The sequence below is a fragment of the Enterobacter sp. BIDMC 27 genome (assembly GCF_000534415.1).
Taxonomy (GTDB): domain Bacteria; phylum Pseudomonadota; class Gammaproteobacteria; order Enterobacterales; family Enterobacteriaceae; genus Enterobacter; species Enterobacter hormaechei_C.
The window spans coordinates 1,356,939-1,414,609 of record NZ_KI973178.1 but is presented as its reverse complement, the minus strand read 5'-3'; the positions used below and the strand labels follow the sequence as shown (position 1 = coordinate 1,414,609).

The 57,671-nt window shown below is 57.3% G+C and carries 49 protein-coding genes and 1 pseudogene (2 of these 50 cut by a window edge); 24 read left to right on the top strand and 26 right to left on the bottom strand.

The features are described from left to right. Positions 1-431, bottom strand: partial view of a YhcH/YjgK/YiaL family protein gene (locus L463_RS15835; RefSeq protein WP_032103155.1) — the 5' portion only. It extends 22 nt beyond the left edge of the window; only the first 431 of its 453 coding nucleotides appear in the window; it begins with the start codon at positions 429-431; the stop codon falls past the left edge of the window. A 675-nt stretch (positions 432-1,106) separates the two neighbouring features. On the opposite strand from L463_RS15835, the gene arcA reads away from it, so the two are divergent. The 5 genes from arcA to L463_RS15860 all read left to right on the top strand — a co-directional run bounded on the left by arcA (position 1,107) and on the right by L463_RS15860 (position 6,384). Next, the gene (gene arcA, locus L463_RS15840; protein ID WP_015572525.1) at positions 1,107-2,327 is read left to right on the top strand and encodes an arginine deiminase; all 1,221 of its coding nucleotides are present in this window, start codon (positions 1,107-1,109) and stop codon (positions 2,325-2,327) included. 10 nt (positions 2,328-2,337) lie between these two features. Further along, entirely contained in the window at positions 2,338-3,249 is a 912-nt protein-coding gene (gene arcC, locus L463_RS15845) for a carbamate kinase (protein WP_032103154.1), read from the top strand. A 120-nt stretch (positions 3,250-3,369) separates the two neighbouring features. Next, the gene (argF, locus tag L463_RS15850) at positions 3,370-4,374 is read left to right on the top strand and encodes an ornithine carbamoyltransferase (RefSeq protein ID WP_003863360.1); all 1,005 of its coding nucleotides are present in this window, start codon (positions 3,370-3,372) and stop codon (positions 4,372-4,374) included. A 46-nt stretch (positions 4,375-4,420) separates the two neighbouring features. Next, positions 4,421-5,824, top strand: coding sequence for a YfcC family protein (locus tag L463_RS15855; protein WP_003863365.1), 1,404 nt, complete (start codon positions 4,421-4,423; stop codon positions 5,822-5,824). Between the two features lie 80 nt (positions 5,825-5,904). After that, positions 5,905-6,384 (top strand): arginine repressor, encoded by a 480-nt coding sequence (locus L463_RS15860; RefSeq protein ID WP_003863366.1) that lies wholly within the window; start codon positions 5,905-5,907, stop codon positions 6,382-6,384. A 3-nt stretch (positions 6,385-6,387) separates the two neighbouring features. Here L463_RS15860 and L463_RS24225 read toward each other — a convergent pair. Continuing rightward, positions 6,388-6,505: pseudogene (locus L463_RS24225) on the bottom strand (hypothetical protein). Here L463_RS24225 and L463_RS23410 point away from each other — a divergent pair. From L463_RS23410 to gbpA, 5 genes are all read left to right on the top strand, one after another. After that, positions 6,485-6,589, top strand: a complete 105-nt coding sequence (locus tag L463_RS23410; protein ID WP_071524139.1) for a pyrBI operon leader peptide — start codon at positions 6,485-6,487, stop codon at positions 6,587-6,589. The pseudogene L463_RS24225 and the gene L463_RS23410 sit on opposite strands and share 21 nt — an antisense overlap. A gap of 34 nt (positions 6,590-6,623) precedes the next feature. After that, on the top strand, positions 6,624-7,556 hold the full coding sequence (pyrB, locus tag L463_RS15865; protein WP_003863368.1) for an aspartate carbamoyltransferase: 933 nt from the start codon (positions 6,624-6,626) through the stop codon (positions 7,554-7,556). Between the two features lie 12 nt (positions 7,557-7,568). Beyond that, entirely contained in the window at positions 7,569-8,030 is a 462-nt protein-coding gene (gene pyrI / locus L463_RS15870; RefSeq protein WP_032673107.1) for an aspartate carbamoyltransferase regulatory subunit, read from the top strand. 73 nt (positions 8,031-8,103) lie between these two features. Then, the gene (gene ridA / locus L463_RS15875; protein ID WP_003863373.1) at positions 8,104-8,490 is read left to right on the top strand and encodes a 2-iminobutanoate/2-iminopropanoate deaminase; all 387 of its coding nucleotides are present in this window, start codon (positions 8,104-8,106) and stop codon (positions 8,488-8,490) included. A gap of 138 nt (positions 8,491-8,628) precedes the next feature. Further along, the gene (gene gbpA, locus L463_RS15880; protein WP_032673105.1) at positions 8,629-10,077 is read left to right on the top strand and encodes an N-acetylglucosamine-binding protein GbpA; all 1,449 of its coding nucleotides are present in this window, start codon (positions 8,629-8,631) and stop codon (positions 10,075-10,077) included. 100 nt (positions 10,078-10,177) lie between these two features. On the opposite strand, the gene L463_RS15885 is transcribed toward gbpA, so the two are convergent. Both L463_RS15885 and mgtA read right to left on the bottom strand, forming a co-directional pair. Beyond that, positions 10,178-12,562 (bottom strand): beta-N-acetylhexosaminidase, encoded by a 2,385-nt coding sequence (locus tag L463_RS15885; RefSeq protein ID WP_032103150.1) that lies wholly within the window; start codon positions 12,560-12,562, stop codon positions 10,178-10,180. A 202-nt stretch (positions 12,563-12,764) separates the two neighbouring features. Then, positions 12,765-15,392 carry a magnesium-translocating P-type ATPase gene (mgtA, locus tag L463_RS15890; protein WP_032103149.1) on the bottom strand — a complete coding sequence of 876 codons (2,628 nt, stop codon included), beginning with the start codon at positions 15,390-15,392 and terminating at the stop codon, positions 12,765-12,767. Between the two features lie 386 nt (positions 15,393-15,778). Here mgtA and treR point away from each other — a divergent pair, with 386 nt between their 5' ends. The 4 genes from treR (at position 15,779) to L463_RS15910 (ending at position 20,860) form a co-directional block, all read left to right on the top strand. After that, positions 15,779-16,726: a trehalose operon repressor TreR gene (gene treR, locus L463_RS15895; RefSeq protein ID WP_015572520.1), complete on the top strand. Its 948-nt coding sequence runs from the start codon at positions 15,779-15,781 to the stop codon at positions 16,724-16,726. A 127-nt stretch (positions 16,727-16,853) separates the two neighbouring features. Further along, positions 16,854-18,272 carry a PTS trehalose transporter subunit IIBC gene (gene treB / locus L463_RS15900; RefSeq protein ID WP_020480548.1) on the top strand — a complete coding sequence of 473 codons (1,419 nt, stop codon included), beginning with the start codon at positions 16,854-16,856 and terminating at the stop codon, positions 18,270-18,272. Between the two features lie 51 nt (positions 18,273-18,323). Further along, positions 18,324-19,979, top strand: a complete 1,656-nt coding sequence (gene treC, locus L463_RS15905) for an alpha,alpha-phosphotrehalase (protein ID WP_032103148.1) — start codon at positions 18,324-18,326, stop codon at positions 19,977-19,979. Between the two features lie 134 nt (positions 19,980-20,113). Next, on the top strand, positions 20,114-20,860 hold the full coding sequence (locus tag L463_RS15910) for an oligogalacturonate-specific porin KdgM family protein (protein WP_017694639.1): 747 nt from the start codon (positions 20,114-20,116) through the stop codon (positions 20,858-20,860). An 8-nt stretch (positions 20,861-20,868) separates the two neighbouring features. On the opposite strand, the gene L463_RS15915 is transcribed toward L463_RS15910, so the two are convergent. Beyond that, the gene (locus L463_RS15915; protein ID WP_032103147.1) at positions 20,869-21,528 is read right to left on the bottom strand and encodes a MurR/RpiR family transcriptional regulator; all 660 of its coding nucleotides are present in this window, start codon (positions 21,526-21,528) and stop codon (positions 20,869-20,871) included. A gap of 179 nt (positions 21,529-21,707) precedes the next feature. Between L463_RS15915 and L463_RS15920 the strand changes: the two genes are divergently transcribed. The 5 genes from L463_RS15920 (at position 21,708) to nrdG (ending at position 29,364) form a co-directional block, all read left to right on the top strand. Further along, the gene (locus tag L463_RS15920; RefSeq protein ID WP_071993131.1) at positions 21,708-23,105 is read left to right on the top strand and encodes a PTS fructose transporter subunit IIC; all 1,398 of its coding nucleotides are present in this window, start codon (positions 21,708-21,710) and stop codon (positions 23,103-23,105) included. Between the two features lie 10 nt (positions 23,106-23,115). After that, positions 23,116-25,713 carry a glycoside hydrolase family 38 N-terminal domain-containing protein gene (locus L463_RS15925; protein ID WP_032103146.1) on the top strand — a complete coding sequence of 866 codons (2,598 nt, stop codon included), beginning with the start codon at positions 23,116-23,118 and terminating at the stop codon, positions 25,711-25,713. 1 nt (position 25,714) lies between these two features. Then, on the top strand, positions 25,715-26,287 hold the full coding sequence (locus L463_RS15930) for a PTS sugar transporter subunit IIA (RefSeq protein ID WP_032103145.1): 573 nt from the start codon (positions 25,715-25,717) through the stop codon (positions 26,285-26,287). 368 nt (positions 26,288-26,655) lie between these two features. Continuing rightward, a complete protein-coding gene (gene nrdD, locus L463_RS15935) occupies positions 26,656-28,794 on the top strand; it encodes an anaerobic ribonucleoside-triphosphate reductase (RefSeq protein WP_015572514.1) in 2,139 nt (712 codons plus the stop codon). A gap of 105 nt (positions 28,795-28,899) precedes the next feature. Beyond that, entirely contained in the window at positions 28,900-29,364 is a 465-nt protein-coding gene (gene nrdG / locus L463_RS15940) for an anaerobic ribonucleoside-triphosphate reductase-activating protein (protein WP_015572513.1), read from the top strand. 32 nt (positions 29,365-29,396) lie between these two features. On the opposite strand, the gene L463_RS15945 is transcribed toward nrdG, so the two are convergent. The 10 genes from L463_RS15945 to L463_RS15990 all read right to left on the bottom strand — a co-directional run bounded on the left by L463_RS15945 (position 29,397) and on the right by L463_RS15990 (position 38,067). After that, entirely contained in the window at positions 29,397-31,307 is a 1,911-nt protein-coding gene (locus tag L463_RS15945; RefSeq protein ID WP_023295816.1) for a BglG family transcription antiterminator, read from the bottom strand. A gap of 19 nt (positions 31,308-31,326) precedes the next feature. Further along, positions 31,327-32,463, bottom strand: a complete 1,137-nt coding sequence (locus L463_RS15950; protein ID WP_032103144.1) for a lactonase family protein — start codon at positions 32,461-32,463, stop codon at positions 31,327-31,329. A 121-nt stretch (positions 32,464-32,584) separates the two neighbouring features. Further along, positions 32,585-33,325, bottom strand: a complete 741-nt coding sequence (locus L463_RS15955; RefSeq protein WP_017694646.1) for a 2-dehydro-3-deoxy-phosphogluconate aldolase — start codon at positions 33,323-33,325, stop codon at positions 32,585-32,587. Further along, positions 33,322-34,440, bottom strand: a complete 1,119-nt coding sequence (locus L463_RS15960) for a DgaE family pyridoxal phosphate-dependent ammonia lyase (protein WP_017383914.1) — start codon at positions 34,438-34,440, stop codon at positions 33,322-33,324. Before L463_RS15960 ends, L463_RS15955 begins: the two co-directional genes overlap by 4 nt. After that, positions 34,424-35,557, bottom strand: coding sequence for an amidohydrolase/deacetylase family metallohydrolase (locus L463_RS15965; protein WP_017383915.1), 1,134 nt, complete (start codon positions 35,555-35,557; stop codon positions 34,424-34,426). The genes L463_RS15960 and L463_RS15965 overlap by 17 nt, the downstream gene beginning before the upstream one ends. Positions 35,558-35,599: 42 nt before the next feature. Next, positions 35,600-36,241 carry a DUF4310 family protein gene (locus L463_RS15970; protein WP_015572508.1) on the bottom strand — a complete coding sequence of 214 codons (642 nt, stop codon included), beginning with the start codon at positions 36,239-36,241 and terminating at the stop codon, positions 35,600-35,602. A gap of 13 nt (positions 36,242-36,254) precedes the next feature. Next, positions 36,255-37,031 (bottom strand): DUF4311 domain-containing protein, encoded by a 777-nt coding sequence (locus tag L463_RS15975; RefSeq protein WP_006810337.1) that lies wholly within the window; start codon positions 37,029-37,031, stop codon positions 36,255-36,257. Between the two features lie 22 nt (positions 37,032-37,053). Continuing rightward, entirely contained in the window at positions 37,054-37,353 is a 300-nt protein-coding gene (locus tag L463_RS15980; RefSeq protein WP_006810338.1) for a DUF4312 family protein, read from the bottom strand. A 2-nt stretch (positions 37,354-37,355) separates the two neighbouring features. Further along, positions 37,356-37,718, bottom strand: a complete 363-nt coding sequence (locus L463_RS15985; protein ID WP_006810339.1) for an SFCGS family glycine-rich protein — start codon at positions 37,716-37,718, stop codon at positions 37,356-37,358. A gap of 10 nt (positions 37,719-37,728) precedes the next feature. After that, positions 37,729-38,067, bottom strand: a complete 339-nt coding sequence (locus tag L463_RS15990; protein WP_026080657.1) for a PRD domain-containing protein — start codon at positions 38,065-38,067, stop codon at positions 37,729-37,731. A 416-nt stretch (positions 38,068-38,483) separates the two neighbouring features. Here L463_RS15990 and L463_RS23400 point away from each other — a divergent pair, with 416 nt between their 5' ends. Then, on the top strand, positions 38,484-38,639 hold the full coding sequence (locus L463_RS23400; RefSeq protein ID WP_017383916.1) for a Hok/Gef family protein: 156 nt from the start codon (positions 38,484-38,486) through the stop codon (positions 38,637-38,639). A 70-nt stretch (positions 38,640-38,709) separates the two neighbouring features. On the opposite strand, the gene cybC is transcribed toward L463_RS23400, so the two are convergent. Together cybC and pmbA are read right to left on the bottom strand one after the other, a co-directional pair. Then, on the bottom strand, positions 38,710-39,096 hold the full coding sequence (gene cybC / locus L463_RS16000; protein ID WP_010427378.1) for a cytochrome b562: 387 nt from the start codon (positions 39,094-39,096) through the stop codon (positions 38,710-38,712). A gap of 43 nt (positions 39,097-39,139) precedes the next feature. Beyond that, entirely contained in the window at positions 39,140-40,492 is a 1,353-nt protein-coding gene (gene pmbA / locus L463_RS16005) for a metalloprotease PmbA (RefSeq protein WP_015572506.1), read from the bottom strand. A gap of 95 nt (positions 40,493-40,587) precedes the next feature. Between pmbA and yjgA the strand changes: the two genes are divergently transcribed. Beyond that, entirely contained in the window at positions 40,588-41,139 is a 552-nt protein-coding gene (yjgA, locus tag L463_RS16010) for a ribosome biogenesis factor YjgA (RefSeq protein ID WP_003856072.1), read from the top strand. A 104-nt stretch (positions 41,140-41,243) separates the two neighbouring features. Here yjgA and mpl read toward each other — a convergent pair whose 3' ends face one another. After that, entirely contained in the window at positions 41,244-42,617 is a 1,374-nt protein-coding gene (gene mpl / locus L463_RS16015) for a UDP-N-acetylmuramate:L-alanyl-gamma-D-glutamyl-meso-diaminopimelate ligase (protein WP_017694649.1), read from the bottom strand. 179 nt (positions 42,618-42,796) lie between these two features. Between mpl and fbp the strand changes: the two genes are divergently transcribed. Then, on the top strand, positions 42,797-43,795 hold the full coding sequence (gene fbp / locus L463_RS16020; RefSeq protein ID WP_003856070.1) for a class 1 fructose-bisphosphatase: 999 nt from the start codon (positions 42,797-42,799) through the stop codon (positions 43,793-43,795). 37 nt (positions 43,796-43,832) lie between these two features. On the opposite strand, the gene L463_RS16025 is transcribed toward fbp, so the two are convergent. The 5 genes from L463_RS16025 to ytfQ form a co-directional block, all read right to left on the bottom strand. Continuing rightward, positions 43,833-45,401 (bottom strand): methyl-accepting chemotaxis protein, encoded by a 1,569-nt coding sequence (locus tag L463_RS16025; protein ID WP_032673104.1) that lies wholly within the window; start codon positions 45,399-45,401, stop codon positions 43,833-43,835. Between the two features lie 93 nt (positions 45,402-45,494). After that, positions 45,495-46,496, bottom strand: coding sequence for a galactofuranose ABC transporter, permease protein YjfF (gene yjfF, locus L463_RS16030; RefSeq protein ID WP_017383921.1), 1,002 nt, complete (start codon positions 46,494-46,496; stop codon positions 45,495-45,497). Then, positions 46,483-47,508, bottom strand: a complete 1,026-nt coding sequence (ytfT, locus tag L463_RS16035) for a galactofuranose ABC transporter, ATP-binding protein YtfT (protein WP_017383922.1) — start codon at positions 47,506-47,508, stop codon at positions 46,483-46,485. Before ytfT ends, yjfF begins: the two co-directional genes overlap by 14 nt. A 10-nt stretch (positions 47,509-47,518) precedes the next feature. Further along, positions 47,519-49,021: a galactofuranose ABC transporter, ATP-binding protein YtfR gene (ytfR, locus tag L463_RS16040; protein WP_017383923.1), complete on the bottom strand. Its 1,503-nt coding sequence runs from the start codon at positions 49,019-49,021 to the stop codon at positions 47,519-47,521. Positions 49,022-49,123: 102 nt separating this feature from the next. Beyond that, positions 49,124-50,080 (bottom strand): galactofuranose ABC transporter substrate-binding protein YtfQ, encoded by a 957-nt coding sequence (gene ytfQ / locus L463_RS16045; protein ID WP_032103142.1) that lies wholly within the window; start codon positions 50,078-50,080, stop codon positions 49,124-49,126. A gap of 309 nt (positions 50,081-50,389) precedes the next feature. Here ytfQ and ppa point away from each other — a divergent pair, with 309 nt between their 5' ends. Further along, a complete protein-coding gene (gene ppa / locus L463_RS16050; RefSeq protein ID WP_006810347.1) occupies positions 50,390-50,920 on the top strand; it encodes an inorganic diphosphatase in 531 nt (176 codons plus the stop codon). Positions 50,921-51,077: 157 nt separating this feature from the next. Here the strand turns inward: ppa and L463_RS16055 are convergent, their stop codons facing one another. Genes L463_RS16055 through tamA form a run of 3 tightly spaced genes read right to left on the bottom strand, consistent with a single transcriptional unit; the run spans position 51,078 to position 56,931 of the window. Further along, positions 51,078-51,422 (bottom strand): gamma-glutamylcyclotransferase family protein, encoded by a 345-nt coding sequence (locus L463_RS16055; protein ID WP_017383925.1) that lies wholly within the window; start codon positions 51,420-51,422, stop codon positions 51,078-51,080. A gap of 2 nt (positions 51,423-51,424) precedes the next feature. Further along, complete coding sequence (gene tamB, locus L463_RS16060; protein ID WP_032103141.1) at positions 51,425-55,201, bottom strand: autotransporter assembly complex protein TamB; 3,777 nt, start codon at positions 55,199-55,201, stop codon at positions 51,425-51,427. Then, positions 55,198-56,931, bottom strand: coding sequence for an autotransporter assembly complex protein TamA (tamA, locus tag L463_RS16065; protein ID WP_017694656.1), 1,734 nt, complete (start codon positions 56,929-56,931; stop codon positions 55,198-55,200). The genes tamB and tamA overlap by 4 nt, the downstream gene beginning before the upstream one ends. 224 nt (positions 56,932-57,155) lie before the next feature. Between tamA and msrA the strand changes: the two genes are divergently transcribed. Then, positions 57,156-57,671 carry the 5' portion of a peptide-methionine (S)-S-oxide reductase MsrA gene (msrA, locus tag L463_RS16070; RefSeq protein ID WP_006810351.1) on the top strand. The gene runs 126 nt beyond the window's last position, so 516 of the gene's 642 nt are visible here — the first part of the coding sequence; the start codon lies at positions 57,156-57,158; its stop codon lies beyond the right edge, outside the window.

The following is a 57,671-nucleotide window of genomic DNA, read 5'->3' as shown; positions in this document are numbered from 1 at the left end:
ACAACCTTACGCACCTGCGCCGGCGCTCCCGCCGCGCACAGCGGCTTATGCACTTCGCCCGGCCAGAACACCACAAAATCCCCTTCGCTCAGCACCACGGTTTTCTCCTGCTCGCCTTCCGGCAGGAACGCGATGTCTTTGTCCGCCAGCCAGTCGGTGTCCGGCGTACCGTGCGGCAGGGTACTGAAGGTCATCCCTTCCTGACCTTTTAGCACAATCTGAATATCCAGATAGCGTGCATGGTATTCAGCGCGACGCTCGGCGAACGGCTGGGTCATGTCCTCCGAAACCAGATAAAACAGGCTGTTGCCATCGATGTCGTGCTTACCGGTCGGCGTTGCGTCGGTGACGTGGGCCTTAACGTGCTCAATGGCCTGGCGCAGCTCTTCTGGCAACCAGGACTGGAGATGATGAATATTGCCAATAATCATGATACAACCCTCATATTAAAACATTGTTTCATTTTCATGTTTTATACGAGAATTGCCTCTTCCATACCAGCCCTTTTTAGACAAGATTTGCGTCAGCGCATGTTTATCGGAAAATGTGTTAATCCATTGTTAATTGCACACAGGCATTTATGCAGTGGTTATGCATAACCTCATTTCATGCGCTTTGCACATAGGATCTAACTCACTGAATTTACAACGTAACTCACAAAACCTGTTGGCATATCACACTTTATCACTTCGGTTATTTCCTTTAAAAATCCATAATTATTTATTGATTTCTCTTAAGTGAAAAATAGTTAATTGTCATTATTGCATAGCTATTCCCGAGATTGAATTTTATTGTTTAAAATCAACAGTATAACCAAATATTTCAAAACATGTGATTCTACAAAATAATAACAAATTCAAATATTGCCACCCGTTCCTGCTTAGGTATTCATCCCTTAATAATATGAAATTAATCATTATCTGATACGAATCATGCAATTGAAAACAAACTCATCAATATCGGTTTTCGCGTGAGCAATGTCACAATAACCATTATTTAAGCGCCTACTATAAATGACGAAATCAATTGAGCTTAGCCGCCATGAAATTAAACATCTCACATGGCGCATGCCCTTTTTATTCTGAAAAAAAGTTAAAGGAATAATTATGGAAAAGCATTACGTCGGTTCTGAAATTGGTCAATTGCGTAGCGTTATGCTGCACCGTCCTAATTTAAGTCTGAAACGGTTAACCCCCTCAAACTGTCAGGAGCTGTTATTTGATGACGTGCTCTCGGTTGAACGGGCGGGTGAAGAGCATGACATCTTCGCAAACACGCTGCGCGAGCAGGGTGTGGAAGTCCTGCTGTTGACCGACCTTCTTACGCAAACGCTTGATATTGCGGAAGCAAAAGCCTGGCTTCTTGAAACACAAATCTCCGACTATCGCCTGGGGCCAACCTTTGCCGCCGACGTGCGCGGCTGGCTGGCGGATATGCCGCACCGCGAACTGGCGCGCAGATTAAGCGGCGGATTAACCTACGGTGAAATTCCGGCGGCCATTAAAAATATGGTGGTCGATACCCACACGGCGAATGATTTTATTATGAAGCCGCTGCCGAACCACTTATTTACCCGCGATACCTCCTGCTGGATATATAACGGCGTCTCCATTAATCCGATGGCGAAACCCGCCCGCCAGCGTGAAACCAATAACCTGCGGGCAATATATCGCTGGCACCCCGCATTTGCCGACGGCGAGTTTATTAAGTATTTCGGCGACGAGAATATTAATTACGACCACGCCACATTAGAAGGCGGCGACGTATTAGTGATTGGTCGCGGGGCGGTATTGATCGGCATGTCCGAGCGCACGACGCCGCAGGGCGTGGAGTTCCTCGCCAACAGCCTGTTTAAACATCGCCAGGCCGAGCGCGTGATTGCCGTTGAGCTGCCGAAACACCGCTCCTGCATGCACCTCGACACCGTGATGACCCACATCGACGTGGACACCTTCTCCGTTTACCCGGAAGTGGTGCGCAAGGACGCCCAGTGCTGGACGCTCACCCCGGACGGACGCGGCGGCCTGCTGCGCACCCAGGAAACCGACCTGCTGCACGCCATCGAGAAAGCCCTCGGCATTAACCACGTCCGCCTGATCACCACCGGCGGCGACGCCTTTGAAGCCGAACGCGAGCAGTGGAACGACGCTAACAACGTCCTGACCATCCGCCCGGGCGTGGTGATCGGCTACGAGCGCAACGTCTGGACCAACGAGAAGTACGACAAAGCGGGCATCACCGTGCTGCCGATCCCGGGCGACGAGCTGGGACGCGGTCGCGGCGGCGCGCGCTGCATGAGCTGCCCACTGGAACGCGACGGAATTTAAAGGAGCCATCATGGAACGAAAACCCACTCTGGTTGTGGCCCTTGGCGGCAACGCGCTGCTCAAGCGCGGCGAGCCGCTTGAAGCGGACATCCAGCGCCAGAACATTGAGCAGGCCGCCCGCACCATCGCCGGCTTAACGGAACAGTGGCGCGTGGTGCTGGTGCACGGCAACGGCCCGCAGGTCGGACTGCTGGCGCTGCAAAACAGCGCCTACGACAAAGTCACTCCCTACCCGCTGGACGTTCTTGGCGCCGAAAGCCAGGGAATGATCGGCTACATGCTCCAGCAGGCGCTGAAAAACAATCTGCCCCAGCGCGAGGTCAGCGTCCTGCTCACGCAGGTGGAAGTGGACGCCGCCGACCCGGCGTTCAGCAACCCGACCAAGTACATCGGCCCGGTCTACAGCGAAGCCCAGGCTAAAGCGCTGGCCGCGGAAAAAGGCTGGGTGTTTAAGGCCGACGGCAGCTACTTCCGCCGTGTGGTGCCGTCGCCGCAGCCGAAGCGCATCGTCGAGAGTGACGCCATCACGGGGCTGATTCAGCGCGACCACCTGGTGATCTGCAACGGCGGCGGTGGCGTGCCGGTAGTGGAAAACGCCAACGGCTATCGCGGGATCGAGGCGGTGATCGACAAAGACCTCTCCGCCGCCCTGCTGGCGCGCCAGATCGAGGCCGATGCCCTGCTGATCCTCACCGATGCCGACGCGGTGTACCTCGACTGGGGCAAGCCAACCCAGCGCCCGCTGGCGCAGGTGACGCCGGAGCTGCTCAGAGGCATGCAGTTCGACGCCGGATCGATGGGGCCGAAAGTGGCCGCCTGCCGCGAGTTTGTTGAGGCCTGCAACGGCATTGCCGGGATCGGCGCGCTGAATGACGGCGCGGAGATCCTGGCGGGCGAGAAAGGCACGTTGATTCGTAACTGAGTCGTTTTCCCCTCACCCTAACCCTCTCCCAAAGGGAGAGGGAATGTACGCCCCCTCTCCCAGCGGGAGAGGGCCGGGGTGAGGGCATCAGACAGCACAAATTTTAAAAAGGATTTCCCCATGACCATTAACCTGAAAAACCGCAACTTCCTGAAACTGCTGGACTACACCCCGGCGGAGATCCAGTACCTGATCGATCTCGCCATCGAGCTGAAGGCCGCCAAAAAAGCCGGACGCGAAAAACAAACCCTGGTCGGGAAAAACATCGCCCTGATCTTTGAAAAAACCTCCACCCGCACCCGCTGCGCCTTCGAAGTGGGTGCGTTCGACCAGGGCGCGCAGGTCACCTACCTCGGCCCAAGCGGTTCGCAGATTGGCCACAAAGAGTCGATGAAGGACACCGCGCGCGTGCTGGGCCGCATGTATGACGGCATCGAGTATCGCGGCTACGGCCAGGCCATCGTTGAAGAGCTGGGCGAGTACGCGGGCGTGCCGGTGTGGAACGGCCTGACCGACGAGTTCCACCCCACCCAAATTCTGGCGGATCTGATGACCATGCTGGAGCACTCTCCGGGCAAAACCCTGCCGGAGCTGAGCTTTGCTTATCTCGGCGACGCGCGGAACAACATGGGCAATTCGCTGATGGTCGGTGCGGCCAAAATGGGGATGGATATCCGCCTCGTCGCGCCGAAATCCTTCTGGCCGGAGGCGGGCCTGGTTGAGCAGTGCCGTGCCATCGCCAAAGAGACTGGCGCACGCATCACCCTCACCGACGACGTGGAGGAAGGCGTGCAGGGCACCGATTTCCTCTACACCGACGTGTGGGTCTCCATGGGCGAGCCGAAGGAAGCCTGGGCCGAGCGCGTCAGCCTGATGAAGCCTTATCAGATTAACGCGGACGTGATGAAGGCCACCGGTAACCCGAACGTCAAGTTCATGCACTGCCTGCCAGCGTTCCACAACGAGCACACCAAAGTGGGCCGCGAAATCGAAATGGCGTACGGCCTGAAGGGGCTGGAAGTGACGGAAGAGGTCTTCGAATCACCGAACTCCATCGTCTTCGACGAAGCAGAGAACCGCATGCACACCATTAAAGCGGTCATGGTGGCGACACTCGGCGACTAATCACCGCCCGGCGCGCCGCGGGGTGCGCCGGGTTCAGGAGAACATCATGGGCAAGTTCAAGTTTCCCTCCGCTTACACCATTCTCTTTTTTCTGATTGCCGTGGTTGCCGTGCTGACGTGGATTGTTCCGGCCGGGCAGTACCATATGGCAATGAACGAGGCGCTCGGTAAAGAAGTGCCGGTTGCTGGCACCTACGCGCACGTGGCAGCGCACCCGCAGGGGCTGGTTTCGGTGCTGATGGCGCCGATTGCCGGGCTGTACGATCCGGAGTCCGGCCAGGCCGGGGCCATCGACGTGGCGCTGTTTATTCTGATCATCGGGGGATTCCTCGGGATCGTCACTAAAACCGGGGCGATAGACGCCGGGATCGAGCGCGTCACCACCCGACTACGCGGCCGCGAAGAGTGGATGATCCCGATCCTGATGGCGCTGTTTGCCGCAGGCGGCACGATTTACGGCATGGCAGAAGAGTCGCTGCCCTTCTATACCTTACTGGTGCCGGTGATGCTGGCGGCGCGGTTCGATCCGGTGGTTGCTGCGTCCACCGTGCTGCTCGGCGCGGGGATCGGCACCCTCGGCTCCACCATCAACCCGTTCGCCACGGTGATCGCCGCCAACGCCGCCGGGATCCCCTTCACCAACGGCATCATGTTGCGCATCGCGCTGCTGGTGATCGGCTGGATCATCTGCGTGGCGTGGGTAATGCGCTATGCCCGCAAGGTGCGCAAGGATCCGTCGCTGTCGATCGTGGCGGATAAGCAGGAAGAGAACCGCGCCCACTTCCTCGGCAACAAGGGCGAGCAGTCGCTGGAGTTTACCCCGGTGCGCAAACTCATCCTGGTGATCTTCGCCCTCGCCTTCGCGGTGATGATCTACGGCGTGGCGGTGCTGGGCTGGTGGATGGCGGAGATCTCGGCGGTGTTCCTCGCCAGCGCGATTATCGTCGGGCTGATCGCCCGCATGAGCGAAGAGGAGCTGACCTCAACCTTTATCAACGGCGCGCGAGATTTGCTGGGCGTCGCGCTGATTATCGGCATCGCGCGCGGTATCGTAGTGATCATGGATAAGGGCATGATTACCCACACCATTTTGCACAGCGCCGAGGGAATGGTCACCGGATTGTCGACGGTGGCGTTCATCAACGTGATGTACTGGCTGGAAGTGGTGCTGTCGTTTCTTGTGCCTTCTTCGTCCGGCCTGGCCGTTCTGACGATGCCGATCATGGCGCCCCTTGCCGATTTCGCTAACGTCAACCGCGACCTGGTGGTTACGGCTTACCAGTCGGCGTCCGGCATCGTTAACCTGATCACTCCCACCTCTGCCGTCGTGATGGGCGGGCTGGCTATCGCCCGCGTGCCCTACGTGCGCTATCTGAAATGGGTCGCGCCGCTGCTGGGGATTTTAACGGTGGTGATTATGGTGGCGTTAAGCCTGGGCGCCCTGTTGTAATTTGCCGGATGGCGCTGCGCTTATCCGGCCTACGGATCGGTGCAGTGCCACCGGTTATTTCGGGAACTGATATGGGAACTATGATGGATTACGAAGAGTACTCTCCCAAAGAGCAACTACAGCTAACGGTCTGCCAGCGTCTGATCGCGGAAAAGAGCTATCTCTCCCAGGAGGAGATCCGCCGCGACTTACAGGAGCGGGGTTTTGAGACCATCAGCCAGTCCACCGTTTCACGTCTGCTCAAGTTGCTCGGTGTCATAAAAATTCGCAATGCCAAAGGGCTAAAGATTTATTCGCTGAATCCCCAGCTGCGCCCGGCCCCCGACGCGGCACGTACCGTCTCTGAAATGGTGGTGAGCGTGGAGCACAACAGCGAATTTATCCTTATCCATACCGTCGCCGGATATGGCCGCGCGGTGGCGCGTATTCTGGATTATCACCAGTTACCGGAAATTTTAGGCGTGGTGGCCGGAAGCAGTATCGTCTGGGTCGCCCCCCGCGTGGTGAAGCGCACCGCACTGGTGCATAAGCAAATTAATTATTTACTCAGAACGCATTAATATTCATAAAGAACCGTTTGCATTGAGTAAAGCGTGCATTAAATCGCTTGATCCCAAAAGCGAGCTGCGTATAATGCCCGACAATTTGCCGGGAGGAAGCATGGTCAAGCGTGTACGACATATCGTCTTACCGCGTCTGAAATCAGACGCTGGCCTGCCGTTTTTCTTCCCGTTGCTAAACCTATTCCCAGAGCCCCTCATTTGAGGGGCTTTTTTTTGCCCGGCGTCAGGAGATAAACATGAATCCGCTTTATCAAAAACACATCATTTCCATAAACGACCTCAGCCGCGAAGAGCTGGAACTGGTTCTGGAAACCGCGGCAAAACTGAAGGCCAATCCGCAACCGGAGCTGCTGAAGCACAAGGTGATTGCGAGCTGCTTCTTCGAAGCCTCGACCCGCACGCGTCTCTCCTTCGAAACCTCCATGCACCGCCTGGGCGCGAGCGTGGTGGGCTTCTCGGACAGCAGCAACACGTCGCTGGGCAAAAAAGGCGAGACCCTGGCGGATACCATTTCAGTGATTAGCACCTACGTTGACGCGATTGTGATGCGCCACCCGCAGGAGGGCGCGGCGCGTCTGGCGACCGAATTTTCCGGCGGCATTCCGGTACTGAATGCCGGTGACGGCGCTAACCAGCATCCGACGCAGACCCTGCTGGATCTGTTCACCATTCAGGAGACGCAGGGCACGCTTGAGAACCTGAACATCGCCATGGTCGGCGACCTGAAATATGGCCGCACCGTCCACTCGCTGACCCAGGCGCTGGCGAAATTTAACGGCAACCGCTTCTTCTTCATCGCCCCGGACGCGCTGGCGATGCCGCAGTACATTCTCGATATGCTGGACGAAAAAGGCATCGCGTGGAGCCTGCACGCCAGCATCGAAGAGGTGATGGGCAACGTGGATATTCTCTACATGACCCGCGTGCAGAAAGAGCGTCTTGACCCATCCGAGTACGCCAACGTGAAGGCGCAGTTCGTGCTGCGCGCCAGCGACCTCGAGGGCGCGCGCGACAACATGAAGGTGCTGCACCCGCTGCCGCGCATCGATGAGATCACCACAGACGTGGATAAAACGCCGCACGCCTGGTACTTCCAGCAGGCCGGAAACGGCATCTTCGCCCGCCAGGCGTTACTGGCACTGGTTCTGAATCGCGAATTAGCTCTGTAAGGGGAGACGACCATGACACACGATAACAAACTCCAGGTTGAAGCCATCAAGCGTGGCACCGTGATTGACCACATCCCTGCGCAGGTGGGCTTTAAGCTGCTGACGCTGTTCAAACTGACTGAAACCGACCAGCGCATCACCATCGGCCTGAACCTGCCGTCGGGCGAAATGGGCCGTAAAGACCTGATCAAGATCGAGAACACTTTCCTGACCGACGAGCAGGTCAACCAGCTGTCTCTGTACGCGCCGGACGCCACGGTTAACCGCATCGACGATTACGACGTGGTGGGCAAATCCCGCCCAAGCCTGCCGGATCGCATCGAAAGCGTGCTGGTCTGCCCGAACAGCAACTGCATCAGTCATGCTGAGCCGGTTTCCTCCAGTTTCTCAGTGAAAAAACGCGCCAATGACATTGCACTCAAATGCAAATACTGCGAAAAAGAGTTTTCTCATTATGTGGTGCTGGCCAACTAATTGAGGTTGGTAATGAAATCCCGGCTGTTATAATGGCCGGGAACATTCTTAACGCTGTAATTCTGGAGAAAAAATGAGCAAAGTACTCGCGACGGAAAATGCACCAGCGGCTATCGGCCCATACGTTCAGGGCGTTGATCTGGGCAGCATGATCATCACTTCTGGTCAGATCCCGGTGAACCCAAAAACCGGTGAAGTGCCAGCCGACGTAGCGGCGCAGGCGCGTCAGTCGCTGGAAAACGTGCAGGCGATCGTCGAATCTGCCGGCCTGAAAGTGGGCGATATCGTCAAAACCACCGTGTTCGTGAAAGATCTGAACGATTTCGCCACCGTTAACGCCACTTATGAAGCGTTCTTCACCGAGCACAACGCCACCTTCCCGGCGCGCTCCTGTGTGGAAGTGGCGCGTCTGCCAAAAGACGTAAAAATTGAAATTGAAGCGATTGCCGTACGTCGCTAATTTATTTCAATAAAGAGAAGGCAGCTCAGGCTGCCTTTTTTTATTGCGACCATTTTTACTCTCTCCAGGCAATGACGCATCCCCCACTCCATTAATAGACTGACGCTGCCTTGTTATATTCTAATTAATGGATGAAGAATGAAACTCTCTAAGATCGCGCTGGCGGTTACCACATTAACGGTTGCGTCTTCCGCACTTGCACACGGATATATAGAATCCCCCGCCAGCCGCGCTTATATGTGTAAGCTCGGCCAGAATATTGACTGTGGCTCTGTACAATATGAACCGCAGAGCGTAGAAAGGACCTCCGGCTTCCCGACGGGCGCAATGCCGCCTGACGGCCAGCTTGCCAGCGCCGGTATTGCCAGCTACTCCCAGCTTGATAAGCAGAGCCTGAACGCCTGGACTAAAAGCCCCATGACGGCAGGCCCGCATGAATTTGTCTGGCACCATACCGCGCCGCATAAAACCACCAACTGGCGTTATTACATTACCAAACAAAACTGGGACCCCAATAAACCGCTGACCCGTGACCAGTTCGAATTAACGCCGTTCTGTACTATTAACGGGAATGGTCAGGCACCGTCCATGACAAAATCCATGACCTGTAATGTCCCGGAACGTACGGGCTACCAGGTTATTTATGGCGTGTGGGAAATTGCGGATACCACAAACAGTTTCTATCAGGCCATTGACGTTGATTTCGGTAACGGCGGCAACGTCACGCCGGACGATACCCCAGCGGTAATATCCCAGTGGAGTAAAACCCTGAGCGGACAGATTGCCGGGAATAACCTGAACGTGGGCGATAAAGTGATTGCACGCTTCTTCGACGCCAACGGGGAAGTTGCCGCCCTGCGTACTGAAATGACCATCGGCTCTTCAGAACAAGGCGACGCTAACCAGTGGTCCTACGATCTGGCGCAGAAGATCAACACCGCTCATAGCGATGTCCGCGTCGGTGTGAAAGATGAAGCCGGTGAAATTAGTCCGGTTCACGGCGCCAACAGCGTATTCGTGAAAGACGGCAGCACGCTGAAATCCGTTGCCATCTCTTATGAAGAGCAAAAAGCGCAGGTGAGCGAGACCATCGCCGTTTCCGATCTGCAATACAGCAAAATCGAACATGGCAATGTGATTGTGACCTTCCATGTGAACACGCAGGGTGACGTTAATTTTGAAGCGCACGTGATGAACCACCACGGTGCCGAAAAAGGTTACCTGAAGCAGGATATGAATAACGTCAATCAAAACGTGACCATGACGCTGACTGACGTCACGGCGGGCCACCATATGCTGAAATACTACGCCACCAACAAAGACGGCACCCTGTTCGCGCAGGACGTGCTACACCTGATGCTGGAAAGCGACGCGGCGGACAGCAGCGGCCCGCATGACTTTATCTTCCCGGACAGCATTGCCTCCTACAAAGCGGGCACCGTGGTGTTACAGCCTAAAAACGGTAAGACCTACGAGTGTAAACCGTTCCCGTATAGCGGCTACTGCGTGCAGTACAGTCCAACCGCAAACCAGTTTGAGCCGGGCGTGGGCGCGCACTGGAAAGAGGCGTGGGTGCTGAAGAACTGAGTGGTCTGATTCCCTCACCCTAACCCTCTCCCACAGGGAGAGGGAACCGATCGAGCCCCTCGCCCCTATGGGGAGAGGGGTTGGGGTGAGGGGATATTTGTTACTGATTCCGCGTCGCCCTAAGCAGCGTCTCCAACGGGTACACCGCCGCAATCACCACCTCGTCCTGGATCGTCGCCGCGTTATCCAGTTCGCTCTGGATCGACGCGATCTCGTTGTCGTCCAGCGTGCCCTGGCGCGCCACCAGATCCGTCAGCCTCAGGCCAATCGAGGCCAGCTTATCCACCTCCTGAATCACCGGCTTGATCGCCTTCAGCTGATAGCTGTTTTCGCTTAGCGCCAGCGCATCGCTGGTGTTGTTCTGCCAGCGGTTAAAGACGTGGCGCAGCGCGTCGGCGCTTTCCGTGTCCTCCGCGTCGCTCACCAGACGGTCCGCCCATTTATTCATCTGACGCACGGTGGCGCTTTCCGCGTTTAGCGCGTCAGCGAGCCGGTTGAGCGGCTCAAACTGATGATAGTTTCCGGCCTGGAACTTAAGATGCTGGCGGGTGTAATACTGCGCCGGTTCAAGCGCCTGGGCGAGAATTTGCAGCGGCAGGGTATCCGCATTGTTGGCGAGGCGCGTGAACTGCACCTGCTGCTGGGTATGCTGCTGTAGTCCAGCCGACACCGTCGACCAGCTGTCCATCGCCTGGAGCCGGGTATACATGTTGTCGATGTCGTTGACGTCCTTCGCCGACCATAGCCGCTCCGCCACCGCAAAGGCGCGCGGCCACAGACGGATATCAAGCACCGGCGCGACCACGTTTTCCGCCCACAGCGCGGCTTCGCCGCCGAGCAGATTGGCCTCGTTCGCCGGGTCCGGCACCACCGGCGGTATGCCTTTTGGCACCGCGTCCAGACGTGTGCCGTCGATCGGGTAGCGGGCGTTACCCACCAGGAAATAACCGCTGAGCTTATCGTTCTCAACGGAAACGACCGGACGCGTTTCACCCATCCAGGTATCAACGGTAAACGTTACCTGGTTGTCGTCCCGCCACTGAATGTTCTCCACCGCCCGACGCGATTTCCCGGCAAAATCAATAAATCCACGCCACCCGGCATCGCCTTTCACCAGCGTAAAGCTGCCTTCCACCGGCTTGCCTTTCAGACGCGGCATGGAGAAAGCCCAGCTCTGGACGCTGTCGGTGTCCGCTATCACATCCACGCCGTTCAGCCCCTGCGGCACAATTTCATTGCGGTAGTGGTAGGCGGTGGATTGAGGCTGATCGAGGTAGAAACCGGTTGAGAGAATACCCTTATAGCCGTTCTGCGCCACCTGCCCCAGCGCGTCCTGTCCCTGCCAGGACTGGATCAGAATGCTTTTCGGCAGATCGGGATGGTAGATCTCATCCCAGCCAACCATCTGCCGGTGGTGCTTCTCAAGGATCGTCTCCAGCTTGCGGTTGAAATACGCCTGCAACGCGTGGCTGTCCGCCAGTTTGTTGTCGCGCATAAACGTCTGGATCGTAGCGTTCGCTTTCCACTGGCTGTCGTCAACCTCATCGCCGCCAATATGCAGATACGGATCCGGGAAGATCGCCGCCAGTTCGCTGACCATCGCGTCGGCAAAGGTATAAGTTGCCTCTTTGGTTGGATCCAGCACCGGCTTCAGCACGCCCCAGTGGCGCTCCATGGCGTACGGCCCCGGCGCGCTCATCAGCTCCGGGTAGGCGACGGCAATCGCCGAGGCGTGGCCCGGCATATCAATTTCCGGCACCACGCGTATGCCGCGCTCGGCAGCGTAACGCACAATCTCGCGCATCTGCTCCGGGGTGTAGAACAGCCCATCGCTGGCAAGCTGGGTTAATTTTGGATAACGTTTCGAGGTAAAGCGCCAGCCCTGATCGTCCGTCAAATGCCAGTGCAGGACGTTGAGTTTGGCCGCGGCCATGCCGTCGATCTGGCGTTTAATATCCGGAATCGGGAGGAAGTGGCGCGCCGAATCGAGCAGCAGCCCGCGCCACGGGAAGCGCGGCGAATCTTCAATGGTCACCCACGGGATCGAGGTGTTTTCGGCGCCGTTCTGCATCAGCTGAAGCAAGGTTTCCATGGCGCGCAGCGCGCCGAAGCGGGTGTTGGCAGAGATATTTACGCCGTTGGCGTCCACCGTGAGTTTATAGCTCTCATCGCTGTCCGGCAGCGGCTGCGGCTTCACCTTTTTGGCGATGGCGATGCGGATGGTCGGCTTGTCAGGTTTTTCGGCCTGCGGCTGTAGCGTCCAGCCGGTTTGCAGCGCAATGCGCTGGCGCAGGCGGTTGACCGCATCCCCCAGATCGTCGCCGCTGACGCTCACAGAGAGTTGATTGTTAAGCACCAGCGCGCCCTGAGTGGTCGGACGTTCAACCTTCGCAGGCCAGGGCATTAAGGGAAGGTCACCTGCCGGGGCGGCAAAGGCGGAGGCGCCGAGCATGAGCCCGGCGGTTAAGAGGCTGTACCGTAACATGAATGTTCCTTATCTGACGGGCCAAATACAGGCAAAACATTCTGTTAACATGCGCTCAAATTGTCGTCAAGCGAATGCGCCGACAGAGATCACAGGTTGTTGAATTTGGGAGGAAAGCTATTGCCCGGTGGCGCTGCGCTTACCGGGCCTACGTTTCGGGAGTAGGCCGGGTAAGGCGAAGCCGCCACCCGGCAAACATAATTTACTGCCACCCATACCGACGGCTATAGAACCCTTTCACCATCTGCGTCAGCACCATGTAACCCGCGAGGATCGCCACCAGCCACGGGAAGTAGCTCAGCGGCAGCGCCTGAAGTTGCAGGTAACTTGCCAGCGGCGAGAACGGCAGCGCGATCCCGAGCGCCATCACAATGCCCGTCATCACAATCAGCGGCCACGCGGCACGGCTCTGGATAAACGGAATGCGGCGGGTGCGGATCATGTGCACAATCAGCGTCTGCGACAGCAGTCCCACCACGAACCAGCCGGACTGGAACAGCGTCTGGTGTTCCGGCGTGTTGGCGTGGAACACAAACCACATCAGGCAGAAGGTCAGAATGTCAAAGATGGAGCTGATCGGCCCAAAGAACAGCATAAAGCGCCCCAGATCGGCGGGGTTCCAGCGCTGCGGCTTCTGGATCTGCTCGTCGTCCACGTTATCAAACGGGATCGCCACCAGCACGCTGAAGACGTTGCCGAAGTTGGAGCTGGCGGTCATTTTGATGTATTTGAGCATATTGGCGAAGGTGCGACGCCCTTCGATGACGCCCTCCTCCAGCACCATCAGGCTCTTTTCCAGCAGAATGATATCCGCCGCTTCGCGGGCAATATCCACCGCGCCGTCCACGGAGATACCGATATCCGCCGCACGCAGGGCTGGCGCATCATTGATGCCGTCGCCCATAAAGCCCACTACGTGCCCTTCGCGACGCAGCAGAGTGACGATGCGCTCTTTATGCATCGGCGTCAGGCGGGCAAACAGCGTGGTGCGTTGGGCAAGCTCGGCCAGCTCATCGTCGGACAGGTGCTCAATGTCGCTCCCCACGACGACGTCGCCCGCGTCCAGGCCGACTTCGTGGCACACTTTGGCCGCCACCAGCTCGCTGTCGCCGGTGAGGATTTTGACGGTGATACCGCTCGCTTTCAGCGCTTTTAGCGCCGGCGCGGTGGTCTCTTTCGGCGGATCGAGGAATGCGATGTAACCTTCGAGGATCAAATCGGATTCATCGATACGCTGGTAGTCACCTTCCCGCGCAGGCAGGAACTTGCTGGCTACTGCCACCACGCGCAGCCCCTGACGGTTCAGGTTATCGGTGACGCGTTTGATGCGGCGCAGCATGGTCTCATCCAGCGGCACGATCTCGCCGTTATGGCGCACCTGCGTGGAAACATTCAGGATCTCCTGCAATGCCCCTTTGCAGATCAGCTGATGTACGTCCGCCTGCTCGCTGACCACCACCGACATGCGGCGGCGCTCGAAGTCGAACGGGATTTCGTCCACCTTCTGCCAGCGACCGGAGAGCGTGCGGGCAGACTCCTCGTCCACCCCTTCCAGCACCGCCACGTCGAGCAGGTTTTTCAGTCCGGTCTGATAGTGGCTGTTCAGCCAGGCGCTGTGGAGCACGCGCTCGCTGGTTTTTCCGGCGATGTCGGTGTGGTTCTCCAGCACGATTTTGTCCTGCGTCAGGGTGCCGGTTTTATCGGTGCAAAGGATGTCCATCGCGCCAAAGTTCTGGATGGCGTCGAGGTGTTTAACGATCACCTTTTGTTTAGAGAGTTTGACCGCCCCGCGCGCCAGCGTGGACGTGACAATCATCGGCAGCATTTCCGGCGTTAAGCCAACGGCCACGGAGAGCGCGAACAGCGCCGCTTCCCACCAGTCGCCTTTGGTGTAGCCGTTGATCAGCAGGACAATCGGCGTCATGACCATCATAAAGCGGATCAGCAGCATGCTGACGCGGCCAATGCCTTTCTGGAACGCATTCGGCTCGCTCTCCTGCTCGCTGACGCGTCCGGCAAGCTGTCCAAACCAGGTATTGCCGCCGGTGGCGGTGACAATCGCCTGCGCGGTGCCGCTAACCACCGTGGTGCCCATAAAGCACAGGGTGTCGCACTCCAGCGGGTTCATCTGCTGCGGATCGCGGGTCCGCGCTACCTTCTCTACGGGCAGGGACTCACCGGTGAGTGACGCCTGCGCGACGAACAGATCCCGCGCCTGGATGACGCGTAAATCCGCCGGGATCATGTCCCCCGCCGCCAGCTTCACCAGATCGCCCGGCACCAGCTGGTCAATGGGAAGCTCAATCCAGGCGTTTTCGCCGAGGTCGTTAATCACGCGCGACACGGTGGCGGTGTTGCTGACCATCGCTTTCAGGGCGTCCGCCGCTTTGGTGGAGCGCGCTTCCTGAATAAAGTTCAGCAGCGTGGAGATCCCCACCATCAGGGCAATCACGCCTGCGGCAAACAGATCTTCAGTGGCGTAAGAGATAATCCCGAGCACCGTCAACAGCAGGTTGAACGGATTGCGGTAGCAGAGCCACAGGTGGACCCACCAGGGAGAGGGTTTCTGCGCCGGGATCTGGTTATCGCCATGTTCCGCGCGGATTTTTGACACTTCTTGCGCGTTCAGCCCTTCCGGGTGGCCGCCAAAGGCGCGCCAGACTTCGTTTTCATCCATCGCCGCCACGTTCAGGCAGCGCTCGGTCAGGGAAGCGGGGATTGCCGCTCCCGCCATGGTGTTGGCATTTGGCAGCGGATCGCGCGCAATCAGGCGATGTGGCAGGTGACGGCTCAGCAGCGCTTGCAGCTGCCGGGTGATATTCTTCAGCATAGTCATTCCCCCGCATCCGCAAAGGCGGACGCAGTTTTCCCGCAGGCGTGGCAAAGCCGTACCTGTCAGGCACTTAATTTATCAAGCAGGAACGTATGAACGTTGCTGCCTCACGCCGGTGAGACAGCAAAAGGCTGGCTTACCGGAAAGAAGGTTTTCTCCTGGTCAGGAGAGGTGTGGGATCGGGATCCATGTGGCCTCCGGTAAGTAAAAAGTTGGGTATCGGCACGCAGTATAGTGATTTATCCATACCGTTTGTGACTAATCGGGCGGTATTATAACGCCCTGCAAATAAACCGAACGTAAACCAGACTTTGCCCATAGCGAATTCGCAGGATAGCATTAGGCTCAATTGATTATTTTATCGTTGTTACAGGGAATACAGCATGCAGAACCGCCTTACGATTAAAGATATCGCGCGTTTAAGCGGCGTGGGGAAATCGACTGTCTCACGCGTGCTGAACAACGAAAGCGGTGTCAGCGAGCGCACACGCGAGCGCGTCGAGGCGGTGATGAATCAGCACGGTTTTTCCCCTTCCCGCTCCGCGCGCGCCATGCGCGGGCAGAGCGATAAAGTGGTCGCCATTATTGTCTCGCGTCTGGATTCCCTCTCCGAAAACCTCGCCGTACAGACTATGCTGCCCGCGTTCTACGAGCAGGGCTACGATCCGATCATGATGGAGAGCAAGTTCTCCGCGCAAATGGTGGAGGAGCATCTCGGCATGCTTCAGCGCCGTAATATTGATGGCGTGGTGCTGTTTGGATTTACTGGCCTTAAGGAGGACGTGCTCAAACCCTGGCAGCCGTCACTGGTGCTGCTGGCGCGCGACGCCAGCGGGTTTGCCTCTGTCTGTTACGATGACGAAGGGGCGATCGTGATCCTGATGCAGCGCCTGTATGAACAGGGCCATCGGCATATCAGCTATCTCGGCGTGCCCCATGCCGACATCACCACCGGCAAGCGTCGCCATGAAGCGTACCTGGCGTTTTGTAAAAAACACAATCTCCCCGCCGTGGCCGCGCTGCCAGGTCTGGGTATGAAACAGGGATATGAACAGGTCGCCAGCGTGCTGACGCCACAAACCACCGCCCTGGTGTGCGCCACGGATACTCTGGCATTAGGTGCGAGCAAATATTTGCAGGAGCAGCGCATCGGGGAGCTGCAATTAGCGAGCGTGGGAAGCACGCCGCTGATGAAGTTCTTACACCCGGAGATTATCAGCGTTGATCCGGGTTATGCCGAGTCTGGGCGACAGGCGGCCGCGCAGCTGATCGAGCAGATTACCGGGCGTACCGAACCCCGTCAGATCGTTATTCCTGCCCATCTCTCATAATTCTTTTGAATAGATTATTGTGATCTTCGCCCGATTTCGGGAACGTTCCCATTTTCGCCATCACGTTGAAGGAGTAGGCTTGCGCACAGGTCATAACCCCTATCACCATCTGTCATGAGGTTTCATGATGAGTAAAGTCAAACAAACAGATATCGATCAGCTGATCGTCCTGGTCGGCGGACGCGATAACATCGCCACCGTCAGCCATTGCATTACCCGCCTGCGCTTCGTGCTGAACGATCCGGCCAAAGCCAACCCGAAGGCCATTGAAGAGCTTTCCATGGTTAAAGGCTGCTTCACCAACGCCGGGCAGTTTCAGGTGGTGATTGGTACCGAAGTGGGCGATTACTATCAGGCTCTGCTGGCGACTACCGGGCACTCTTCCGCCGATAAAGAGCAGGCGAAGAAGGCCGCGCGCCAGAATATGAAATGGCATGAGCAGCTGATTTCCCATTTTGCGGAGATCTTCTTCCCGCTGCTGCCAGCGCTGATCAGCGGGGGCTTAATTCTGGGCTTCCGTAACGTCATCGGCGATGTGCCAATGAGCGACGGCAAAACCCTGGCGCAGATGTACCCGGCGCTGCAAAGCATCTATGACTTCCTGTGGTTGATTGGCGAAGCGATCTTCTTCTATCTGCCGGTCGGGATCTGCTGGTCCGCGGTGCGCAAGATGGGCGGCACGCCAATTCTCGGTATCGTGCTCGGCGTGACGCTGGTCTCTCCGCAGTTAATGAACGCTTACTTACTTGGTCAGCAAACGCCAGAGGTGTGGAACTTTGGCCTGTTTACCATCGCCAAAGTGGGCTATCAGGCGCAGGTGATCCCGGCATTGCTGGCGGGCCTGGCGCTGGGCTTCATTGAGACGCGCCTGAAGCGCATCGTGCCGGATTACCTCTATCTGGTGGTGGTCCCGGTCTGCTCGCTGATCCTGGCGGTGTTCCTGGCGCACGCCTTTATCGGTCCGTTTGGCCGCATGATTGGCGACGGCGTGGCCTTCGCGGTCCGTCACCTGATGACCGGCAGCTTCGCGCCAATCGGTGCCGCGCTGTTTGGCTTCCTCTACGCTCCGCTGGTGATCACCGGCGTGCACCAGACCACGCTGGCGATTGATATGCAGATGATCCAGAGCCTCGGCGGTACGCCTGTCTGGCCGATCATCGCCCTGTCTAACATTGCGCAGGCCTCGGCGGTAACCGGCATCATCATCGTCAGCCGTAAGCACAACGAGCGAGAGATCTCCGTTCCGGCTGCCATCTCCGCTTACCTCGGCGTCACTGAACCGGCGATGTACGGTATCAACCTGAAATACCGCTTCCCGATGCTCTGCGCGATGATCGGCTCCGGTCTGGCGGGCTTGCTGTGCGGCCTGAACAGCGTGATGGCGAACGGGATTGGCGTCGGCGGCCTGCCGGGTATCCTCTCCATTCAGCCCGCGTTCTGGCAGGTATTTGCGCTGGCGATGGCGGTGGCGATTATCATCCCAATGGCGCTGACTACTGTGGTTTACCAGCGTAAGTTCCGTCAGGGCACGTTGCAGATTGTTTAATTCTCTCTTTCGGGGCGCAGTTGCGCCCCTTCGCATTTGCAGGAACGTACTATGAATACCCTTCCTCACTGGTGGCAGAACGGCGTCATCTATCAGATTTACCCAAAGAGTTTCCAGGACACCACCGGCAGCGGCACGGGCGATCTGCGCGGCGTGACGCAGCGCCTGGACTACCTGAAAACCCTCGGCATTGACGCCATCTGGCTGACGCCGTTTTATATCTCCCCGCAGGTGGATAACGGTTACGACGTGGCGAACTACACTGCCATCGACCCGACCTACGGCACGCTGGACGACTTTGACGAACTGGTTGCCCGGGCGCATGAATACGGCATCCGCATCGTGCTGGATATGGTCTTTAACCACACGTCCACGCAGCACGCCTGGTTCCGTGAGTCGCTGGATAAAGCGAGTCCGTACCGCCAGTTCTATATCTGGCGCGATGGTACGCCGGATACGCTTCCCAACAACTGGCGCTCCAAGTTTGGCGGCAACGCCTGGCGCTGGCACGCCGAAAGCGAGCAGTATTATCTGCACCTGTTCGCGCCGGAGCAGGCGGATCTCAACTGGGAAAACCCGGCGGTGCGCGCCGAGCTGAAAAAAGTGTGCGAGTTTTGGGCCGATCGCGGCGTGGACGGCTTGCGTCTGGACGTCATCAACCTGATTTCAAAAGATCAGGATTTCCCGGACGATACCCTCGGCGACGGTCGCCGCTTCTACACTGACGGGCCGCGCATCCACGAATATCTCCAGGAGATGAGCCGCGACGTCTTTACGCCGCGTAATCTGATGACGGTGGGCGAGATGTCCTCCACCTCGCTGGAGAACTGCCAACAGTACGCGTCTCTTGACGGCCGCGAGCTGTCGATGACCTTTAACTTCCACCACCTCAAGGTAGACTACCCCGGCGGCGAAAAATGGACGAAGGCGAAGCCGGACTTCGTGGCGCTAAAAAACCTTTTCCGCCACTGGCAGCAGGGGATGCACAACAAAGCCTGGAACGCGCTGTTCTGGTGTAACCATGACCAGCCGCGCATCGTGTCGCGCTTTGGTGACGAAGGGGAACACCGCGTGGCGGCGGCGAAAATGCTCGGCATGGTGCTGCACGGGATGCAGGGCACACCGTATATCTACCAGGGTGAAGAGCTGGGTATGACCAACCCGCATTTCAGCCGTATCACCGACTACCGCGACGTGGAAAGCCTGAACATGTTCGCCGAACAGCGGGCTAACGGTCGCGATACGGATGAACTACTGGCGATTATGGCGAGTAAGTCACGCGATAATGGCCGCACGCCGATGCAGTGGGACGCCTCGCATAATGCGGGCTTTACCGAGGCCGAGCCGTGGATTGGCGTCTGCGACAACTACGAAACCGTGAACGCCCGCGCGGCGCTGGACGACCCCGATTCGGTGTTTTACACCTATCAGTCGCTGATTCGCCTGCGCAAAACCCTGTCGGTACTGACGTGGGGGGATTATGAGGATCTCCTGCCTGACCACCCTTCCCTGTGGTGCTACCGCCGCCAGTGGCAGGGACAAACGCTGATGGTGGTGGCGAACCTGAGCCACGCGCGCCAGCAGTGGCAGCCCGCCTCCGTAGAGGGAGCATGGCGGGTGGCACTCAGCAACTATGAAGAGGTTCCCTTCCGACCCGATACGTTGCTATTGCGCCCGTTTGAAGCTATCTGGTGGGTGCAGGAATAAACCTCAGGAGATACAGCATGCTGTATCTCTTTTTTTATGTTTAGCGATACGCTAAATGTACGACGATAACTTTTACAATATGGCGCACTCAAAATAAAAATAGCCTGCCAATTAAATAACCTCGGCAGGATATTATGAAAAAGATAATTATTAAAGCAACGTGTATTAGCGCATTATTATTGAGCACACAGGGATGGTGCGGGAATACGTCCGTCGACCTTCGCTTTGGTCATAATACGCGCTCAGACGTAAATGATTCACGCATTAAGGTCATGCATCAGGCGAATAACGGTTTTTACTTCTCCGTTGAAGCCGCACAAAACCATAATGATACGTTTTTTGGTGATACCGACAGATATAATCCCGACGACAAGGGGTTAACGGAAGCGGCACAGGAAATCGAAACGCGCTGGCGTTTCGATCTGGGAAATGGTTTCGCCGTTGCGCCTGGCATGGTGACGGTTTTCACCGCCAGCAATACGCATTACCGCCCCTTCATTCAGGGCTGGAAAGCCTTCGATAACGGTCTGAATCTCTCCGCCCGTTACCGCTATAACACCGTCAATGACGCGCACAGCGATAAAGAACTCGACGGCAGCGGTTATACTCGCCGCCAGTCACACCAGTTCGACATTTGGTTCGCGTATAACATCGGCAAATTCGGTATGTCCTATAACCCGCGCTTCCGCTGGCAGGATAACGTCGATCAGGGAACCGGGGATGACACCTACTGGGAGCATACCGTCGCGTTCAACTACAAGCTCGACGATGGCTGGACGCCATACGTCGAACTGGTTTCACTGGATAAAACGTACATCAATAATGACGGCAACCATGAAAATGATTATGCCGTACGTCTGGGAATAGTGAAGCAGCTCTGACGGCCTGACTACACCGTATCGTGCTGTAGCAGCCTACAGCCGATACGGTCCACGGCGCTTAACAGTTCAAGCTGCCCTTCCCGCTGATACAGCGAAACCGCGTTAATGTCGATTGGTAACGGCCAGCATAGCGTTGAGATCGACGCCAGTGTCGACCCCTGACGGGTAATCGCAATAATCTTCAACCCTTTGCGCAGCGCGTTACGCGCCATTTCAATCAGCGACTGCGTCTCCCCGGATTTACTGATCAACACCAGCGTCCCCTTCGATACGCGTGTCAACTGGTGCATGTCATTCAAAATAAGGTGCGGCAGGCTCGCCAGCGACAAAAAGCGCGACAGGTAGTTGAGGCTGGTGAGCGAGGCTCCCCGTGCGTAAAGATAGATATGGCTGGAATGCGTAAGCAACCTGGACACGTCTGTCACAATATCATCCGCCTGCGGCCCCACGTCGGGGGCAGCAGGTGCAGGTGTAAAATGGTCGCGTAAAAAACGGTACCGAAGCTCGGTATAGCTTTTATAGCCCATTTTTTTACATACACGATTAACGGATGTTGTCGTGGTAAATGTATCGCGGGCAATCTCTTTTGCCGATATATTAGAAATATTACACGCATGATGCTGAATGTATTCAAATATCAAACGTTCACTTCCCTGGAATGAATTCATCTATTACGCCCCGTTTAATCCCGAGATGATATTAACACAACAGAGAAATAGTCTCTGGAAGGCGCTTCACACATTGCATTTACGCGTATCACGATACGTAATTAGTATTAGCAAACATTAAAAACTGTTTTAGGTTCTCTTTATACTTCCCCTGTTTTCACATCCAGGGAATTATGACAATGACGAAACAAAAAGTTGTCGCGGTAACGGCCTGCCCGACAGGTATCGCACACACCTTTATGGCGGCGAATAAAATTATTGCATGGGCTAACGAGCACAATATCGAGGTAAAGGTCGAAACGCAGGGCAGCGACGGCGTTAAAAACCGTTTAACAAAACAGGATATCGCCTCCGCCACGGCCATTATTCTGGCAACCGACGTTCCCATTCATGATGCCGAGCGTTTTGAAAACATTCCTCACCTTCAAACCCGCACACAAGAGCTGATCAAACATACCGATCGCTATCTGCGTCAGGCGCTGGCAAAGGAAAAAAACGTCACCACTGTCGCACAAGAAGACGATCTTCAGCGTTCGGCTTACCAGATTTTTATTGGCCATATTATGGCGGCCATCAGCTATATGCTGCCGGTGGTGGTGATGGGCGGGCTGATGATGGCGACGGCCAAAATAACCGGGCAGTTTATTAACATCGAACATTCGCCGTTCAGCGTGCTGGATAAAGTGGGCTTTATGACCATTAAGTTCATGTATCCCGTTTTTGCGATGTATCTGGCGTTTTCCATTGCCGGTAAACCGGCACTCATCCCCGGTCTTATTGGCGGCATCATGTCAGACGAAGTCTATAAGCGCTTCTTTGATATCGAAGGCTTTATGCCATCCGGCTTTTTCGGCGCCATTGGTATCGGCTTTTTTGTGGGCTATCTGGTGCGCTGGCTCAATGATTCGATTCACGTCCGCCAGCAGCTCACCACCATTAAAACCATGCTGCTCGTCCCGCTGATCACCGGCATTACGCTGGTGATGGTCATGGAATATTTGATTAACCCGATTTTTGGCTCGCTTAACCAGCTGATGGTGGTCTTTTTTACCTCGGCAGGTGACACCGGGCGCGGGTTCTATTCCGCGATGATTGCCGCGGGCACCGCGTTCGACCTGGGCGGTCCGGTCAACAAGGCGGCAGGCTCGGTCGCGCTCGGCCTGAATGGCATGAGCGAGACGTTTGATTTAACCGCCCGCGAACTCTCCATCGTGATCCCCTCCATTGGCGTCGGCTTTGCTGCGTTCCTCAACGGCCGCTTTGGATTACCGGATGTCTTTAGCCAGGAAGAGAAAACCGTCGGTAGCACCTCGTTGTTGCTGGGCGTGATTGGGATCTCCGAAGGCGCGATCCCGTTCATCCTGAAAAACCCACGTCTGATCCCGGTGTTCATGACCGGTGCCGTCGCCGGCGCGCTGGTCGCCATTACCCTTGGCGTGAAGCAGACGCTGCCTCTGCCAGCCGTCTGGGGCTGGCCGCTGGCAACCAACGTGGCGGGCTACCTGGCGAGCGTCTTTATTGGCGCACTGATTTGCGCCCTGGGCGTGCTCTATGTCAGCCCAAAGAACGCCAGATAAGGGGAACGTCATGAATCAGATCCACGTCATTGCCCATACGCACTGGGATCAGGAGTGGTATTTCACCCGTCAGGACAGCATGGTGCTGGCGTCATATAATTTTGCGGACGTCATCAACACGCTGGAGCAGGACTCCGCTTACACCTGCTATCACCTTGACGGACAGATGGCGGTAGTGGAGGACTTTCTCGCCATCAATCCTGATTATCGCGCCAGGCTGGAAAAGCTGGTCAGAGAAAAAAGGATCTTCGTAGGGCCATGGTATACCCAGACGGACACCTACAACGTGCATGGCGAATCGATTATCCGCAACCTGAAGTACGGCATTTTTTCTGCCCGGACGCTGGGGCATGCGATGCAGGTTGGGTATCTTCCGGATACCTTTGGCCACAATGCGCAAATGCCCACGATCTTGCAGGGCTGCAATATCGACAATATCGTCTTCTGGCGCGGTATCGATCACGACAGGCACGCCAAAAGCAGCCAGTTCCTCTGGCGCGCACCGTCAGGTGCGACCGTCATCGCCTGTGCGATGGCGCTCGGTTATGGCGCGGCTAAAAACATGCGTTCGGAAGCCTCCCATCTCCGGGGAAAAATCTACCCGATGACCACACTTTTGCGTTCACGGGCCGGTCTAAACGACCTGCTCCTGCCCTGCGGCGGCGATCAGGTCAGCATCGACCCGGCGCTGCCGAAAATCCTGGAGGTCGCCAGCGCACAGTCCCCGGATCAGGACCGTTACTTCATCAGTTCTCTGGAGCGTTATGTAGAAACCCTTCACGCGCAGCGTGAACAGTTTGAGCTCCTGGAAGGGGAGCTGAAATCGCCGCGCTACACCCGCATCCATAAAACGATCGGCTCCGTGCGCTACGACATCAAAAAGAAAAACGATGAGGTTGAACAGTTCATCCTGCGACAGCTGGAGCCGACAATCGCAATGGCGCGTCACCAGGGGATTCCGGTCAACCTCGCGGTAGTCGACACCCTCTGGAAAAAGCTGTTGCGAAACCATGCCCACGATTCCATTGGCGGCTGTAATAGCGATGCCACCAACCGCGACATTCTGCATCGTATGGAACAAACCGAACAGCTGTGCCATAGCCTGTGGAATCTGGTGGTGAAAACCCTGGCCGCCGCCTGCGTTCAGGATGGCGACCTGCTGATCTTTAACCCGCTAGCTACCCCAACGCAGCACGTGGTGATAACCACCCTGTATAGCCGGGCGGATAATATCGCCCTGACGCATCAGGGGCAGCCCATCCCATTCGACGTCCTGGAAAGAGACATTCTGCCCGGCGGAACGGCGATCTCCCTTACCGCCGAGGGCGAGTGCGAGACGCCCCTTCTCCCTTATTACCGCTGGCACGTTGCGGTAAAGACACCGGTTCTGCCGCCGATCGGCTATCTCACCGTTAACGTTGAAGAAGACCCTGCGCCTTTCCTGGCGTCTGAAAAGATAAAGGGCAGCGAGATTGAGAATGCGCATTATCGACTGTCGCTGGATGCCGGAACGCTTACCCTGCATGACAAACGCAGCGGCAGACGTATCCCCTCTTTCTTTACCTTTGAAGACTGCGTGGACGCGGGCGACAGCTACGATTTCTCACCGCTTGCGGGCGACGCGCCGACGCGCTGTTCGCATTTTACGCTCGTCGACGGTGTAAAAACGCCGCTTGTCGAAAAGCTGATCGTAGAAGCCACCCTGCTTCTTCCGCCGGATCTCGCTGGCCGTCAGGAAAATACCCGAACGCCGTTATCCATTCGTCTGGTCTGCGAATTACGCCATGACGATCCGAACCTGTATGTTGAGGCTTCGCTGGAAAACAGCCATTGCGATCACCGGCTACGTTTATTGATCGGCTGCGATATTCACACCCGTCACGCTATCGCCTCACAGCCCTTCGCAATCATCCAGCGCGAAACGGGATATGACGGTGAACACTGGCAAGAACGCTATCGCGAGATGCCGGTGGATATCGAAACCAGCGAGGGCATTATCGCTGTCGCGGAACCGGGTAAAGCGCTGGTTGTGACTAGCCGTGGCATGAAAGAATTTCAGATTATCGGCAGCGAACCAGCAGCGATTGCCCTGACGATGTTTAAATCGACGGGCGTGCTCGGACGCAGCGAGCTCGAATGGCGGCCGGGTCGGGCCTCCGGCATCAATAATACGGTGGTTGAAACTCCTGATGCCCAGTTGCTGAAACCGTTGCGCTTTTCATTCACCGTCGCGCTGGCCGACAACGCCGACCACCTCACGCTGCGCCAGCTGGAAAATCAGGCGGCTGGACAGCCTTTCACCTACCAACGGCAAACGCTACACACGCTCGATCACCGTCTTGAGCGCTTTTCGTTGCGTCTGCCCGAACGCAGGCTTCCGGCACAATTCTCGTTATTGACCCTGCCGGAGCCGCTCATCCTTTCCGCTCTGCCCCATGCGCAGCAGTCGCAAGGTACGGTCGTCCGCATGTTTAACGCCGGCACGGAGCCCGTTCCCGTCCCGGAAAGCCTGGCGGGGCTTCGTCAGATTAACTATCTGGAAGAGTCCGTGCAGCCGGTAACGGCGATCCTCCCCTCCGCAACCTGCGATTTTTTAATTGAGGTTTAATATGAACTTGCTTGCATTGACGCATCCCGAACTGGTGTTTATCAACCCGCCCCAACGCACGCCGGAAGCAGTGATCCGCTGGCTCACCGAGCCGCTCGCCAGGCGGAATGTCATTAACGATCGAGAGGCATTTATCGAAAGCGTTTTACAACGCGAAAGTGAAGGCCCTACCGCGCTGGGTGAAGCGCTCGCCGTCCCGCACGGTAAAACCGAGGCGGTGCAACAGGCGGCATTTTGTCTGGCGCTCTTTGACGATCCGATATGCTGGCCGGGGCTGGAGGGTGATGAAGAGGTGAGGATGGTTTTCCTGCTCGCCATTCCGCCAGCGGAAGCAGGCAGTACGCATATGCACCTGCTGACGACGCTGACCAGCAGACTCACGGATGAGCGGGTGCGTGAGCAATTGCTGGCGGCGCGTACGCGGGAAGAGGCGATGTCTGCGCTGAGTAATGAAGGTTCTCAAAAACAGGACGATGCCCCCGAAAGCTCTCTTCTCATCCCGTTGGTACTGGGCTGCATCGTTACCGTAGCCTTTTTGCAGGCAGGGTTGAGCTGGGCCTGCGGGGTGAGTTAATCGAGCAGCGCTCAGCACAGGCTCTGCTGAGCGCTTGTTTTTGTTGAATAATTAATCAGATTTTTCCTTCGAGTCTTTACAATTGCCCCAGCGCCCGCCGTTTGTACTCTCGTCTTTTTACTTTGTTCTGCATCAAAAAAATCGCAAACTTGTTTGATGCAAATCACTATATGTAGCACTTAAAATGCACGCCGACCCAACATCTTGTATTTATCGTCTACTATTCCAACAACAAGACGGCGCGAACGCTGGCCGGAATTGTGGATAACACGAGCTGGGCACGCGGGAAGTCTTTGCCGCGGCGAGGAATACGTCCGGTGAATACTTCTCCACCTTTGTGGATAACCTGTTTTTAAAATGGAGTGATCATGACACCGCATGTGATGAAACGTGATGGCTGTAAAGTGCCGTTTAAATCAGAGCGCATCAAAGAAGCCATTCTGCGTGCAGCTAAAGCAGCGGGAGTCGATGACGCAGATTACTGCGCCACCGTCGCAGAAGTCGTTAGCAGCCAGATGCATGAACGCAGCCAGGTGGATATCAACGAGATCCAGACCGCGGTTGAAAACCAGTTGATGTCTGGTCCGTACAAGCAGCTGGCGCGCGCCTACATTGAGTATCGTCACGACCGTGACGTCCAGCGTGAGAAACGCGGTCGCCTGAACCAGGAGATCCGCGGCCTGGTGGAGCAAACCAACTCGTCGCTGCTCAATGAAAATGCCAACAAAGACAGCAAAGTGATCCCAACCCAGCGCGACCTGCTGGCCGGTATCGTCGCCAAGCACTATGCCCGCCAGCACCTGCTGCCGCGCGACGTGGTGTCTGCGCACGAGCGCGGTGAGATCCACTATCACGATCTCGACTACTCGCCGTTCTTCCCGATGTTTAACTGCATGCTGATCGACCTGAAAGGCATGCTGACCCACGGTTTTAAAATGGGTAACGCCGAGATTGAGCCGCCGAAATCCATCTCCACCGCGACGGCGGTCACGGCGCAGATCATCGCCCAGGTGGCGAGCCACATCTATGGCGGCACCACCATTAACCGCATCGATGAAGTGCTGGCCCCGTTCGTGGCCGAGAGCTTCAACAAACACCGTAAAACGGCGGAAGAGTGGCAGATCCCGGATGCCGACGGTTACGCCCGTTCCCGCACCGAGAAAGAGTGCTACGACGCGTTCCAGTCGCTGGAATATGAGGTAAACACGCTGCACACCGCCAACGGCCAGACGCCGTTTGTGACCTTCGGGTTTGGCCTCGGCACCAGCTGGGAATCACGCCTGATCCAGCAGTCTATTCTGCGCAACCGCATCTCCGGCCTCGGTAAAAACCGTAAAACGGCGGTGTTCCCGAAACTGGTGTTCGCCATTCGCGACGGCCTGAACCACAAGTTTGGCGATCCGAACTATGACATCAAGCAGCTGGCGCTGGAGTGCGCGAGCAAGCGTATGTACCCGGACATCCTCAACTACGATCAGGTGGTGAAAGTCACCGGTTCGTTTAAAACGCCAATGGGCTGCCGCAGCTTCCTCGGCGTGTACGAGGATGAGAACGGCGAGCAGATCCACGACGGGCGCAACAACCTGGGCGTCATCAGCCTGAACCTGCCGCGCATCGCGCTGGAAGCTAAAGGGAATGAAGCGGCCTTCTGGACGCTGCTGGATGAACGTTTACAGCTGGCACGTAAGGCGCTGATGACCCGCATCGCCCGTCTTGAAGGGGTGAAAGCCCGCGTCGCGCCAATTCTCTATATGGAAGGAGCCTGCGGCGTGCGCCTGAAGGCGGACGATGATGTGTCGGAGATCTTCAAAAACGGTCGCGCATCGATCTCTCTTGGCTATATCGGCATTCACGAAACGATTAACGCGCTGTTTGGCGACAAGCACATCTATGACAACGACGCCCTGCGTGAGAAAGGTATCGCGATTGTGCAGCGCCTGCGCGATGCGGTAGACCAGTGGAAAGAGGAAACTGGCTACGGTTTCAGCCTGTACAGCACGCCGAGCGAAAACCTCTGCGATCGCTTCTGCCGTCTGGACACCGCTGAGTTCGGCATCGTGGAAGGCGTGACCGACAAAGGTTACTACACCAACAGCTTCCACCTCGATGTGGAGAAGAAGGTGAACCCGTACGACAAGATCGACTTTGAAGCGGCCTATCCGCCCATCGCGAACGGCGGTTTTATCTGCTACGGCGAGTACCCGAACATTCAGCACAACCTGAAGGCGCTGGAAGACGTGTGGGATTACAGCTATCAGCACGTGCCGTACTACGGAACCAACACGCCAATTGACGAGTGCTACGAGTGCGGCTTTACCGGTGAGTTCGAATGCACCAGCAAAGGCTTCACCTGCCCGAAATGCGGTAACCACGACGCAGCCCGCGTCTCCGTGACCCGCCGCGTGTGCGGCTACCTCGGCAGCCCGGATGCCCGTCCGTTTAACGCCGGTAAGCAGGAAGAGGTGAAGCGCAGGGTGAAACATCTGGGGAATGGGCAGATCGGGTAATCCGCTGCCACGTTAATGCCCGGTGGCGCTGCGCTTACCGGGCCTACGGACCGCTCTCTTTTGTAGGCCGGGTAAGCGCAGCGCCACCCGGCGTGGTTATTCGCGATGAACTATCACCAGTACTACCCCGTCGACATCGTCAACGGCCCCGGCACCCGCTGTACCCTGTTTGTATCAGGCTGCGTTCACGAGTGCCCCGGCTGCTACAACAAAAGCACCTGGCGCCTGAACTCGGGTATGCCGTTTACCGCTGAGATGGAAGACCGCATCATCAACGACCTAAACGACACGCGCATCAAACGCCAGGGGATCTCGCTCTCCGGCGGCGACCCGCTCCATCCGCAAAACGTGCCGGCGATCCTGAAGCTGGTAAAACGCATCCGCCGCGAGTGCGCGGGAAAAGACGTCTGGGTCTGGACGGGCTATAAGCTGGATGAACTGAATGCGCAGCAGATGGAAGTGGTGGATCTGATTAACGTCCTGGTCGACGGCAAGTTCGTGCAGGATCTAAAAGATCCTATGCTTATCTGGCGCGGCAGCAGCAACCAGGTTGTGCATCATCTGCGTTGAATGAAGGCGGATATCCTCTGTCCGCCTGAACGTCAAAACCGACTCAAACTCTCCATCGCCTCAGCCTTAAACGCCGCAAAATTCTCGCACTGGCACAGGCGCGCCATCGCGCGTTCACGCAGGAAGGTGACAAAGATGTCGTAAATCGCCATTGCCTCTTCGTACTCGCTTTTGCTGATGGCGAGCAGGAAGATGACATGAGCGGTTTCATCTCCCCACTGAATGCCCTGCGGCGCCAGCACGGTGTAGACCACCGTTTTTTGCGCCAGCAGCCCGAGGGAGTGCGGCAGCGCGATGCCGTCGCCGAGCATGGTGCTGACGATGGCTTCACGCTCGATAACCGATTCCAGAAACTCCGCGCCGACAAAACCTTCCCCTTCAAGCTGCCCGCACAGTTCGCGGAACAGCGTTTGCTGGTCGACAGGCTTGTCGAGAATGCGGAAATGGGCCGCGTCGAAGTATTTTTCCAGCATCCACGGGCGGGTGCGATCCACCAGCACCAGCTTGCCGATCTGCTCTAACTGATAATCGGTCGGGAACGGGGCGATCATCACCACCGGTTTGGATTTTTCGCTCACGCGGGCGGTGGAGATCACGAAGTCTTCGCCAATGGCATCGGCAAGCTCGTACTCACGAAGGGTGAGCGTGCGCGTCACCTCAATCTGCGGATATTTACGCTGAAGTACCGCCTCGATCATGCGCACCATCGCGTTACCGGCGTCGCACACCAGCAGCACCCGCGGCTGGCGCTGGTAGCCGATATTGTAATGGCGCTCCAGCCCGACGCCGATATGCAGCACCAGAAAACCAATTTCGTTTTCGCTGATCACATACGGGGTGTATTTGCCCCAGCTCGACACCGCCGCGAGGGTCATATCCCACGCCATCGGGTAGTGCTGCTTGATGTTATCCAGCAGCGGATTGGGGATCATGATTTGATACCGCACGCGGGTAATCATGGTTTTGATGTGCGTGAGCAGATCTGCATGCAGTTGCTCATCGCTCAGCAGGTTGTAGTTATAGTGGGTGTTGATGTAGCGCAGAATGTAGTTGACCAGGGCTTCGTCGTCGTCGGCGTTAATGGCACTGGGGGCGATCTCCTGGATCTGCCGCGCCGCAATGTGCACGCACAGCCAGCTCTCTTCTGACGGCGACAGCGCTTTGCCCGCCAGTTGCTGAATGGTGACGGCGATATCTTTCGCCGCCTCACGCACGTTCTCTTCCACGTCTTCCGCGTGGAATTCCGGCAGCGGATACCCCTCGCTGATGCGCCGCACCGACACCGCGCAGTACAGGCGCAGGAACAGCTCGCCTTCATCGGTCAGGCGAATGTGATGGCGCGTCAGCGCATCGTGCAGCACCGGCACCATCTTTTCCGCCACCCCCGCATTCAGCGCCACGTCGGTCACCAGCGGGTTCAGGCTGTCCTGCTGCGCCAGCTCCCACAGAAGGTCGGTCAGGCAGGCGCGGATCGCCATCTCGCTGCCAAACAGCTTCATCCCGTGGCGCGGGCGGGTTTCCAGCGTCAGGTTATAACGATGAAACCACTCGCGCACTTCCACCATGTCGCTCTGCAACGTGGCCCGGCTGACGAACCACTCATCGGCCAGATCCTCCAGCTTGAGGGAAAAGGCTGACGTCAGAAAACGCACCACCAGATAGTGCACGCGCTCCGGTCCGGTTCGCGGAATACGCAGCGCGCGCGGGTGGGACGCCTGCAATTGTTGATAGCGCACCACATCATTAATTTTGAGCTGATAGCCGTTGCCCCGGCTCAAAATGAACTGCGCGCCGTGGCTGGCCAGCAGCGCGTTCAGGGCGGTGATATCCGCCCGGACGGTTCGCGTGGAGACCGACAGCCGCTGCGCCAGCTCGTCCTGTGGCAGCGTCTCGTTTTGCAACAGATCGAAAAGTTGCGCTAAACGTTGGTTCGGAAATCGCACGTCGTTGTCCTCTTACTGCTCAGGGTGAAATGACCATCTGGGATGGGCTGCCGACCGGGGTATAGTCTGGCTCGGCGCTCAGCTTGCCGTCCGGCGCCACGCGGAAACGGGTAATGTTGTCGCTGCGCTGGTTCATGACGTACAGCCAGCGACCCTGCTTATCGAGCGTCAGGGTGCGCGGATAGTCGCCGCGCGTCCAGACATCATCCTGATGCGTCAGCGTACCCTCCGCCGTTACGGTAAAGTGCCCGATGCTGTTATGCAAACGGTTAGCGACATACAGCTGTTTCCCGTCGGCGCTTAGCGCCAGCCCGGCAGCAAAACTGGTGCCTTTATAACCGTCCGGCAGGGCTGAAACCGTTTTACCCTCTTTCAGCCTGCCATTACTGTCCAGCGCATAATGGGTGAGCGTAGACGCCTCTTCGTTAATCAGCCACAGGGCATCGCCTTTCGGCGTAAAGACGAAGTGGCGCGGCCCGGCCCCTTTTGAGGAGGCGCTGATAAATGGCGGATCGTTAGGAGTCAGCTTCCCGGTTTGATCGTCAAAACGGTACTGATAGATGCGATCCAGCCCCAGATCGGTGGAAAAAACGTATTTCCCGTCCGGATCGGCGGCGATCATGTGCGCATGTGGGCCGTTATGATCGCTGATGGCGAAACTGCCCTCGACGGCAGCTTCCGGCTTCGCCGCGCCCGGTTCGCCTTTGTCCTGATGGGTGTCCGTAGCATCGCCCAGGCTGCCGTCTGCGTTAACGGGCAGCACCGCGACAGTTCCGCTGACGTAGTTTGCCACCAGCAGATGTTTGCCGTTCGGCGTCAGGGAAAGATACACCGGCCCCGCGCCGCCGGAGGACACCTGATTCAGCTCGCTCAGCGCGCCGTTATCACCGATGCGCAGCGCCTGCACCACGCCCTGCTCCACTTCGCTTGCCAGATACAGCGTTTTGCCGTCGTGTGAGACGGTTAACTGCGCGGCGTTCGGCAGTTTGCTCACCAGTGTTTTATCGTTCAGCGCACCGGTTTGCGGATCGACGGTAAAGCGGTACAGCCCTTCACCGTTCGGATTATAGGTACCCACCCAGGCGTACTGGGTTTGAGCGATTGCAGAGGTAGCAAGTAAAGAGAGTGAAGCGACAAGCAGGGTACGGGTGTGCATGGTGGCTCCTTCGGGTGTGTGCGGTTTGTTTCCCCTCACCCCAGCCCTCTCCCAAAGGGAGAGGGGGTAAAGGTTCCCTCTCCCGGTGGGAGAGGGTTAGGGTTAGGGTGAGGGGCAGGTTCTACTTAACCAGCTTCTTCGTCATCGCCAGCAGCGTACGCACATCTTCCGGACGCGTATCACCGCTGGCTTTATCGATAATCGAGCTGTAGATATGCGGGATGATTTTGCTCACGCCCGCATCCAGGGCGATCTGCAAGATCGCCTCGAAGTTCTCCAGATCGATTCCCCCGGTCGGCTCCAGCCAGAAGTCGTGACGGGCGCAGGCTTCCGCCACCGCCTGGTATTCGTCACGGCATTTCAGGCCGCCCATCGGGAAGTACTTGATGGAGCTGCCGCCGAAATCTTTCAGCAGGGCGATAGCGGTTTCAACCGGCACTATGCCGTCCGGCGCTTTGCTGCTCAGCGGGCCGGTGGAGATTTTCACCATCCCGACGGTGCCGGTCGGGGAGACCAGACCGTTGACCACCGACTCATTCTGCCCCAGCAGCGCGCGGCTGGTGGCCACGCCGGTAAAGACCTGGTTAACGTGCTGCGGCTGCACCTGGCGGGAGATTTCACTCACCATCGCCGACTGGTTCGGGTCGCCCGCGCCCAGCCCCACGGAGAGCGCGTTATCAATCAGGGCTGCGTATTCGCGCATGTCCGCAACCGCGCTCGCTACGTCCGGGTAATTTTTGGAGAGCACGCCCACCAGCACATGACCTTCCGCCGCCTCGTAAATGGCGCTGGCGTTGGCCTTTGAGCCTGCCAGCACGTTCAGGCAGACGCGGTCACGGTAAAAGTTGGGGGTCAGTTTCATGCTTTTTTCTCCTGTCCTAATACTTCGCTAATGCGGCGGTACACGATGTTCAGCTGGTCAGCATTCACGCTGCGCACGTCCGCCTCGATAATCCCTTCGTTGGCCTTATAGCCACGGAAGTAAATGGCGTATTCGCCCTGTTTCAGCTTCGCCACCAGATCGCCCGTGCCGACGCCCGTAGCGGCTTCGTCGAACTTAATCTCGGTACGGGCGATATCGCGACCGGCGCTGTCCCAGACCACGCGCGCGGTCACGCCGTTCAGGGTGTTCAACGCGTCGATAAACGGCGTCATCTTCGCCACCATCTCGGCCCCGCTCTCTTTGGTCGCCGTCAGGTAGTGTTCGATGGCGCAGGTCAGGCCCAGGATACCCTCTTTGCCCACTTTCATCGCGCGACCAATGCCCGCCGTCTGGCGCTTCACCCACTCAACGTACTGGGTTTTGCCGATCACCAGCCCGCTGGTTGGCCCTTCGATCGCCTTCGCGCCGCTGTAGATCACCAGATCGGCACCGGAGCGGTAGTAGGCGTGCAGATCTTCTTCCGCCGCCGCATCGACGATCAGCGGGAGATCGTGCTTGCGCGCCACGACCGCCGCCTGCTCGACGCTGAGCATGCTTTTCTGCACGCAGTGGTGCGATTTGATGTAGAGGATCGCCGCCGTGCGCGGAGTGATCGCCGCCGCCAGCTGATCGGCAGAGCATTCGTTGGCGTAGCCCGCCTCCACCAGCTTGCCGCCGCCCAGCGCCACCATGGTGCCCACCGGCGCGCCAAAGTTCACGTTGTGGCCTTTCGGCAGGACGATTTCGTTGTTTTCAATCGGTGTGACGTGCAGGTTTTCCAGCAGCCAGTCGCTGTCTTTCACCAGCACCGCCGCCACGGACTGGGCAATGCCCGCCGACGCGCAGGAGACCACCGTCGCCCCTTCCACCTCCAGCAGCTTCGCGATGTATTCCCCGGTTTTATTGACCAGATCCTTCATCTCGAAATAGTGATTCATGCCGTCCATCGCCGCCTGCACCACTTCCGGGCGCGGCGTGGAGACACCCAGCGCCGTCATGCGGCCAGAGGTGTTGATAACCTGCTTTAAGTTGTACTTCTCATAAATCGAAGGCATGTTCCGTGCTCCCTTGTTCGGTCATGTAGCCCTTGCCCGCGCGGATCGCGGCAAGCGGCATCAGAATGTGTTCAGCCTGTAGGCTGTCGTTTTCGGCATCCGTCAGCACCGTCGGCTGGCGCTTGAGCGTAAACAGCGTCAGATCGGCGTCTAGGCCAGGCTGAATGCGGCCTTTGCGCGTCAGGCGCAGGCCGTCGGCGGCGTTGGCCGTGACACAGTCAATCACCTGCGGCAATGACATGCCGATGGCGAGGAATTTCGACATCACGCTCGCCAGCGAGCCGACCGGGCCGTTGATGCGGTTGCGGCAGTAAATATCCGAGCTGATGGTATGCGGCAGAATGCCCATCGCAATGGCGCGCTTCGCCACTTCAAAGCTGAAGCTCGCCGTGCCGTGACCGACGTCCAGGCGCACGCCGCGCTTCAGCGCAGACGTAATGGAGGCGCGTAGCTCGCCGGAGGGCGTCAGAATGCGGTTAGGCTTGCCGTTGTAGCAGTGGGTGATGATGTCGCCGGAGCTCAGCAGTTCGGCAATCTCATCGAGGTTCGGCGGGTTGTTGCCGATGTGCACCATCAGCGGCAGGTCGCCGTTCTCTTTCTGAATCGCTTTCGCGCGCTCCAGCGGGGTGATGCCGTTTTCACCGACCACGCTGCTGCTCATGCGCGCCTTCAGGCCAACGATAAAATCCGGGTGGCGCGTCACCGCCTGCTTCACCGCATCGGCGTCAATGTTCGCCATGTTGGCCAGCTCGTTCTGGGCGATCAGCCCCACGCGGGAGATGTTCAGCAGGGCAAACACCTCGGTGGAGGCTTTGCGAGTGATGGCGTAAAAATCGTCCACGTCGTCGGCTCCGGTACTGCCCGCGTCCACCACGGTGGTGACGCCGGTGGCAATGCCCACGCTGTCCGGCTCGTCGTGGTAAATCGGGGAGTTCGGGTAGCAGTGGACGTGGGAGTCAATCCAGCCCGCGCTGACGAACACGTCGCCGTTCAGCTCAACCGTTTTGCGGGCGGGAGCGTCAATGTCGCCTGTCGCGGCAATCTTCCCGTCCTGGATGGCGATATCGGTCAGGGTATCGTCGGCGAGGCGCGCACGGCGCAGGAGTAAATCAAACATGAGGATCTCCTGATAAAGCGGGCACCGAAGCGCCCGCGGGTATTAAAGGGCGACCGGGAACAGCCAGCCCAAAATCATTGCGCCGAGGATGGCGCCACCGGTAATCGGCTTCTGCCAGATGTAGAACAGCAGTGCGCCTACCAGGGAACCGACGCCGATTGGAATGGAGGCGGTCATGGCGCTGAGGATAATCAACGGCCCGAGGAAGCGGCCGGAGGCGTTACCCGCGCCCATCATCACGTCTGCGCCGTAGGTGGAGTTGCTCTGATTGATGGTGAACTTCCGCGCCAGGATGATGACGTAGCCAATCGCCAGGCCAATCACCAGGCCGGTAATCAGCGCGGCAATGAAGTTGGTCACCGGGAACATGATCCCCGCGCCCAGCAGCAGCGCCGGAACGCCGAGGCCCACGCCGGTCTGGATCGCACCGCCGATATCGAGAATACCCACCAGCGAGCCTTCGATAATACGGGCGAACAGGAAGCTAGCACCGAACGCCGCCACCGCGCCGTAGACGCCGGTATCGATTCCCGCTTTCAGCATCGCCACGAAGGCAACTTCGTTAAACGCGCCGATGCCGTAGAGGTAGTACATGTGCGTCCCGGCGAAGACGCCGGAGGAGAGCAGGCCAACGAAGATCGGGAACGACCAGTCGGCATACCAAAAACCTTTATTCTGTTCCATTTAGAGGCTCCTGTTATTTACCGCTGAGCGAGTTGTGGATCATGTCGAGCCAGTTCGGCACGGTCAGATGGAAGGATTCGATCATCTTCATGTCGAAACCGCGGAAGAAGCCGCTCAGCACGAAGAGCAGGACGATCGCCGCCATCATCACTTTGGTGACGTGGTTCCAGCCACTCTCTTCAACACCTTTACCAATCAGAATACCCAGTACCAGACCCGGTACGGCGTTACCCATGATCAGCTGTGCCGCGCCGCCAAAGATGGTGGCCCAGAAGCCCGATTTTTTACCCGCGTCGATGGCCGCCAGCCAGAAGATCACCGGCATCACGGTGTTGACTAGCAGGTTCGCCGCCGGTACCAGCACCTTCACGGCGGTCACCTGAAGCGCTGCCGGAACGGAGGAGGCGGTCAGGTTAAGGAAGGTCACGACAATCATGCCGATGATGCCGCAGGCAATCGCCATTTTGCGCGGGTCATGCAGCGTTTCACCGACGTTACGGTTTTTAATCATCAGTGCAGCAGCACCCCAGTTCGGGATGATGCGGTGGTCAACGTCCTGTGTGAAGGCACCTGCGGCCACGGAAGAGGCCCAGGCGTTAAAGAAGAAACCTAACCCAAAGGAGAAGTGGGACGCCGGATCCCCTTCGCAGGAGTTCAGTTCCCCCAACGTACGAAACGCGCCCATACCCTGAGTGGTAGGCGCATGAAACATGCGTGCAGCCCCGGCGCCAACACCGACGCCAACCAGGCCGCCAATGATGAGCGATTTTATTAATATAATTAAGAACATCAGTCTGCCCTTTTATGAATAATCAGCGTTGCGTGACGAAATCCACCTGGTCGAGATTGATGGCGGTCACGTTGACGGTCACATCCAGCTCCACGCTGTAGGTGCGTCTTTCCCGGCGCAAAAAGAAGAACAGAAACGCTTCTTTTCGCACCGCTTCTTGCGCCTGAACAACCTGCACATCCTGTGGCTCAATACGCAGTAAGATATGCGGTGAGGCTTTCATCACCGCAGCCTGAACGTGGTTGAGGGCGTCGGCAAAGGCGCGCGCTTTGGCGTCGCCCTTCCCCTTCACTCTCACCGTGGTTGTGAACTGTTCTTTCATGCTTACGCGCCGTATTTCTTCTGCCACGCCTGTACCAGACGCTCGCCCAGCTCTTCTTTATCCATAAAGCCAAAGCCCAGCACGTTGCAGCCTTCGTTGATGGCGGTCACCCCCTCATCCACGGAGCGCATGCCGTATTTGGCCTTGTAGCCATATTTGGTCTGAGCGGTGATGGCGCCCGCGCCGCCGCTGCCGCAGAAGGAGATCCCGAAGGTGGCGTTTTCTGCTTTCATCACGTCACCGAGCTTCATATCCGCTGCCATGCCCGGTACGACAACCGCGCGTCCGCCGGCTTTTTCCACACCCGCAGCCACTTTCTGACCTTTACCCAGGCGATCGCCAATCACGACTGTAATCTGTTCCATGTGTTGCTCCTTAAAGGTTGTCTTTCGCGACTTCGAAGTGAACGGAGAGCAGCCAGGCCTCTTCATCAGGAAGGTTGCCGAACTGCGCTACCACTTCACGGGCGAGTTGCATTGAATCTGGTGAAATTTCGTCAAACAGCTCTGCTTCAACCTCTGGCAGCGGCTCGCCGGTCACGGACCGGTGCGCCATTGCGCGAACGTGGGAGGTCAGCATCTGCTCCTGTACCGCGTTGGGAATGATGTTGTGCCGGGCCAGCAGGGCGTAGACCTGCTGAAGCATGGTGTTCGCGAGCTGTTCTGTTTGCACCGCCTGTTCCCCAACGTCGTTCATTACCGCTCCGTTAATCACTCGTCTTACCCCGTTAATGGCTCTGGAATAAAACTAACGTCGAGGGGGAATTGTTTGTAGCGAGTTGTTTTCCACTTCGAAGTGGAAAGGCGAGCAGCGGCAGTGATCTGTGCCACATAAATGCGGTGAATCTGTATAAATCGCTGGATTTACGTGATGAATATCACGCTATTACGCGGCATTAGACTGGTAAGCGGAGTGGAAAAGATTACGAGCAGGCTCGTAGAAATGTGACGTGGATAAGGTTTTCTTATGGGGATCCGCTAGAGTGGCGGCGGGTGCTTGAGACTGACCGTCTCAGGCATGGGACGGAAAGTGGAAAGCCCCGCCTGATAAAAAATCAGGGCGGGGGCTCGAAACGACACGTCACACCGTGGAGTTCGCTACCTCGCCCGCTTTAAAGCAAGGAGGCATCCATGAAACGCAGAAACCCAAGTATCGGGGTTTTGATGATTATTTCTTTGACAATAATCATCTTAACGCTGGTGACGAGGAAAACACTGTGCGAGATCCGTTTTCGTAACGGCTCGCTTGAAGTGACAGCGCGGATGGATTGTCGCTCCGGCAAGTAGGGAGCAACGATGCGGGGGCGCATAATGCGCCTCCGCATACGGGGAGAGGACGTACAGCTCAGGCACCCAATTAACGATACTTTTTGTGGTACGTGTTGCGGGTCGCGACAAACTGATCGGCTGCCGCCTGGGCTTCTTTCACTTTGCCTTCGTTCGCCAGCTTCAGCGCGCCGTCAATCTGGCCGACCAGCACGTCAAAACCGTGGCGGTAGTCTTTCATCTCGGCGCTGTCTGCCGCTTTGCTTTCCAGCTTCGGCGGCGTCGCTTTTTGCGCATCCAGCGCGGCTTCACGCATTTTAGTCAATGCGTCTTTCATGTCCGCCGCATTGTCCGTTTTCTGCACCACCTTCAGGTTTTCACTGAGGATGTCCATGTTGTCTTCGAGATCGGCAGCAAACGCAGACGAGCCAAGAACCAGCGTTGAAGCCGCGACGATCGCTAACAGGTGTTTACGCATTGCTCACTTCCTTTTTTTATTATTAATCAATCTTTTACGGGGATTATTGCCCGGCGATTTTCATCTCCGGCAGTAATACAGAACCACACTGAATATTGCTGCGTGTTTCAATATCGTTACCGACCGTAACAATATTGCGCCACATGTCCTTCAGGTTGCCGGCGATGGTGATTTCGCTCACCGGATACTGAATTTCACCGTTTTCGACCCAGAAGCCCGCTGCACCGCGAGAGTAGTCGCCGGTAATACCGCTCACGCCCTGCCCCATCAGCTCGGTGACCACCAGGCCGGTGCCCATCTCTTTCAGCATCTGTTCAAAATTCAGGCCCTGTCCGGCAATGCGCCAGTTATGAATGCCGCCCGCGTGCCCGGTGCTTTTCAGCCCCAGCTTACGCGCGGAGTAGTTGGTCAGCAGCCACTGGGTCAGAATGCCGTCTTTCACGATATCACGACGTTCCGTGCGCACGCCTTCGCTGTCAAACGGCGTAGAGGCCAGCCCTTTCAGCAGGTGTGGGTGCTCTTCGATGGTCAGCCATTCCGGCAGGATCTGCTTGCCCAGCGAGTCGAGCAGGAAGGTCGATTTACGGTACACCGAACCGCCCGCAATCGCTCCCACCAGATGACCAAACAGGCCGGTTGCCACTTCGTTGGCAAAAATTACCGGCGCTTTCATGGTGGAGAGTTTACGCGGCGAAAGGCGTGACAGCGTGCGTTCGGCGCACGCTTTTCCCACCCACTCTGGAGACTGCAAATCTCCTAGCGCGCGGCCAATGGTATACGCGTAATCACGCTCCATATCGCCGTTTTCTTCGGCGATGACGCAGCTGGAAAGCGAGTGGCGGGTTGAGCAGTACCCCTGCAACATGCCATGGGAGTTACCAAACACTTTAATGCCGTAGTGGCTGTTAAAGCTGCCGCCTTCGGTATTGGTGATGCGTTTGTCAGCCTGCAAAGAGGCCTGCTCGGCTCGCGCGGCCAGCTCAATGGCTTCATCCGGCGTCACTTCCGCGGGATGGAACAGATCGAGATCCGGCGCGTCAAACGCCAGCAGCTCTTTATCGGCCACGCCAGCGTAAGGGTCCGGGGAGGTGTAACGCGCGATATCCAGCGCCGCCTGCACCGTACGGGCGATGGCATCCGGGCTCAGATCGGTAGACGACGCGCTGCCTTTACGATTCTGGTGATACACCGTGATCCCCAGCGCGCCATCGCTGTTAAATTCTACATTCTCCACTTCGCCATAGCGGGTGCTCACGCTAATGCCGGTGGTTTTGCTGACCGCCACTTCGGCGCCATCTGATTTACCTGAAGCGAGCGTCAGCGCGGTGGAGACGGCTTCTTCCAGGATCTTACGCTGCGCTTCAACTTGTGAGGTTACTTTCATCGCAAATGCCATACTGTAAGAGAGAGTTAAGTGAAGTCTAACAGAGAACCGTTTTTCAGTGCGCGTCTTAACTGGTAACATTAGCCTCTTTTTTTAAGGAGCCTGACATGACTAAGCAGCCCGAAGACTGGCTCGACGACGTTCCCGGTGATGACATCGAAGACGAAGATGATGAGATCATCTGGGTCAGTAAAAGTGAAATTAAACGTGACGCCGAAGAGTTAAAACAGCTTGGCGCAGAAATGGTAGAACTGGGTAAAAACGCGCTGGATAAGATCCCGCTCGACCAGGATCTGCGTGATGCCATTGAACTGGCACAGAAAATCAAGAAAGAAGGGCGTCGCCGCCAGCTTCAGCTTATCGGTAAACTGCTGCGTCAGCGCGACGTGGAGCCGATCCGTCAGGCGCTGGACAAACTGAAAAACCGCCACAATCAGCAGGTTGCGCTGTTCCATAAGCTGGAGCAGATCCGCGATCGTTTGATCGAGCAGGGTGATGACGCAGTACCTGAAGTGCTGAATCTGTGGCCGAATGCCGACCGCCAGCAGCTGCGATCGCTTATCCGCAACGCGAAGAAAGAGAAAGAAGGGAATAAGCCGCCGAAGTCTGCGCGCCTGATTTTCCAGTATCTGCGCGAGCTGTCTGAGAACGAAGAGTAATCTGTGCGGGTTTGCGCCGGATGGCGGCGTAAACGCCTTATCCGGCCTACAAGGTCGTGCGAAAAAATGTAGGCCCGGTAAGCGCTAACGCCACCGGGCTTTTTTTACTCTGCGGCCGCGGCTTTCTTCGCCAGACCGTCCAGCAGCTTCTGATGGATCCCACCAAACCCACCGTTGCTCATCACCAGAATGTGATCGCCAGGCTGTGCGGCTTTCACCACCATATCCGCTAAGACATCCACGTCCGCACTCCAGTGCGCCGGCTGAATGCAGGCGTCTGCCACTTCCGCCACCTGCCACGGAATATGCTGCGGTTGCAGCAGGAAGACTTCGTCGGCACGTCCTAAGGACGGCGCAAGATCGTCTTTGCAGATGCCCATTTTCATGGTGTTCGAACGCGGTTCCAGCACGGCCAGAATGCGCGCGGTGCCGCCAACTTTGCCACGCAATGCGGCAAGCGTCGCCAGAATGGCCGTTGGGTGGTGCGCGAAATCGTCATACACGGTAACGCCGTGGGCTTCACCGCGCAGCTCCAGACGGCGACGGGCGTTGATAAACGAGCCCAGCGCATTGGCGGCATCCGCAGGCAGTACGCCCACGTGACGCGCCGCGGCGATCGCCATCAGGCCGTTGTGCATGTTGTGCTCGCCCACTAGGCCCCACTTCACCTCGCCCACTTTCTCACCGTCGAGCAGCACTTCCCATTCGGAGGCATCCGCGTTGAGCTTTTTCGCCTGCCAGTGCCCCTGCTCGCCAACCAGCTCCTGCTCGCTCCAGCACCCCATCGCCATAGTCTGCTTCAGGTTGATGTCGTTCTCCGGCAGGATAATGCGGCCCTGACCCGGAACAATGCGCACCAGATGGTGGAACTGTTTCTGAATCGCTTTCAGGTCGTCAAAGATATCCGCGTGATCGAACTCAAGGTTGTTGAGGATCAGCGTGCGTGGGCAGTAATGCACGAACTTGGAGCGCTTGTCGAAGAACGCGCAGTCGTATTCATCCGCTTCAATCACAAAGAACGGGCTGTCGCCCAGACGCGCGGAGACGTCGAAATTCCCCGGTACGCCGCCGATCACGAAGCCCGGCTTGTAGCCGCAGGCTTCGAGGATCCAGGTCGCCATACCGGCGGTGGTGGTTTTGCCGTGCGTCCCGGCAACGGCGACAACCCAGCGGTCGCGCAGGACAAAATCATGCAGCCACTGCGGGCCAGACATGTACGGGATATTGCGTTCCAGCACCGCTTCAACGCATGGATTCCCACGGGTCATGGCGTTACCCACGATCACCAGATCCGGCTGCGGCTCCAGCTGGCTGGCGTCATATCCCTGAATCAGAGAAATTCCCTGCTTCTCGAGCAGCGTGCTCATCGGCGGATACACATTGGCGTCCGAACCTGTCACTTCATGGCCCAGCGAGCGCGCCAGCATTGCCAGTCCGCCCATGAAAGTGCCACAAATCCCCAATATATGAATGCGCATACGTCACTATCCTTCTTCAATGTGGCGCACATTTTACTCACATGTCAGCGGCTGTGAAACGCATTTCAGGTAAATCCGTATTTTGCTGGCGCGATTCACCTCTGCGCTAATATTTGAATGTTTGTTAAGATTGTTGGACATCAACCGCTTTACTCAACATAAGATGCAGGGAAAGTGTTATGAAAACGTTAGGTGAATTTATTGTCGAGAAGCAGCACGAGTTCTCTCATGCTACGGGTGAGCTCACTGCTTTGCTGTCGGCAATAAAGCTGGGCGCTAAGATCATCCACCGCGATATCAACAAGGCCGGTCTGGTCGATATCCTGGGTGCCAGCGGTGCCGAGAACGTTCAGGGTGAGGTTCAGCAGAAACTCGACCTGTTCGCCAATGAAAAACTGAAAGCTGCACTGCGCGCGCGCGACATCGTTGCGGGTATCGCCTCTGAAGAAGAAGATGAGATCGTCGTATTCGAAGGGTGTGAACACGCGAAATACGTTGTTCTGATGGATCCGCTGGACGGCTCCTCCAACATCGACGTTAACGTTTCTGTCGGTACCATTTTCTCCATCTACCGTCGCGTCACGCCGGTTGGCACACCGGTGACGGAAGAAGACTTCCTGCAACCGGGCAGTAAACAGGTTGCTGCCGGTTATGTGGTGTATGGCTCGTCCACCATGCTGGTGTACACCACCGGCTGCGGCGTACACGCCTTTACCTACGATCCGTCCCTGGGCGTGTTCTGCCTGTGCCAGGAGCGTATGCGCTTCCCGGAGAAGGGCAACACCTACTCCATCAACGAAGGCAACTACATCAAGTTCCCGAACGGCGTGAAGAAGTACATCAAATTCTGCCAGGAAGAGGATAAAGCCACCCAGCGCCCATACACCTCGCGCTACATCGGCTCGCTGGTGGCGGATTTCCACCGTAACCTGCTGAAGGGCGGTATTTACCTCTACCCAAGCACCGCCAGCCACCCGGACGGAAAACTGCGTCTGCTGTACGAGTGCAACCCGATGGCGTTCCTGGCCGAACAGGCAGGCGGCAAGGCGAGCGACGGTAAAGAGCGTATTCTGGATATCGTGCCGGAAAGCCTGCACCAGCGCCGTTCGTTCTTCGTCGGCAACCGCCATATGGTGGATGACGTTGAACGCATGATCCGCGAATTCCCGGACGCGTAACGCGTAGAAAGGGGAGCCCGTCAGGCTCCCCTTTTTTTCAGGCCGTTTGCGTCGTCAGTTTGAAGGAGGCCATCGCTTCCATCAGCTCGCGCGACTGTTCCTCCAGGGAACGAGTTGCCGCAGATGATTGCTGGACCAGCGCCGCATTTTGCTGCGCCGTTTCATCCATCTGATTGACGGCGATATTCACCTGCTCAATACCGCGGCTCTGCTCCAGGGACGCCGTCGCAATTTCACGCATCAGTTTGGTCATACGCAGTACTTCGGTGGCGATCTCGTCCATCGTCTCACCGGCCTGCTGCGCCAGCTCGCTGCCCTCGTTCACGTGGGTTTGCGAATCGCTGATAAGCGAGCGGATCTCTTTCGCCGCATCAGCACTGCGGCTGGCGAGATTACGCACCTCACCCGCCACGACCGCAAAACCTCGCCCCTGCTCACCCGCACGCGCCGCTTCAACGGAGGCGTTCAGCGCCAGAATATTGGTCTGGAAGGCAATGCCGTCGATGACGCTCAGGATATCGGCGATGCGCGCCGAACTGCCGGAGATGTCGCGCATCTTCTCAATGACATAGCAGACCATTTCACTGCCGTGATCGGCGGTATCGGAGACCGACTTCGCCAGCTGGTGCGCCTGCTCGGCGTTATCGGCGTTAAGTTTCACCGTGGCGGTGATCTCTTCCATGCTGGCGGCCGTCTGCTCCAGCGAGGTGGCGGTGGATTCCGTGCGCTGGGCCAGGTTCATATTCCCGGCCGTCAGCTCGCGGCTGCCGGTATCAATCTGCGAGCTGGCGTCACGCACCCGCAGAACCGAGTCCATCAGCGACTGGCGCATCCCTTCGATCGCCGCGTTAAGGCGATTAAATTCCTGGCTCGCCGGCGCGTTCAGGGTATGGGTTAAATCCCCGGCCGCCACATGTTCCAGCTGGGCAATCGAGGCTGAAAGCGGCTTGAGCAGCATATGGCGCAGCACCAGCCAGGCCAGCACGATAATGCCAGCCGTCAGCAGCGCCGCGACGATAATCAGGATCAGCACGCGGGTTTTACTCGCCTGCACGGCGCTCACCTCCGCTTTACCGCGCGCCTCGCTCCATGCCTGGAACGCCTGCATATCGTTATCAAACTGCTTCGCCACCGGGACCAGCTTGTTTTCCAGCAGATCGTAATAGCTGTCCGCGCTTTGCTCGTTCAGGGCTTTCAGCATCGGGCTGATACCCTGCTGGTTGTACACCGCCAGACTCGCGGCAACGTTATCCAGCAGCTTTTGCCCCTGCTCATCCGCCACGCCGCTGCCGATCACATCCTTCAGCGTTTTCTGTGCCAGCGCCACTTCCTGGTTAATGGTTTTGACCGCCCTGGCCGCATCGTCCAGCAGGCCGACCTCCATCATGCGAACGGCCTGCCCCGCTTCGTTACGCGCGCGCAGGATCAGCGTATAGCCGGCATTCAGCTGCACCATCTGTTCACCCTGAAGATGATTGATGCGCTGGAGAGAAGCGGAACTTTGTGTAAGGGCATAAATGCCGATGCCGCTGACAATCAGCAGCAGAAGGGTCATAACGGCCAGTAAAGAGAGCAAGCCGGTACGAATCGATAGCGTTTTAAGCATGATGTTATTTCCGGTAGCGAGATATTTCTGGGCATAAAAAAAGAATATCGGCCGCTACCGGAAAATGTTTAGAGTTTAAGCAATTTCAGCATGTTATCGCTCTGTTAAAGATGTATTCACCCGGGTAACAGGCGAGCTCTGGCGGTTCTCCCACAGCACCGTCAGGCCGCGCTGGAGCGCGATAAAAATAAACAGCAGAATGCCGATAGCGATTTTGGTCCACCAGGAGCTGAGCGTGCCGTCGAAGTTGATATAGGTCTGAATCAGCCCCTGGATCGCCACGCCAAACAGCGTGCCGAGGACTGTCCCCACTCCGCCGCTGAGCAGCGTACCGCCAATCACTACCGAGGCAATGGCGTCCAGCTCAACGCCCACCCCCGCTAGGGCATAGCCTGCCTGGGTATAAACCGAGAATACAATCCCCGCGAGGGTGGCCAGCCCGGTCGAAAGCATGTAGATGCGAATAGTCGTGCTGCGCGTGGAAATTCCCATCAGGTTCGCGGACGTGGCGCTGCCGCCAATGGCATAAACCTGGTTACCAAATCGGGTACGGTGGGCGAGGAAGATCCCGATCACCACCACGCCCAGCATCAGCAGCCCCATTGCGCTCAGGCGCCCCCCGCCGGGAATTTTCCACGCCAGACTGGAGAGCGTGTCGTAGATCGGATGGTTAATTGGAATTGACTCCTCCGACACCAGATAGCTCACGCCGCGCAGGAAGAACATCCCGGCGAGGGTGATGATAAAGGCCGGGATTTTCAGCGCATCGATCAAAAGCCCCATAAAGGCGCCGAACGCGCAGCCCATGACCAGCACCAGCGGAAAAGCCAGCAGCGGCGAAATCCCCCAAAAGCCAATCGCCTTGGCAAGGAACACGCCGGTAAAGGCGATCACCGACCCAACGGAGAGGTCGATCCCGCCGGAGAGGATCACAAACGTCATGCCGACGGCGATAATGCCTAAAAAGGCATTGTCGGTCAGGATGTTGCAAATCACCCGCGTGGAGGCGAAGCCCGGGAACTGGGTAAGGCAATAGAGGTACCCCAGAACGAACACGCCCAGCGTGATCATTAACGGCAAATTACGTTTTATCATGACCGCGGTTCCCCTTAATGAGAGTGATAAAGCGCGGCGACTGCACGATAAGTACGATAAGTACCACGACCGCTTTGACGACCTGATTCAGCTCCGGCTGGAACCCGGAGAGCAAAATACCGGTATTCATACCCTGAATAATCAACGCCCCCACCACCGAGAGCAGCAAATTAAAACGTCCGCCCATCAGCGATCCACCGCCGATAACCACCGCGAGGATCGCATCCAGCTCGAGCCAGAGTCCGGCGTTATTGGCATCCGCTCCGCGAATATCGGCGGCCACGATCACCCCGGCAATCGCAGCACAGACGCCGCTCAGCACGTAAGTCAGCATCACCATCAGCCGCGTATTTACCCCGGCGTTTTTCGCGGCCCGAATGTTAATCCCCACCGCTTCGATGAACATCCCGAGCGCCGTTTTGCGGGTGAAAAGCCAGAACACCACCAGCGTCACCAGCGCGACGATCACCGGCGTCGGGAAGAACAGAAAATTACCGCTGCCGATCCACGCCAGGCTCGGGGAGTTAAAGGTGACGATTTGACCGGAGGTGATAAGCTGCGCCACACCGCGCCCGGCCACCATCAAAATCAACGTCGCGACAAACGGCTGGATCTTGAGCACCGCAACCAGAATGCCGTTCCACAGCCCGGCAAGCACGCCGGAACCCAGCGCGGCCAGCAGGACCACCGGCAGGCTGTGCCCGGCGACGGTCATCGAGGCGGCGGTGGCGCCCGCAATCGCCATTACCGCACCGACGGAGAGGTCGATCCCGCCGGTGGCAATGACCAGCGTCATACCAATCGCCAGCAGCGCCACGGGCGCGGCACGGTTTAAGATGTCGATCGGGCTACCAAACAGGCGGCCATCCTGCACGACGATCTGAAAGAAATGCGGAGCCACCAGGCTATCCACCAGCAGCACCAGCAGCAGCGCCACGATTTGCGGCGTGCCGGTCGGCCAGGTGAAGCGGCGCTTCGCTTCGCCAGTTTGCGAAAGAGAACGGGACATCACATTTGACTCCTTACGCCGCGATGGCATTCATGATCGCCGGTACCGACAGTTTATCCAGCGGGATCTCTGCCACCTGCCTGCGATCGCGCATGATGATGACGCGATCGGCATAGCCGACCAGCTCCTCCAGCTCGGACGAGATCACCAGCAGCGCCAGACCGTCGGCGCAGAGCGTTTCGATAAGCCGGATGATTTCGGCGTGCGCGCCCACGTCGATACCGCGCGTGGGCTCGTCGAGGATCAGGAATTGCGGCTTGGTGAGCAGCCAGCGCGAGAGGAGAACCTTCTGCTGGTTACCGCCCGAGAGGAACTCGATGGGCTGTTCCGCGCTCGGGGTACGTATACCGAGCTGGCGGATGAAGCGCTCGGCAATCGCGTTCTGCTCGCGCTTAGGGATCGGACGCAGCCAGCCGCGCTGGGCCTGTAGCGCCAGAATGATGTTTTCCCGCACCGAGGCGGCGGCAATAATCCCGTCCGTTTTCCTGTCCTCCGGACAGAAGCCCACGCCGAGGCACGACGCCTGATGCGGTGAACGTAGCGTTTGTGGTTTGCCTTTGATCAGCGCCGTTCCGCTGTCGGCAGGTTTGATCCCGAAGATGACTTCGGCGGTTTCGGTGCGCCCGGAGCCTAACAGCCCCGCCAGACCCACAATTTCACCGGGGCGTACCTCGAGGTTAAACGGCGCGATGGTCCCTTTTCTGCCGTAATCGTGAAACGCGGCGATCGGTTTTTCGCTCAGCAGCGTACGGCCCGCGCGCTGAAGCGCGTTGGTCTCGAGTTCGCGGCCCAGCATCATTTTGACCAGCTCTATCTGCGGCAGCTCGCGGGTTTCCCGGCAGCCGACAAAGCTGCCGTTGCGCAGCACCGTTATACGGTCGCTCACCTCGTAAACCTGATCGAGGAAATGCGTCACGAAAATCAGGCTGACGCCCTGATTACGCAGCTGGCGCATCAGGGTAAAAAGCATCTCCACTTCCTGGGTATCGAGGCTGGCGGTGGGTTCATCGAGGATCAGCACTTTCGCCGAGAGATCGATAGCGCGACAGATCGCGACGATTTGCTGCATCGCTACGGAAAAACGGTTCAGCGGTTCGCGCACGTCGAGAGAGAAGCCATACGATTCCATCAGCTTCGCGGCGCGCGCTTCCATCTCTTTGCGGCGCAGCAGGCCAAAACGTCTGGGTTCGCGGCCAATAAACAGGTTATCCGCTACCGACATGTTTGGCAGCAGGTTCACTTCCTGGTAGACCGTGCCGATCCCCAGTTGCTGGGCATGCGCGGTGTTTTTGGGCGAAATGGCGTTACCTTCCAGCCAGATAGCGCCGCGATCGGCGTGATAGACCCCGGTCAGGGTTTTAATCAGCGTCGACTTCCCCGCCCCGTTTTCGCCGAGCAACGCCATGATCTCCCCCCGCCGCAGGCTGAAATCAACGTTATCCAGCGCCTTAACGCCAGGGAAAAATTTACTCAGGCCCTCTGTGCGGAGGATTTCCTGGTGTTGTTCGGTGGTCATGGTTCCCCCTGCATCAGGCCGGATGACGCTACGCTTATCCGGCCTACAAAAGAGCGTATCGTAGGCCGGGTAAGCGCAGCGCCACCCGGCAATTTCACTGGATCAGTAGCCCATATTTTTCTTCTTCTCTAACTCTTCTTTCGCCGTGTCCGGCAGGTAGAGCGTGGATTTGGTGATGGTCAACTTCTCAGGCTGGGTGCCGTCTTTCTTGAATTTCTCCAGCGCATCGAATGCCGGGCCCGCCATATTTGGCGTCAGCTCCACGCTGGCGTTCGCTTCGCCGTCAATCATCGCTTTGTAGATATCCGGTACGCCGTCGATCGAGCCGGTGAGGATATCTTTGCCCGGCTTCAGGCCCGCTTCTTTGATGGCCTGGATGGCGCCGATCGCCATGTCGTCGTTGTGGGCGTAAACCATGCAGATATTTTTGCCGTTATTTTCTGCCTTGATGAAGCTTTCCATGACCTCTTTACCCTTGCTGCGGGTGAAGTCGCCGGACTGAGAACGGATGATCTTGATGTTTGGTGCTTTGGCGATGGCCTCCGCGAAACCTTTCTTACGGTCGATAGCCACGCTCGCCCCGACGGTGCCCTGTAACTCAACCACGTTACACGGCTTGCCATCTACCTGCTTCACCAGCCAGTCACCAATCAGTTTGCCTTCCAGCACGTTATCGGCGGTGACGGTGGTCATATAGAGAGATTTGTCTTTTACGTCGATGGAACGGTCGAGCAGGAAGACCGGAATTTCAGCATCTTTGGCTTCCTTCAGCACCGGCTCCCAGCCCGTGGCGACAACCGGGGCAATAAAGATGGCATCCACGCCCTGAGCGATAAACGAGCGCACCGCTTTAATCTGGTTCTCTTGCTTTTGCTGACCATCGGCGATTTTCAGCGTAATACCGCGCTTTTCGGCCTCACTTTTCGCCACATTCGTTTCAGCGGCGCGCCAGCCGGATTCAGATCCGACCTGCGAAAATCCAACGGTTAAGGGTGCGGCCATCGCCATAGACGACATGGCTGCCGAAACTGCTGTAACAAGAAGTAAGCGCTTCCACATATGAACGTCCTCGTAGGGTAGGTTATTGTTGGTTAAAAGATGTTCCGCGGATGAACTATAGCCAATGGAATATGTTACGGATTGCGTTACATCACACTTCAGAAAAGTGAATAAAACGTTAATCACAAGTTTGTAATCGCTTTCATTTCAACATTTAAAATGCGGCTGAGTTTATGGATTATCCTGTCATGGAAACGGTCCGAAAAGTGAAGGCGCGAGGGAGAGAAGACGAAAACAGGCGGAGACTTTCAGCGCCAGTTGGCTATAATACCTGCCACTTGTTTACCATCCATTTTAAAGGACACCGACATGAGCTTACTCAACGTCCCTGCGGGTAAAGAACTGCCAGAAGACATCTACGTTGTGATCGAAATCCCGGCCAACGCAGATCCAATCAAATACGAAATCGACAAAGACACCGGTGCGCTGTTCGTTGACCGTTTCATGTCTACCGCCATGTTCTATCCGTGCAACTACGGCTACATCAACCACACTCTGTCTCTGGACGGTGACCCGGTTGACGTACTGGTCCCAACGCCATATCCATTGCAGCCAGGCTCCGTCATTCGCTGCCGTCCTGTTGGCGTGCTGAAAATGACTGACGAAGCGGGTGAAGATGCGAAACTGGTTGCCGTACCGCACACCAAGCTGAGCAAAGAGTACGATCACATTAAAGATGTGAACGACCTGCCAGAGCTGCTGAAAGCGCAGATCGCCCACTTCTTCGAGCACTACAAAGATCTCGAAAAAGGCAAATGGGTTAAAGTTGAAGGCTGGGATAACGCAGAAGCGGCGAAAGCAGAAATCATCGCCTCTTTCGAACGTGCTGCTAAGAAGTAATTCTTACTGCTGAGACTAAGCCCCGCGCGTCGGGGCTTTTTTGTGCCTGTCGCTCCAGGTAACCCGTGCGATTGGGGAGTATCGCCCGGCGGCGCTACGCTTGCACGGGCCTACGGCGCAAAACGACAACGCCACCTTACGGTGGCGTTGTCGTTTTTCAGAACTGGTCTCTGTCTAACCAGTTACCGCTTTCAATCAACGTTAACCCGTCGACCGAACGTTGGTACACGTACATCCATGCACTGCCGTAAGGCGTCTGGATCAACTGGCGAGCGTATTCACCGCCCCTGGTGCGCAAGGCATCAAGTTCGGCCAGCGTGGCATTATCAATACGATAAACCTCACCCTGTACCGTTCCGTTCCCCGGAACCGCGCCTGGATAGTGGCCCAGACTGTACAACTGGTAGTTTTCGATTGTGTAATTTCCCAGCAACTGGGCGTTGGTCATCCAGTGGCTGTTGCCTTGCCTGGTTCGTAAACTGCCGTAAACAAATATTCGCATTGCTAAAACTCAAACTGATAGAGCAGATCAAGTGCCTGGTCTACGCCGGACACTGCTTCCAGATATAGCTTAGGCATCAGGCGATAACGTAACGTGAGTGTAGCCAGTGAGTCAAAGATCCCCACGCCATATTTTACCTGTAGACCCGGCAGTACATAGCCGCTGACCACTACCTGCGAAGAGTCACCCACGCCCTGAGTGTCCAGCGCCAGATTGCTTACGCCAAACGTCTCGCCGATTTTACCCACAACCTGACCACTTTGTGCAACCCCCAGACCGACTAACATTGATGTCATTGCCGCACCATCGCCCTGTTGGCTATCCAGACCCTGGCCGCGAAGGAGGTAAGAGAGCGCTTCCTGTTGCGACATGGCCGGGTCAGAGAAGATCTCTGCCTTAGGTTCATCGGCGGAGCCCGTCACGCGCACGCCTGCAATCACATCATCTTCGGTGGCTTCCGGGTTACGGATCGCTTCGATATTGAGTACCGGCTGATCCGGTGGACCGGAGAACAGCAGCTCGCCTTTACGCACAATCAAATCCTGCCCGTAGGCATGGAAGCGCCCTTCAGGAATATTGATTTGTCCATTGAGGCCAAGTCCCTGTTGATCCTGCGCCACTTTCAGGTCACCCGTGAGTCTCGCCTTCAGCCCAAACGCGTCCAAACGCACGTTATTCCCCACGTGCACGATAAGATTACTATTGATCGGTATGCCAGCGCTCTTCTGTTCAACAGGTTTCAGATTTTCATTGAGCATAACTTCGTCACTGGAGACGCCAACCGCGCTTTCCGGCACCTCGTGAACCACGATGCGCGCCCACGGTACGTCAACACGGCCGTCCAGGGTGAAGAGACTCGGCGTTGCCTCAAAGACCACGTCTGGCGACACGTCCAGGCGCACCATCGGCGGTACCGTGATACGCACCCTGCTGCCCTTGGCCGCAATACGGGCGCGCCAGTTGTCGAGCTGGCTCCAGTCTGCGTCACCGCTCAGGTTGATTTGTCCCTGCTGCGTCAGCACTGAGCCACTGAGGGTTGAGCTTTGGCCGTTAAAGTTCATCGTCAGCTGGCTTGGCTGCATATCGAACGGCATAAAGTTACCGTCAATGTCCACGCCGTTTAACCGCATCTGGCCAAACAGCTGTGGGCTTTGCGCATCCCCCGCCAGACGCAGGTTGGCGCTGAGCATCCCCGCCGCCTTTTCTCCCCGCGAGAAGATCGGATTCACCATCGCCAGGTTGAAGTTGCGAATATTGACGTTGCCGCCGAGATTGCGCCGCCCTTGCGGATCGGTAATTTGCACCTGTCCGTCAAACTGACCGTTGTTGGTCAGGCGGATCAGCCATCCCAGTTCCGCACGATTGTTACGCAGGTCAGCGTTCACATTCAGGGTGTCGAACGCCACCGGCAGCGGCGCGTCATTGACCTCCTGCGTCACCTTCACGTTACGCCCGGAGAGGGTAACGCTGCCCTGCGGCAGTCCCTCTTTGGTGGTGTCCCACGCGACGTCCGCTTTGCCGCTGAAGACCCCGCTGGCCTGGGTGGTTTCCGGCATAAACGGTTTCAGCATCGCCAGGTCGAAACGGTTGAGGTTGATCTGCGCATGTCCTTCCGCGCCCGCATCAATGGTCTGCGGCACGCACAGCTCAGCATTCGGGTTGGTCCAGCAGTGTGGCCCAATGCTGATCTTTTGCTCCGCGTTGCGGTAATCCAGCGCGACAGACCGCGACAGCACCAGCGGGCCGACCGGCGTGCTGAAGCGGGTGTTATCCAGCACGCCTTTCCAGCGCGTCGCCTGGCGGTCAAAACTGCCCGTCAGGTGCAGCTGCCCGGAGACCGGCTCGCCCTGCACGCGTAGCTGGAGATCGTGCTGCTTTTCGTTACCTTTTGCCGCCAGCGTGACCAGACTGATGTTCACGTCCGGCTGAGAGATACGCTCCACGCGCAGATCCAGGTTTCCGCCGATCTGATCGGTGGATTTCACGTCTCCCTCGACACGCACGCGGGCAATAGAAAGTTCCTGCCAGCGCAGGTTATTGGCGGTGATGTCCGCCAGCAGCTGCGGCGCCTCCACCGTACCGCGAACCTTCACTAACCCCTTCGCCGTGCCGCCAAGACCCGGCAGGGCGTTATCGAGATTTGGCGCGTCGATGGTGGCATCCAGATTGAGGTCTTTCACGCCCAGCTCGCCTTTGATATCCGCCGTGTTGCGACCCAGCGCCACGTGCAGGCCCGGGATCACCCACTGGAGATAGCTGTTGCCCTTAAGCGAGCCCTCTACGTTGACTTTGTTCTGCTTCACGTTGCCGGTGAGCTTGAGTTCCGGCACGTCCATCTGCCAGGTGCCACCGTACAGGCTACCGCGGGTTTTGATCAGGCCATCCAGTTTTGACGGCCAGTCCGGGACCTCTTTAGCGGTGTTGATCCCGGTCAGCTTCAGCTCGCCGCGCCAGCTGATCGCCTGCTGCCAGTCGAGCAGCGCGGTCAGCTCGGTTTTTCCTTCCAGCGCCGCCACGGTCAGCTTGTCGAGGTTAACCTGCAACTCGTTACCCTTCGCATCCAGGGTGATATCGGCGGGCGGTACCCCCTGCCCCTTCACTGCCGTGCGGAACGACAGCGTGTAGTCGGTCATTTTGCCACTCAGCTTCAGCTTCAGATCGTCAGCCTGGAACTGTTTTTCGCCGGTGAACGGCCAGTAAAGCTGCTTGCTGACAACCTCAAGGTTGAGCGGTAAACCGGCCTCTGCCAGCTGGGTTTGCCCGCGCAGCACCATATCCACCGGTCCGGAGAGGTTCACGCCGAACTCCAGCTTCTCGCGCAGCGCGCCGCCGACTTTCACCTTCACCTTTTCGCCTTTCAGCGGATCGATGTTCAGGGCGCTGTTCAGCGTAATATCTACCGGCCAGTTGTCACGCAGTAGCGCATTGCCTGAGGCGTTGACCGACCCCTGGTTAGTATCAATATCCAGCGCGTCGAGCTTCATGTTGCCGTCGATACTGCTGACTTTAAGCAGCATGTTGAAGACCGTCAGATCGGTATCGCCGGTCAGACGCAACTGCTCGCCCTTAAACTCTTCGATATTGAGGTTCAGCGGCAGATGCACGTCGGTCATCTCCGGCAGAACCGGTTTCGAGAAGAGATCTTTCAGCGTTTCGCCCAGCGGTTTTTCTTCCGGCTGCGGGTTCTGGATCTTCGGCTCGACGATCTCTTCCTGCGCCACGTCGGCCACCTTCGGTAGCGCAATCAGCAGCCCTTGCAGGGAGGTTGGGGTCAGAGTGAGGTTTTTCTCCTGCCAGCGCAGACCAGAGGTGAAATCCATCACGGATACCGTCGTGTCGTCGATTTTGATATTCACGTTATCCAGTGCGACCCGGTAAAGCGCAATCGGGTACGGCGTGGAGAGGTTCAGCGGGCCGCTGTCCTCTTCTTCGACAGGCTCGGACTTCGGCATTTTTTTGGAATCTATCGCCACGTTAACGTCTTTTAGCGACAGATCGTTTACGCACAGCTGGCTGTCCCGCAGGCAGCCGAGCTTGACCGCCAGATGAAACTCGCCCGCATTCACCGCCACACCGGGCTGTTCATAACGGATATTTTTCAGGCGCAGATCGCGCCAGCCGCCCGTTACCTGGCCGATTTCCAGCCCCGGCACCCAGCGGTTCGCGGCGTTAAACAGCAAATGCAGGCCCGTGGTGGTGCCCACCAGAAACGCCACCGTACCGAGCAGTAATACGATAAAAATCAGCACCCCGAGGCTTATCTTCTTCCATAAACTCATAATTCAGGCCCCAGACCGATGTAAAACTGTAAACCGTGTTCGTCTTTGTCGCCCACCGGAACGGCGAAATCGAGCTTGATGGGCCCGACCGGTGACTGCCAGCGCACGCCTACGCCCGCGCCGGTTTTGAAATCGCTGCGGCGGATATCGTTCACCGCTTCACCGCCGTCAACGAACATCGCTCCCCACCACTTGCCGCTGACGTTGTACTGGTACTCCAGCGAGCCAGTCGCCAGTTTTGACGCCCCGGTCAACTGGCCTTTGTCGTTTTCAGGTGAGATCGATTTGTACTTATACCCGCGAATGCTGCGGTCGCCCCCGGCGAAGAAGCGCAGATCCGGCGGGACGCGTTCGAAATCACCGGTTTCGATCCAGCCGAGATTACCGCGCATCACAAAGCGGTGTTTGTCGTACAGCGTGCGGATCCAGACGTTTTGCGCCTGAAAGACGGAGAAGTCTACGTCGGAGCCCCAGGCGGTGTTGGAGTAATCGATGGAGTAGCGCTGAGAATCGCCCCAGGTCGGCATCAGGCCACCGCGCGAGCGGGTACGGCTGATCATTACGCCCGGATAAAGCAGCATGGTGGTGTTGGTGACGTTTGCCTGGGTAAAGTGGTCGAGGCTCCAGCGCAGGTTAATGGCGCGCTGCCAGCCGCTGGAGAGATCCCAGAAGCGTGATACCGCAAGCGTCGTCGAGTCCTGCTCGGTATCGTTCAAATCGGTACGCTTAAAGCCGCCCTGCACGAGGTAGTATTGCTCAAGCGGATTTTTCAGCAGCGGCATTTTATAGCTGAAGTCCAGCTGCTGTTCAGGCGCAGACAGGCTGACGCTGGTGGTCAGGCTGTGGCCGTAGGAGTTCATCCACGGTTTTTTCCATGAGGCTTTCACGCGCGGGCCGACGTCCGTGGAGTAGCCGACACCGGTCTCAATGGTGTTCTCGGTGCGCGGAGAGACCACGCCATGCAGCGGTAACACTTTCGTTTTACGGGATTTATCAAATTCCGGCGCTACCACCACGGAGTTAAACCAGCCCGTCGCGGACAAACGACGGTTCAGCTCGCCCAGGTCGCTGGACTGGTAGTAGTCGCCCTTTTTAAACGGCACCAGATTTTGCAGATACTCGTCACGGATTTGCGATCCTTCGAAGGTCACATCGCCAAACCGGTAGCGCTCGCCGCTGTCGTAATCGATATCCCAGAATGCCTGACGTCGCTCAAGCGCAACGCCCAGCTGGCTTTTGTTGAACCGGCTGTCGAAGTAGCCTTTGCGCAGCGAAACGCTGGTTAAGGATTTTTTAAAACGATCGTAATCCCCGTGATTGAGCACGGTGCCCACTTTCGGACGGGTGCTGAGCAGATCCAGGTAGTCCCGATCGGTGCGCGCACCGCCGCGCAGCACCACGTTCGTGCCGCCAATCAGGACGGGTTCGCCCGGCGAGACGCGGGCAATCAACACCTGGCGTCCTTTCGCCGGCGGCGGGCGTAAATCGAAATCGATGGTGGGTTCGTAGTACCCCAACGCCTTTAAGCCTTCGCGGATGGCGTCATCCACGCGCGCGCGAAAACGCCGATCCGGCGTGACCTCATCGCTCTGGATGGTAGAAAGCTGCGCACGCACGTTTTTTTCCAGCGCCCCGGATAACCCCTCAACCTGCAAACGGACATTCGCCGCGCTGGCAATCCCGCTGGTCAGCATTAAACTGACTAAACATAACTGGCGGATCTTTGTCACGTTTTCTCCTGAATATCCCTGTTTCCACCCTGGAAGCAAATGCAGTGCCGCTCCGCGGCAAAATACGGCCTGAAAGCCAAAAACCCAAATTACGGGTTGAAAAAGGGTGTAACACCCAAATATTTCTTATGATTAAATCTAGACTCATTCATCGCATTTATTGTGTTCAATTAAACGCTTCGTGACAACCTTAACCGAAACAACGCTACCCGGGAGGCCCCACCGTGAGTTTATTCGATAAAAAGCATCTGGTATCACAAGCCGATGCGTTACCGGGACGCAACACCCCTATGCCAGTGGCAACATTACACGCCGTAAACAACCATTCAATGACAAACGTTCCTGATGGAATGGAGATCGCCCTGTTTGCCATGGGCTGCTTCTGGGGCGTAGAACGCCTGTTCTGGCAACTGCCGGGCGTGTACAGCACCGCTGCGGGCTACACCGGAGGATATACGCCTAACCCAACCTACCGCGAAGTCTGTTCCGGTGAAACCGGTCATGCTGAAGCGGTGCGTGTGGTGTATGACCCGAGCGTCATTAGCTATGAACAGCTGCTCCAGGTGTTCTGGGAAAACCATGACCCGGCGCAGGGCATGCGTCAGGGTAACGATCACGGCACCCAATACCGTTCGGCCATCTACCCGCTCACCCCAGAGCAGGAGGCCGCCGCCCACGCCAGCCTGACGCGTTTCCAGGAAGCGATGCAGGCGGCCGGTGATAAACGTCAGGTCACGACG

Bases quoted from the DNA above. Each gene is read 5' to 3' on its own strand.
- L463_RS15855 (WP_003863365.1), top strand. From the start codon at position 4,421: ATGGGCAAGTTCAAGTTTCCCTCCGCTTACACCATTCTCTTTTTTCTG.
- tamB (WP_032103141.1), bottom strand. From the start codon at position 55,201: ATGAGTTTATGGAAGAAGATAAGCCTCGGGGTGCTGATTTTTATCGTA.
- L463_RS15950 (WP_032103144.1), bottom strand. From the start codon at position 32,463: ATGCACACCCGTACCCTGCTTGTCGCTTCACTCTCTTTACTTGCTACC.
- yjfF (WP_017383921.1), bottom strand. From the start codon at position 46,496: ATGATAAAACGTAATTTGCCGTTAATGATCACGCTGGGCGTGTTCGTT.
- mgtA (WP_032103149.1), bottom strand. From the start codon at position 15,392: ATGCTGAAGAATATCACCCGGCAGCTGCAAGCGCTGCTGAGCCGTCAC.
- L463_RS15965 (WP_017383915.1), bottom strand. From the start codon at position 35,557: ATGTTTGATTTACTCCTGCGCCGTGCGCGCCTCGCCGACGATACCCTG.
- L463_RS15920 (WP_071993131.1), top strand. From the start codon at position 21,708: ATGACGAAACAAAAAGTTGTCGCGGTAACGGCCTGCCCGACAGGTATC.
- L463_RS15930 (WP_032103145.1), top strand. From the start codon at position 25,715: ATGAACTTGCTTGCATTGACGCATCCCGAACTGGTGTTTATCAACCCG.
- L463_RS16055 (WP_017383925.1), bottom strand. From the start codon at position 51,422: ATGCGAATATTTGTTTACGGCAGTTTACGAACCAGGCAAGGCAACAGC.
- L463_RS15985 (WP_006810339.1), bottom strand. From the start codon at position 37,718: ATGGAACAGATTACAGTCGTGATTGGCGATCGCCTGGGTAAAGGTCAG.
- gbpA (WP_032673105.1), top strand. From the start codon at position 8,629: ATGAAACTCTCTAAGATCGCGCTGGCGGTTACCACATTAACGGTTGCG.
- L463_RS15915 (WP_032103147.1), bottom strand. From the start codon at position 21,528: ATGAATTCATTCCAGGGAAGTGAACGTTTGATATTTGAATACATTCAG.
- treR (WP_015572520.1), top strand. From the start codon at position 15,779: ATGCAGAACCGCCTTACGATTAAAGATATCGCGCGTTTAAGCGGCGTG.
- arcC (WP_032103154.1), top strand. From the start codon at position 2,338: ATGGAACGAAAACCCACTCTGGTTGTGGCCCTTGGCGGCAACGCGCTG.
- L463_RS15970 (WP_015572508.1), bottom strand. From the start codon at position 36,241: ATGGAACAGAATAAAGGTTTTTGGTATGCCGACTGGTCGTTCCCGATC.
- ytfR (WP_017383923.1), bottom strand. From the start codon at position 49,021: ATGACCACCGAACAACACCAGGAAATCCTCCGCACAGAGGGCCTGAGT.
- pyrB (WP_003863368.1), top strand. From the start codon at position 6,624: ATGAATCCGCTTTATCAAAAACACATCATTTCCATAAACGACCTCAGC.
- L463_RS15860 (WP_003863366.1), top strand. From the start codon at position 5,905: ATGATGGATTACGAAGAGTACTCTCCCAAAGAGCAACTACAGCTAACG.
- L463_RS23410 (WP_071524139.1), top strand. From the start codon at position 6,485: ATGGTCAAGCGTGTACGACATATCGTCTTACCGCGTCTGAAATCAGAC.
- L463_RS15975 (WP_006810337.1), bottom strand. From the start codon at position 37,031: ATGTTCTTAATTATATTAATAAAATCGCTCATCATTGGCGGCCTGGTT.
- L463_RS23400 (WP_017383916.1), top strand. From the start codon at position 38,484: ATGAAACGCAGAAACCCAAGTATCGGGGTTTTGATGATTATTTCTTTG.
- ppa (WP_006810347.1), top strand. From the start codon at position 50,390: ATGAGCTTACTCAACGTCCCTGCGGGTAAAGAACTGCCAGAAGACATC.
- nrdG (WP_015572513.1), top strand. From the start codon at position 28,900: ATGAACTATCACCAGTACTACCCCGTCGACATCGTCAACGGCCCCGGC.
- L463_RS15885 (WP_032103150.1), bottom strand. From the start codon at position 12,562: ATGTTACGGTACAGCCTCTTAACCGCCGGGCTCATGCTCGGCGCCTCC.
- L463_RS15955 (WP_017694646.1), bottom strand. From the start codon at position 33,325: ATGAAACTGACCCCCAACTTTTACCGTGACCGCGTCTGCCTGAACGTG.
- cybC (WP_010427378.1), bottom strand. From the start codon at position 39,096: ATGCGTAAACACCTGTTAGCGATCGTCGCGGCTTCAACGCTGGTTCTT.
- ytfQ (WP_032103142.1), bottom strand. From the start codon at position 50,080: ATGTGGAAGCGCTTACTTCTTGTTACAGCAGTTTCGGCAGCCATGTCG.
- argF (WP_003863360.1), top strand. From the start codon at position 3,370: ATGACCATTAACCTGAAAAACCGCAACTTCCTGAAACTGCTGGACTAC.
- L463_RS15960 (WP_017383914.1), bottom strand. From the start codon at position 34,440: ATGCCTTCGATTTATGAGAAGTACAACTTAAAGCAGGTTATCAACACC.
- yjgA (WP_003856072.1), top strand. From the start codon at position 40,588: ATGACTAAGCAGCCCGAAGACTGGCTCGACGACGTTCCCGGTGATGAC.
- L463_RS15980 (WP_006810338.1), bottom strand. From the start codon at position 37,353: ATGAAAGAACAGTTCACAACCACGGTGAGAGTGAAGGGGAAGGGCGAC.
- nrdD (WP_015572514.1), top strand. From the start codon at position 26,656: ATGACACCGCATGTGATGAAACGTGATGGCTGTAAAGTGCCGTTTAAA.
- treC (WP_032103148.1), top strand. From the start codon at position 18,324: ATGAATACCCTTCCTCACTGGTGGCAGAACGGCGTCATCTATCAGATT.
- L463_RS15910 (WP_017694639.1), top strand. From the start codon at position 20,114: ATGAAAAAGATAATTATTAAAGCAACGTGTATTAGCGCATTATTATTG.
- fbp (WP_003856070.1), top strand. From the start codon at position 42,797: ATGAAAACGTTAGGTGAATTTATTGTCGAGAAGCAGCACGAGTTCTCT.
- mpl (WP_017694649.1), bottom strand. From the start codon at position 42,617: ATGCGCATTCATATATTGGGGATTTGTGGCACTTTCATGGGCGGACTG.
- treB (WP_020480548.1), top strand. From the start codon at position 16,854: ATGAGTAAAGTCAAACAAACAGATATCGATCAGCTGATCGTCCTGGTC.
- pmbA (WP_015572506.1), bottom strand. From the start codon at position 40,492: ATGGCATTTGCGATGAAAGTAACCTCACAAGTTGAAGCGCAGCGTAAG.
- L463_RS16025 (WP_032673104.1), bottom strand. From the start codon at position 45,401: ATGCTTAAAACGCTATCGATTCGTACCGGCTTGCTCTCTTTACTGGCC.
- L463_RS15925 (WP_032103146.1), top strand. From the start codon at position 23,116: ATGAATCAGATCCACGTCATTGCCCATACGCACTGGGATCAGGAGTGG.
- arcA (WP_015572525.1), top strand. From the start codon at position 1,107: ATGGAAAAGCATTACGTCGGTTCTGAAATTGGTCAATTGCGTAGCGTT.
- ridA (WP_003863373.1), top strand. From the start codon at position 8,104: ATGAGCAAAGTACTCGCGACGGAAAATGCACCAGCGGCTATCGGCCCA.
- pyrI (WP_032673107.1), top strand. From the start codon at position 7,569: ATGACACACGATAACAAACTCCAGGTTGAAGCCATCAAGCGTGGCACC.